We start from the raw sequence: 57671 nt of genomic DNA on the forward strand, positions 1-57671 counted from the left end.
GAGAGTAGGTGGCCGCCACCACAGATTACGAGCCCTCACCCTAACCGGTGAGGGCTTTTTGTTGTTGGCAATAAATCACTTAGTTAACCGAACATAGACGTAGTAATTCGGATCGCTGGTTAGCATAGTTACGTCCGAAGTGGGCAAGGTCTGCCATTGTGTCGTAGGCTTAAGACTTTGAACGGGCCCAGTAGTATTCAGGCAAACCTTTAGCGGCATGTTAAAACCGGGTATGCATTCTGTCCAGCGATATTGTAGTTTGTTTTTTACGATTTTGTATTCCAGAACTGGAATCCGGGTATCGCGCAAATACTGATCGAAAATTTTCTGGAAATTGAGGCCTGATTGCTGGCTGATGTATTCTTCAATTTGTTTGCCGTCAACTGTTTGGTGATAAAACGTTTTGTTCATTCCGCGAAGGATTTCCCGCCATTTAACATCGTCGCCAATAATTTGCCGGATCGTGTGCAATAGATTCCCTCCTTTGTAATACATATCACCCGAACCCGAGTGGTTAACATTGTAAATGCCAACTATGGACCGATCATTTCGAATTTGGGCCCGACAACCCATTACGTAAGCCGCTCCGGCTGCTTTTCCGTAGTAATACTCAGTGTATAAATTTTCGGAATAATTGGTGAAACTCTCATGCACCCACATATCAGCCACATCCTTGTAGGTAATATTGTTGGCAAACCACTCATGACCGGACTCATGAATGATGATGAAATCCCACAGTAAGCCGAAACCGGTGCCCGATAAATCCCTTCCCAGGTAGCCGTTTCGGAAGCGGTTGCCGTACGTTACGGAACTCTGGTGTTCCATACCCAAATACGGTGTATCAACCAGTTTGTAACCATCCTCGTAAAAAGGATACGGGCCAAACCAATGCTCAAAGGCTTTTAACATCGGTTTTACCTGCTGAAATTGCCGACGAGCCGAATCCTCGTGTTCACGCAACGCGTAAAAACTCAAATCCAAACGCCCCTTTTCACCCTGAAGGGTATCGGTCCATTGGATGTAATTACCAATATTTAAGTTGACGCCGTAATTGTTGATGGGATTGCTCACAAACCAGTCGAAGGTATGGGTGTTGTCGCTGTTCTCAGTGACGCGACGCAGACGGCCATTGGACACATCGGTTAAGTCTTTCGGGACCGTTACACTGATTAACATGCTGTCGGGCTCATCGTACATATGATCTTTGCACGGCCACCACGAGCTGGCCCCCAGCCCCTGGCAAGCCGTAGCAATAAACCACTGCCCGGCTTTATCCCGTTTCCAGACAAAACCGCCATCCCAGGGAGCCCGCTTGGCTTTTCTGGGTTTTCCCGCATAAAAAACTTCCAGCGACTCGGTTTCACCAGCAACCTGCTTTTTCTGGAGCGTCACAAAATAAGCATTTCCATCCTGCCGAAACCGCAATTCCTGACCGTCCTGAACAATTTTCTGGACTTTCAGTGGACGTTGCAAATCAACCTGTAACGTTTGCTTGGGCTGCAAAACCCGGTATTGAATGGTGGTGCTACCGCTGATGGTGCTGTCGGTTGGATTGAGTTTTACCTGCAAATGATAATAGGCCAGATCCCACCAGACCCGTTCCGGCGTGATGGTGCCGCGCAGCGTGTCATCGTGGGTAAAAGCAAACTTTTGAGCGGAAGCCGTCAGGGTAAGGAAAAAACCGGCCAGCAGCCAGAGCGATTGATGAAGTTTGGTAGTCATAAAGGGAACAGGCTAGATAAAAGTCGATGGATCAGTTCTCAACGCGGACCCGGTGGGCAGTGCTCCAGGAGGTATTTCGTGTAAAGGGTTCGAAGGTGCCGATTCGTGCCCTCGCCTTCCGAGATGCTGTGCGTCCGATTGGGATAAGGCATGGTTTGAAACTGTTTATTGTGCTTAATTAATTCGTTAATCAGTACTTCAGCGTTGGAATAATGAACGTTGTCGTCGCCGGTTCCGTGAATATACAGCAAATTTCCCCGCAGATTCTTTGCGTATGTAACTGGCGAGCCCGCCACGAAGTCCGACCGGTTTTCCTGCGGCAGACCCATGTACCGTTCCTGGTAAATGTTATCGTAAAACAATTGATTGGCGACAGCCGCAACGGAAATGCCGGTTTTGTAAATCTCGGGATACTGAAACAGAAGATGCAGGGTAGTAGAGCCGCCACCGCTCCAGCCCCAGACGGCCACCCGGCTGGTGTCGAGGTAAGCGCGTTGGGCGAACAGTTTTTGGGCACCCATGGCCTGATCCCGGACATTGATTCGTCCGATTTGCCGGTAAATGGCTTTGCGCCAGGCAGTTCCCTTGAGCGTTGGCGTACCCCGGTTATCCAGCGCAACGTAGCAATACCCTGCCTTGGCCATATCTCCGTCAAAAAGAGTATTGCTGCCCGCCGAAAAGACATCGTTCGTAGTGGTGCTGGCAGGCTCGCCGTACACGTAGAAGACAACCGGGTATTTTTTAGTGCTGTCAAAATTGACGGGCTTCTGAATCCAGCCATCCAAAGAAGTCCCGTCGGCGGTGGTGAGGGTGAAGAACTCAACGTTTTGCGGGTTTTGCGTCGTTGATGCTGCGCGTGTGGGTGAAGCCCGCAGAACCTGGTGATCAGGCAGTCGGACCCAGTTGCTTTTCATCGAAGCCCGGTGGCTGTTGAACGAATGCTGGGCCAACTGACCACCCGGTGCTATGTCATATGTATGCGTTCCGGGCTGATTGGCGGGCGAAATCGGCTCCAGTTTGCCCTTGCCGTCCATTTTGGTCCGGAACAAATACCGCTGCGTTGGATTGTTGGGAGAGGCTATGAAATAGATGTACCGGTTTTTTTCGTCGATGGAGCTGATCGTGGCAATGTCGTACGAACCGGGGGTGAGCAATGTCTCTTTTTTGCCATCACGACTTACCTGAAACAATTGCCGCCAACCATTTTTTTCGGACACCCAAACGAAGGATTTGCCATTCTCCAGCCACTCCCAGCCCGCCGGATTCCCGCGATTCCAGCTTTCTTTGGTATCAATCCAGGTTGAACTGGTTTCCCTATGAATGGGAACCGCCGAGCCGTCAGAAGCCTGGGCGACAAAAAGAATGCTTTGATTCTGCTTCCGGTTTACCTGTTGAATAATCAGTTCGTTTGTGCCCGGAAACCACTCCATCCGCACCAGATAATGTTGTTGCGGATCACCCGGAATGGCCAGCCAGCGGGTTGCTCCGCCCGTTACCGGAACAATACCGACGCGGGCCGGCGAAGGCGATTCGCCCACTTTCGGGTATTCAACCGGCACCACCCGCGAGTAAACCGAATCCGTGGTGTTGAGCATCAGGTAATCCCGAATAGCGCTGGCGTCAATTTGCCAGTACGCAATCTGCTTGCTGTCGGGGCTCCAGCGAAAACCGTCGCGGCAGCCAAACTCTTCTTCATACGCCCAGTCGAAGGTGCCATTGATGCGTTTCCGGGTGCCATCGTTCGTAAGCTGAGTAGTTTGTCCGCTGGCGATATCCTCCACGAAAAGGTTGTTTTTGCTCACATAGGCGACTTTCGTTCCGTCGGGCGAGAGTTTGGCGAAGCGCAGCGACTGACCGGGCTGGCTTTTTCCGACTTGCCGCAACTGACCGGTTTTTCGGTTGACCAAATAATAATCGCCCTGGGTGTTGTAGCGCCAGACCCGGGCGGTATTCGTAAAAATCAGGGCCGTTGCCGAATCCGGGCTGAACGCAAAACCGGCTACCGCCAGCGGTTTTCCGGCGCTGGCGGGCGTAAGATGTTCTTTGGAAACGATCTCCGTTTCCTGGCCGGAAACGACGTCGGTCCGAACGATGGCTTCCCGAATCACCGACAAATACGCTTTTCCGTCGGCGGTCCAGCGGATGCCCTGCGATTGGGCGACCACCCCCTGAATAAAACCGGTCAGGAAACAACCGGCAAGAAATATTGTCCTGGTAATCCGTTTCATAGATCTAGAAAATAGCTTTGATGTACTGGCCCGGTGTCAAACCGGTAATGAGTTTAAACTGTCGGTTGAAATTGGATAAGTTGGTATAGCCGCACGAAAACGCAATCTGGCCGATCGGCAGTTTGGACTCCTGCAACAACCGGCTGGCGTGTTCGATGCGCACTTCATTGAGCAGTTGCGAAAAGGTTTTTCGGGTATGAAGGCGGAAAAACCGGCAAAACGCACTGGGCGTCAGGTGCGCCTGGCCAGCCACATCTTCCAGCGTAATGGGCAAGGCGTAATGATTCAGAATATAGGTGAACACGTTGTCGAGCCGCTGGTGATCGTCGGGTCGGCGGGGCTGCTCGTAGGCCGTTATCGACAGCAATTCGCGCCGGGAATCGGACGCCATGCGGTCGAGAACCGTCAACAGCGTCATCAATTGCTCAAACGGCCGAAGCAGGTGCAACTGCTCCATGTGCGCGGTTACCGAAACTGCTTCGTTGAACCGGATGCGGACTCCGCGCCGGGCGTCCTGAAACAGCTGGCTCAGGTGGTTCAATTCGGGCATTCCGAAAAAAGTTTGCCGCAAATGCTCGGGACTGAGGTAAACCGAGTACGATAACGCCCGATACCCGGTTTGATCCGTAAAGTAATCGGGGTCATTGCGAAAAACGTGCGGCAGGTTGGCGCCCAGCAGCAAAAGATCGTAAGGCCGAAACCGGTCGATGCGGTCACCAACCACCTGCGTCCCCACGCTTTCTTTAATCAGGGTCAGCTGCAATTCGGGGTGAAAATGCAGCCGGTCGTAAAAATGCGGGCCGTCATCGACCTGCACCCGAAACGAGCGATCATCGACGGTAGGAACCCGAAACAAGAGTGGTTTCATACCGGTCAAAAGAGGTTCGTGTTGCGGATAACTGGTTTCACAAGCGATGAAGCAGGAAATTCGTACGGTGAAACAAAGTAGTAAAAGAAACGATAAATTGGTACACAATTAGTCGATTATTTAGCGTGGAATCTGTATACTGGTAAAAATAGTATTAATATTAATCAACCTTTGTGAAGTGGAGCCGCCCGTAATTCGCCAAATTTGTTCTGGCTGATTCGGCTGATACTCTTCTTCATTTAACACTGACTTACGCTCAAACTCTTATGGCAACTTCCGTATCCTGGAAAGGGGTTTATCCCGCCCTCCTCACGCCCTTCACGGCAACCGACGAACTTGATCTGCCTTTGTTTGTAAAAAATCTGCACGCACAACTGGAAGCCGGAGTTCACGGACTGATCATTGCCGGATCGCTGGGCGAAGTCAGCACGCTGACCGGGCCGGAAAAGCTGTCGTTGCTGGAGACGGCGCTCGAAACCGTGAACGGTCGGGTGCCCGTCATCATGAATATCGCGGAAGCCGCCACCCGGGAAGCCATCCGCAGTGCGCGGGAAGCCGAAAACGCCGGAGCCGACGGCCTGATGCTGTTGCCGCCGATGCGGTATTTTGCTGACTCCTACGAAACCGTCGAGTTTTTCAAGGCCATTGCGCAGGAAACCTCGCTGCCGATCATGATTTACAACAATCCGATCGATTACAAGATCATGACCAGCGTGGCGATGTTCGAGAAACTGGCGGAATTGCCCAACATTCAGGCGGTGAAGGAATCAACCCGCGATCTGACCAACATTGCCCGGATGCGCAATGCATTTGGCGACCGTTACCGGCTGCTCGGTGGGGTAGATACGCTCGCGCTGGAATCCCTGTCGGCCGGAGCCGATGGCTGGGTGGCTGGTCTGGTCGATGCGTTTCCGCTGGAAACCGTTACCCTGTATGACCTAGTAAAAGCGGGTCGAATGGACGAAGCCCGGAGTCTGTACTTCTGGTTCATGCCGTTGCTGGAACTGGATATTCAGCCGAAGCTCGTGCAGTACATCAAACTCGCGGCTGTCGCTACCGACATTGGTTCTGAATACGTGCGAGCACCGCGCCTGACGCTGGTGGGCGAGGAGCGGGAGCGGGTTTTGGGTGTGATCGAAGCGGCTCTGGCCAACCGGCCCGTGCTGCAAACCGTGTAAATGTACTGAAAAGGTGGTTTTTATGAATTACAACTTTTTTTGCATCGACGCGCACACCTGCGGAAACCCCGTTCGGGTCGTAACCGGCGGGAGCATTCCGCACCTGGTGGGCGCCACGATGAGCGAAAAACGGCAGCATTTTCTGCGCGACTACGACTGGATTCGGAAGAGCCTGATGTTCGAACCGCGGGGGCATGACATGATGTCGGGCAGCATTCTGTATCCGCCGACCGACCCGGCCAACGACGTGGGCGTGCTGTTCATCGAAACCTCGGGCTGCTTGCCGATGTGCGGCCACGGCACCATCGGAACCGTCACGGTGGCGATTGAGCAGGGGTTGGTGGTGCCGAAAACGCCGGGCGTCCTGAATCTGGAAGTCCCGGCCGGTCTGGTGCGCGTCGAATACCGACAGGAAGGTCGAAAGGTGAAATCCGTCAAGATAACAAACATCAAATCGTATCTGGCGGCTGAAAACCTGACGGTCGAATGCCCGGATCTGGGCACGCTGACGGTGGATGTGGCCTACGGTGGTAACTTCTACGCCATCGTTGATCCGCAACCGAATTTTCCCGGGCTACAGCATTTCAAAGCCGAACAACTTATTGCCTGGGCGCGGGTGATGCGGCAGCGGCTGAATGAGCAGTACGAATTTGTGCATCCCGAAAATTCGACCATCAACGGCTTGAGTCACATTCTGTGGACGGGCGAACCGCTGGCGGCAACGTCGACGGCCCGCAATGCGGTTTTTTACGGCGACAAGGCCATTGACCGCTCGCCCTGCGGCACCGGTACGTCGGCGCGGCTGGCGCAGTGGTACGCCAAAGGCTGGTTAAAACCGGGTCAGGATTTTGTGCACGAAAGCATCATCGGCTCCATTTTTACGGGCCGAATCGAGCAGGAGACGGAACTGGCCGGCAAACCGGCGATTGTTCCGAGCATTGAAGGCTGGGCCATCATTCACGGTTTCAATCACCTGATTCTGGATGAGGACGATCCGTATGTACAAGGTTTTCAGGTCATATGAAGCACGTTGGTATTATTGGCGGGGGTGTAATCGGTTTATGCTCAGCTTATTATTTGGATAAGGCCGGCTATCGGGTCACGATTTTCGATAAAAATCCGATCACCGACGGCTGTTCGTTTGGCAACGCGGGCATGATTGTGCCGAGCCATATTATTCCGCTGGCGCAACCGGGCATGGTGGCTAAAGGGATGCGGATGTTGATGCGTTCGACCAGCCCATTCTACATCAAACCGCGTTTGAATGCCGACCTGCTGCGGTGGGGCTGGCTGTTTTACAAACACTCCACGGCCGAACACGTCGAGCGTTCGATTCCGGCGCTGCGCGACATCAGTCTGCTTAGCAAACAACTTTACCAGCAACTGGCCCAATCCGGCGAGCTGTCGTTTGGCTGGCAGGAAGTGGGGTTATTGATGCTGTACAAAACCGCATCGGCCGAACATGAGATGGCCGAAGAAGCGGAAGTCGCCAGCCGGGCCGGAATCGAAGCCCGGCAGATGTCGGGCGCACAGGTGCAGGAGCTGGAGCCCGGCGTTCGGGTGAACGTGCGGGGGGCGGTTTATTTTCCCGGCGATGCGCACCTGAATCCCGGTCAGTTGATTCGGTCGCTGGTTGCGCACCTGAAAAAACGCGGTGTCACCCTGCTGGAAGGGCAGGAAGTTACCGGTTTTGGCAGAACCGGAACGGGGGTTTCCACGGTCCGAACCCTTTCGGGAGAACATTCCGTTGATGAACTGGTGATTGCCGCCGGAGCCTGGTCGCCCACCCTGACCCGTTTGCTGGGTGTTTCACTGCCGATGCAGGGCGGCAAGGGATACAGTTTTATGCTGCCCAATCAGCAGCCGAACATCCGGGTTCCGGCCATTATGCTCGAGGCCCGCGCGACGGCGACGCCAATGGGCAACGATCTACGATTTGCCGGAACGCTCGAAGTGGCCGGAACCGACCTGTCCGTCAACATGAACCGGGTACGCGGCATTGTCAATTCAATTCAAAATTATTACCCGGATCTGCCCGCCAAACTACCGGAGGTGTCGAAGGTCTGGAGCGGTTTGCGGCCCTGTTCGCCCGACGGCCTGCCGTACATCGGCCGGGTGGCGGGTTTCGACAACCTGACGCTGGCGACGGGACACGGCATGATGGGGGTTAGCCTGGGTCCCGCAACGGGAAAGCTGGTGGCTGATGGCATCGCGAATCAACACCCGGTTTTGGAAATTGGGTCTTTCAATCCGGAACGATTCCGGTAAAACCGGCTGATGTCGGGAGAAAATCCGGCAAAAACTGCCCTATAGTAAAAAAAAGCTGCATTTTTCAGGATAAAAGTTTGGAAAACCATTAACTAACGTGTAATTAGCGCGGTATAAATAAGATAATGCCTGCCGATTTCTGATTCACTTGACGTATTTGAAGGGTTAGCTCTACTTTTTTTGTAGTTCTTAATTGTAACGATTCCATGCCATGAAAGTCAGCCCGCCCCCTGTTGGCCGATACTATTACGTCGGAAACGAGCCGACGCTCTTCACGGAAAAGTTGCTGCAGGAGATCCTGCCGCATCATCGTCCCCAACCCATTCGGTTGACCAAGCAATGGTTGATCTCTTTCGGCTTTCAGCAGGATTCTGCGCGTCTTTTCTGGTATTTTCAGGATTTAAAATTGGTGCCCGGCCTCAACTGCTGGTTATGCGTCAGCAGCCGGCGTTACCTCTATTACGTGCACGAGTTGCAGGAATGTTTCTCGGATATTTACCAGACCGAATTGCCGCTTGAAGTTCAGTAATCCCTTCGTAATTACCTCACTAACTCGCTTGTCGTTCCGCCAAACTACCCGCTGCAGAAGGTTTCTAGCACGATATTTGTGTTGGGTCACTGTCTGATAATTAGCGAAGCCCCATCTTCGGTTACTGGTTCAGAATAGACCGATCGTTTCCTTTGCTGCTTTTACGGTCACGCTATCTGGAATATTTCAGAGAAGTTTTATGAAATATTTTGTCTGTTAAATGGCTCAGTTTGTGGAAAAAACCGATGCGGAGAATGGCGCTTTTCGGAACCAACTGCGTATTGATAAAAGGAAATTTCAAACATTTTGATAAATAAGTAACCGTTCGGTATCATCTAGTACATTTTTTGCAGGATAAATACTTAAATGCCCTGGTCTGAAAAACGGCGCATTTTCGTACCCACCTAATTTTTACTTTCACAATCGAATGAAACTGAATCAATCCGTTTACAAAGACCAGGCGTGGACGTCACTATCCGAAACGTCCGGTTTTTTGGCTGAAAATGCGCAGCTGGTGTTGGCGTTCGGGGAGCGGTTTTTACTGGAAAGATCAAACCTGTACGACAATCTCCGGGAGCGGTTTCCGGCTGCCGACATTGTCATCAATTCGACATCGGGTGAAATCTACCTGGACAAGGTTCATGACGATTCGGTGATTGTAACGGCGATTGAATTTGAAAAAACCCGAATTCGGACGGTACAGATTGATATTCAGAAACATACGGAAAGCTTTCAGGCAGGGGAGACGATTGCCCGGAAGCTGGAAGGACCGGATTTGGCGGCTATCTTTTTGATATCGGACGGCAGTTGGGTGAACGGCAGCGACCTGATCGAAGCCCTCAATCAGCTTCTGAAACGGCATATTCCCATTTCGGGCGGACTGGCCGGTGATGCCGCCCGTTTTGAAAAAACCGTGGTGGGGCTGAATCAGAATCCCGCCAGCGGCAAGATCGTCGGGATCGGGTTTTACGGCGAAGACCTGAAAATTGGCCACGGCTCGATGGGGGGCTGGGATGTTTTCGGTCCGGAACGCGAAGTGACCAAAGCCGCCTACAACGTTTTGTACCAGATTGACGATAAGCACGCCCTGGATTTATACAAAGAATACTTAGGGAAATATGCCGAAAGTTTACCGGCAGCCGCCCTGCTTTTTCCGTTATCGATCCGGGTAACGTCATCGTCTGAACCGCTGGTCCGAACCATTCTGGCCATCAACGAGGAAACCAAGAGCATGACGTTCGCGGGTGATATGCCCGAAAAAGCCCTCATCCGGTTTATGACGGCCAATTTCGACCGGCTGATCGATGCCTCCGCCACAGCGGCTCATACCTCGCTGAGCCAGTTGAATTTTACGCCCGAACTGGCCATTCTGATTAGCTGCGTGGGGCGGAAGCTGGTGCTGGGCCAGCGAACGGAGGAGGAGGTTGAAGCGGCCCGGGAAGTGTTCGGCAGCGAAGCGGTCATGACCGGTTTTTATTCGTACGGCGAAATTTCTCCGCTGCAATCCAACGCCCGCTGTGAACTGCACAACCAGACCATGACCGTCACCGTTTTTTCCGAGAATTGAATCCATGGACGCCAATACCCTCCATAAGCTGCTTGCGCGGCAGATTAACAAACACCTGACGGAAGAATGCCTGCAACACGAGCGGTTTCAGCAGTTTGTCAAAGCCGTTAACGAGTCCTATCACAATTTTGATCGTGACAAAGAATTATTCGAGCATTCGTCGTTTCTGAACGAGCGGGAATACGCCACGATCAATCAGAAGCTGAAGGAAGAAATCAGCCAGCGTCGGCAGTCGGAAGAAAAGCTGATCGAAGCCATCCAGTCTATGGAAACGCCGGACGGCAATAAAATGCCGGAATTTGGCCCCGAGAATCTCGTCACCCTGGTCGATTTTCTCCAGCGGCAGATCGAGCATCGCAAGCAAATTGAGCAGGAGTTGCGGTCGGCGAAGGAAATTGCCGAGAATGCCACCATGGCCAAATCCGATTTTCTGTCGATGATGAGCCACGAAATCCGGACGCCCCTCAACGGAATTGTCGGGATGACGTACCTGATGAGTCAGGAGGAAGTGCCGCCCGCGCTGGCCGAGAACCTGAAAACCCTCCAGTTTTCGATTGAACACCTGCACGCACTCATCAACGACATTCTGGATTTCAGCAAGATTGAAGCCGGGAAGGTGGAGCTGGAAGAAAGCAATTTCGACTTTAAACACCTGGTTTCCAATATCAAACGTGCGCATCAGTTCAAAGGTGAAGAAAACGGCACCCGGATCAAATTGATGGTGGACGACGATATTCCGGACATTCTGATGGGTGATTCGCTGCGAATCGGTCAGGTATTGTCCAACCTGGTGTCCAATGCCATTAAATTCACGAAACAGGGGACCATTACCATCGAGCTGTCGCTGTTAAGAAAAGACGACGAAGTGGCTTCCATCTATGTTTCGGTGCAGGATACCGGCATCGGCATTGCCCCCGAGAAGCAGCAGGCTATATTTGAAATGTTTACGCAGGCCAATTCGGCCACAACCCGGCAGTTTGGCGGAACCGGTCTGGGATTGGTGATTACCAAACGCTTGCTGGAACTGCACGGCAGCAAGATTGAGGTGGAGAGCGAAGAAGGGAGGGGCGCTAAGTTTTTCTTTACGCTCGACTTGCGCATCGGTTCGGCCGTCAAGCAGAACTACACGGTGACGGATACGATCAACGACCAAACGTTGAAAGGCGTCCGGATTTTGCTGGTAGAAGACTATCCCGTCAACGTTAAGGTGGCGCTCAAGTTTCTGAACCGCTGGGGGATTCTGGTGGATGTGGCTGAAAATGGGCAGGTTGGTCTGGATAAGTTCCGGGCAGGCTCGTATGATCTGATTTTGATGGATCTCCAGATGCCGGTGATGGACGGCTATACGTCGACGGAGCAAATCCGGGAAACCGACGCCACGATTCCGGTTATTGCGCTGACGGCTTCGGCCACCTACAGCAACCGCGACCGGGCCATCAACGCCGGAATCAATGATTACGTGACCAAGCCGTTCAACCCCAACGATCTGTTTCAAAAGATCGCCAAATACTGTCACCGGCTGAATTAACAAACAAACAATTAAAAGTTCTCTTCACCGTAATTCTAATTTTTAGGAAGAAATGGACCCTTCCGCCGACGCTGGTATCGGCCACCTGGATCGCGATCGTTTGCTCCAGTTGTACGGTGACGATACGCAAATGCTGGTTTCAGCCATCGAAACTTTTCTGGATGAAGTCATTCCCAATTTTCTGGAATTGGAGCAGTTTATTGCCTTGCAGGATTGGGAGGGCGTCATGTATTTGACGCATCAACTGCGCCCCTGGCTGGGAATGGTCGGCTTAACGACCCTGGAAAACCGGCTCTGGGATATCGAAAAACAGGCAAGAGACCAACCGGATTTTGTAACCATTACGCTTTCGTACGCGGTTTTTCAAACCAATCTGGCGCAGTTAACTCCCTTGCTGACAAGCGAAATCCGACAGTAAACAAACTTTAATACTTTTTTAATCGATTCATTGCGTGATTATAGTTTTAGGCTCGAATTGCTAGTAAATAGATTGTGCAATATTAGGAAATGATTAAAATAACCTACCTGACAGTAAATATTGGCTGATTTGAGAGAATTGCATTATATTTATCAGACAAAAATTAATGCTGTCAGAATTATAGTATGATTTTTGTTGTTTCAATGACTGGTTCGTGTTAACTGCCGTTGTCACACCCAATAGCTACTCTGTTCTAGTTGGATAAATTCAGTATTTGTAAACTTAGTCAGAGTTGTTTGTGATACCTATATACGTTTTATGGAAAATCAATACCACGTTCTAGTTGTTGAAGATGATACCTACATTCGGAAGGTGCTGCGGCACACGTTAAAAAATGATTTTGTTATCACGACGCTCAACAATGGCATCGAAGCCATGGACTGGCTGGAAGCGGGCAACCCGGTTGACATCATCATCACCGATTTGCAGATGCCTTATTTAAGCGGTCAGGACCTGATCCGGACCATTCGGGCCAGCTCCTTGCTGCGGCAGGTTCCCATCATTGTCTTGTCGACTTTTACCGATAGCGCTACCAAAATTGCCTGCCTGGAGCAAGGGGCGGATGATTACATGATCAAACCCTTCAATCCGATGGAGGTGCGCGCCAAAATCAACGCCATTCTGCGCCGGTCGGGGGATAAAAGCAGCTCGGCATTGCCCACTTCGTTCTGATTCTTAGCTTCTAATTTGTATGACGACGGCCTTAACGAACAAAACAACGTATCGGGTATTATATGTTGAGGATGATCCTCAAATGGCCTCGGATTTTAACCGGGCCTTCGGAGGAAGCGCTTCGATTACGGTCGTCAACAACCTGGAAGCAGCGCTCTTTTGCGTTGAGGCCGACCCGGAAATCGATCTGGTGGTGTTCAATGACCGGCTGAACAGTACGTCATTTCTGAATGCCATCCGCAGCAAACCGCAGGTCGGCAAACTCTCTACCATTCTGCTGACGGGCAAACCGGCCATCGACATCACCGCCGAGCCCTACCGGGGCCGCGTCATCGATGTGTTTCATTACGGGTATTCGGAAGCGGCTTTTCAGACCCGGCTTTCGTATCTGATCCTGAAAAAACAATACGCCGAAAGTGCGGGACACGAGCATAAAACCATCGCCGTGGGGATGCCGATCGGGAAGCGGATTTTCGATATTGTTTTGTCATCGATCCTGCTGCTGATGATTTCGCCCATTCTGCTGGTGGTCGCCATTCTGGTCAAACTGGATTCGAAAGGGCCAATTTTTTACGGCTCCAAGCGGGTGGGAATGGGCTATAAAGTATTCAGTATGTACAAGTTCCGGACCATGCGGACGGACGCCGATCAGATGCTGGCCAGCATGGCATCCAAGAACATGTACAATGTAAAAAAAGTGGAAGAACCGGCCGATCAGCTTTGTGACGCCTGCCAGCGCGCCGGAACCATTTGCCAGCGCCCGCTCTTCCTGGACGATAAACAGGTTTGCGAAGAGGTTCACTACCGGAACGAAAAGGCGAAAGCCATGTTTTCGAAGTTCAAGGAAGATCCCCGCGTAACTCGTCTGGGCAAGGTGCTGCGCAATACCAGCATCGACGAACTGCCGCAGTTTTACAACATTCTCCGGGGCGATATGTCATTTGTGGGCAATCGGCCGCTGCCGCCCTACGAAGCCGAGAAACTGACCGCTTCGGGTTACGCCCGGCGGTTTGCGGCACCGGCCGGCCTGACGGGGCTCTGGCAGGTCACCAAACGGGGTGGCTCGGCCGTTTCGGACCAGGAACGGATTCAGCTCGACGTACTTTACGCCAAGAAATATTCTTTCAGAACGGATCTGATGATTGTAATACGAACCCTCAAAGCGGTATGGCAAAAGGAGAACGTATGAGCACCGCACCCCTGATTTCGCTGATTACGATCAATTACAACCAGGCGGAAGTCACCTGCCAATTGCTGGAATCGACCCGGCGGCTGAAATACCCGAATTTTGAGGTCATTGTGGTCGATAACGCTTCGGTGGAAGACCCGACCAGCCGCATTCAGCGGGGGAATTATCCGAATGTGAAAATAATCGTCAGTCCCGAGAACCTCGGTTTTTCGGGCGGGAACAACCTGGGAATGAAACACGCGCAGGGCGATTATTTTTTCTTTCTGAACAACGATACGGAGGTAACGCCGGATTTGCTCGATCAGCTGCTGGCTCCGTTTCAAGCCCATCCGAAGATCGGAATTACCTGCCCGAAAATCCGCTACTACGATCATCCGACCGTTATTCAGTACGCCGGTTATTATCCATTGAATCCGTACACGGGCCGCACCTGGTCGATTGGCCTGGGCGAAACCGACCGTCAGCAGCACGATAAGTCCGGGCCGACGGCTTTTGCCCACGGCGCGGCCATGATGACCAGCCGGCGGGTGGTGGAGGAGGGGGGCGTTATGGACGAATCCTTCTTCCTGTACTACGAAGAACTGGACTGGTCGATGCAGATCCAGCGGGCCGGTTTTCAGATTTACTACCAGGCTTCAGCCCTGATTTACCACAAAGAATCGATCAGCGTGGGCAAAGCCAGTCCGATGAAAGTGTATTACCACACGCGGAATCGGCTGTTGTTCATGCGGAGAAACGTCAGCGGGTTGCCGTTGTATGTGTTTATCCTGTATTACTTCGGTCTGGCGCTGACCAAAGCGGCTCTGCTCTACACCCTGAAGGGACAGATGACCTACTTTGCTGCGATGAAAAATGCCGTTCTCTGGCATTTTACCACGAAAATTCACCGACCGGCCAAAACCGTTCTGCCGCCCGTCGTTGCGGTTACTTAACTCAGTACGTATGGAAATTTTACTGATGATCTGCGCGGGACTCGTGCTCTATACGTATTTCGGATACGGTATTCTGGTGTGGCTGCTGGTGCGGATTCGCGGGCGTCGGCCTGCCCTGAAAACCGATGCGGTTTTTGCCCCCGATGTAACGCTGATTGTCCCGGCCTACAACGAATTAGGGTGTTTGCCCGACAAAGTGGCGAATTCCTTTTCGCAGGCATATCCCGCCGAGCACCTTCATTTTCTGTTTGTGACGGAAGGATCGAACGATGGGTCATCGGAATTTTTACGGACGACCTACGGCCCGAAACTGGGTATCATGGGCGGCACCGAACGCCGGGGCAAAGTGGCCGCCATGAACCGGGCCATGCAGCAAATAACCACGCCGATCGCCATTTTTACCGACGCCAACACGGTTTTGAACAGCCAGGCCGTCCGGCGGCTGGTCGATCATTTTCGCGACCCGCTAGTGGGCGCCGTGGCCGGCGAAAAACGGATTCTGACGGGCGATAGTGAATCGGCGGCCGGTTCGGGCGAAGGACTTTACTGGAAATACGAATCGTTTCTGAAGCGGCTGGATTCCGACCTGCATACCATTGTGGGCGCGGCTGGCGAGCTCTTCGCGGTGCGGACCGAGCTTTACGAACCGGTGGAAACCGATACGATTCTGGATGATTTCATTATTTCCCTGCGCATTGCCGGACGCGGTTTTCGGGTCGCCTACGAGCCGGATGCCTACGCGATGGAGCGACCGTCGTTTTCGATTCTGGACGAACAAAAACGCAAAATCCGGATTGCAGCCGGCGGTTTTCAGTCGATTGCCCGCTTGAAGTACCTGCTGAATCCGTTCCGCTACGGCTGGCTGACGTTCGAATACGTTTCGCACCGGGTCATGCGCTGGGCGGTGGCGCCACCCTGTTTGCCGCTTATTTTTCTGGCCAACGCCTGGCTGGCGGTTCAGGAGTGGCTGAGTCCCTCATCCGGACCCAATGGCTGGACGGTTTTGCTTGCGCTTCAAGGACTGTTTTACGCGGCAGCCTGGGCGGGGTATCGGCTGGAAAAGAAAAACCTGCGCTGGAAACTGCTGTTCGTGCCCTTTTACTTTACGTTCATGAACGTTTGCGCCCTGGCCGGGTGGGTTCGCTACCTGAAAGGCAACCAGTCGGGAACCTGGGAAAAAGTGCGCCGGGCGGGCGAAGTAGAATTGAAAACCCGCTAACCATTAAATAAAAATCAAAACCTGCTTCTATCCACCAGTTTGCGGTTTGCCAATCCCCATTTGTTAACAACCGCAAAACCGCCCTCTCCTTACCAAAATACAATTCATAGCCGCCCGGTATCGCTGGTTGCTGTTTGTTTATGTTCTGTATTTCAGGCCATTATATTCGGCTTTGTTTGGTAACCCCGCCTGATCTGTTCCGGAATCTTTTTAGCGAATAGTATGCAGGCATACAATTTTTTTGATGGTAAGGCTCTTAATATCACCCGGTTTGCATTAAATTGCGTTTACGTTTTTACCCTTTAGGGGGTGATTGCCGGATTGATTACATTTTTTTCAACAAACCAAACCTATTTGTATGAGAAAATCATTACTGCTTAGCTGTCTGTTAACCGTATTGGTGTGGGCGTCAGCTATAGCGCAGGATCGGCAGGTGACGGGAAAAGTCACGTCGGCCGACGACGGATCGGCGTTGCCGGGCGTTTCCATTCAACTGAAAGGAACTTCCCGCGGAACGCAAACGGATGCCAGTGGCAATTACACCCTGAGTGTTCCTTCGGAAGGCGGTGCATTGGTCGTTAGTTTCATCGGCACCACCACGCAGGAGGTAGCCATCGGAAACCGCAGCACCATCGATGTGAAACTAGCCAACGACACCCGCGCTTTGAACGAAGTGGTGGTGGTCGGGTACGGAACGCAGCAACGCCGGGACCTGACGGGTTCGCAACTGACAGTGAAAGGCGATGAAATTTCCAAACTGCCGGTTCAGACGTTTGAAACCGCCCTGCAGGGCCGTACACCGGGCGTTCAGATTACCCAGGGAAGCGGAAAACTGGGTTCAGCCTTGCAGATTCGCGTCCGCGGAGCCGCTTCCATTTCGGCGGGTAACGAACCGTTGTATGTCCTGGATGGTATTCCCATTACGTCACAGGACGTCAATACCACCGACACGGAATTGTTCAGTCCGCTGGCCGACATCGATCCCAACGACATTGAATCCATTGAAATTCTGAAAGATGCATCGGCTTCGTCTATTTACGGATCGCGGGCCAGCAACGGGGTCGTGCTGATTACCACCAAACGCGGGAAAGCCGGTCGGACCAATATTCAGGTTGGTTACTACACGGGGATCACGAATGCGACCCGCAAACGGGAATTTCTGAATGCTGCCGAATACAAGGAACTCTTCACGGAATCGCTGACCAACGCGGGGATCGATCCCAATGATTCGAGCGACGGTTTTCCGGGGTATGGCTTAGATCAGAATTCGACCGTTGACAGCGACTGGGCCAGTGCGGCTTTTCGCCAGGGAGCGGTTAATCAGGCTAATTTTGGAATCAACGGCGGAAACGAGAAAACCCGGTTTAGTCTGACTGGGGCTACCAATAAACAGGTTGGTTTTATTGTGGGTAACAATTTTCGCCGGAACAACATGCGGTTGAATCTCGACCACAACGTCAGCAACAAGTTCAGCGTTGGAGCTAGCATTGCCTTTTCCAACATTATCAATAAGAAGGTGTCGGGCGATAATGCTTTTTCGAATCCCATTCAGCTGAACGCCTTACCACCGATTCAGCCGATTTACAGCGCAACCGACCCAACAGGTTATAACCGAGGGACTTTTTATTATAACAACCTGGTTGAATTGGACAACGCATCCAACTACGCCCGCACGTTCCGCACGTTTGGAAACATTTTCGGTCAATACCAGCTTCTGCCGGGGTTGTCGTTCCGGACCGAATACGGATTTGATGTGCTGAATCTTCAGGAAGAAATTTACCAGGGACGGTTAACCGAAGATGGCGCACCGACCGGCTACGGTTACCAGGCCATGACCCGGGTGAATAACTGGACGACGAACAATACGCTGAATTACTTGAAAAGCATCGGTGCCGACCACAGCATCGACGTGCTGGTTGGGATGACGTACCAGGAGCAAAACATTCAGGCGGTGTCGGCGACGGGCCGGAATTTCCCAAACGACAAGTTTCAGGAACTCGCCAGTGCCAGTCAGAAAACCGATGCCAGCTCCACCGAAACGGGTTTCAGTATTCTGTCGTACCTGGCCCGCGCCAATTATAAATTCAAAGACCGGTACCTGATCGGTTTGACAGGCCGGATCGATGGTTCGTCGCGCTTCGGTGCCGACAACCGCTACGGCTTTTTCCCGTCGGCTTCGGTGGGCTGGATTTTGAACGATGAACCTTTCATCAAAGATGCACTTCCGATTCTGAGTCTGCTGAAACTGCGGGCCAGCTACGGATTAACCGGGAACTCGGAAATTGGTAACTTCGATTCACGCGGTTTATACGGCACGATTAATTACGGCGATCAGGTCGGGATTCGTCCGACGCAGGTGGCCAATGCGGCTTTGCGCTGGGAGAAATCGACGCAGTTTGATTTGGGGCTGGAGTTTGGATTCCGCAATAACCGAATCAACGGACAGATCGATTTCTACAACAAAATTACCGACGACCTGCTGCTGAACGTACCACAACCCGCCATCAACGGTTTTTCAACCATCGCCCGCAACATCGGAAGTTTGCGCAACCGGGGCGTCGAATTCAGCATCACTTCACAAAACCTCGTTGGTGCCTTCCGCTGGTCAACCAATTTCAACATTTCGTTCAACCGCAACAAGGTAACGAAATTGAATGTATCGCCGATTCGGGCCAATTCGCGGTTCCTGAGCTACGTAACGGAAGGAAAACCGCTGGGTGTTTTCTACGGTAAAAAATACGTTGGGGTCGATCCGGCAACGGGTGATGCGCTGTATGAAGGCTCGGATGGACAGCCGACCAATGACTACGCATCGGCACCGGAATTGTTCGTGGGCGATCCGAACCCGGATTTTACGGGCGGTTTGAACAACAACTTCTCTTACAAAGGCTTCGACCTGAGCGTTTTGCTGCAATTTGTTTCGGGTAATGATCTGTTCAACGTCGCAGGTATTTACCAGTCGGTGAATGGTGATTATTTCGATAACCAGACGAAGGATCAGATGAACCGCTGGCAAAAACCGGGTGATGTGACGGACGTTCCGCGCGCCGAGTTTGGGGCTGCTAATGGCACCGGTATCTCATCACGCTGGATGCAGGATGGATCATTCCTGCGGGTAAAAACCGCAACGCTGGGCTATAACCTGCCGAGCGGTCTGTTGAAGAAAGCGTTCATTCAGACGGCTCGTGTGTATGTATCGGGGTTGAACCTGCTTACGTTTACGAAGTACACCGGCTATGATCCGGAAGTGAACACGCAGTATGTTAACTCGACCAACCAGACGGCCAACATTGCGTTAGGGCATGACTTCTATACGCCCCCGCAAGCCAGAACCTTTACGTTTGGCGTGAATCTTGGCTTTTAAAAGGCGGTCTTTCTTTCGTTCAAGACTAACAGAAGAAATCCGGTTGACTAAAATCAAAACTTGACAATGAAAAAAACAATCATATCCTTAAGTCTGGCAATGGCGTTGGGTATCACAGCCTGCGACAAGAAGTTGGACCTTGAACCCCGGCAGTCAGTCGATGCCGCAACGGCTCTGTCGTCGGCACAGGACGTTGAAAGTGCACTGATTGGTACTTACGGCGTCTTTTCTGGTACCGGTGGCGGGTTGGCCGACGGTGAACTGTACGGCACCAACCTGAATCTGTTGCCCGAACTGTTGGCTTCCGATAATTACGTAGCCTGGCGCGGCTCGTTTGCGAGTTACCGGGAAGTAACCAGCCGGCAGATGCTGGCGACCAACGCCGAAGCACAGCGGACCTGGCTTACGGCTTACCAGGTAATCAACGTCGCCAATAATATTCTGGAGTCGCTCGATAAGGTATCCGACGCGGACCAGCGGGCGGCTTTTGAAGGAGAAGCACACTTCCTGCGCGGAATTATGTATTTCGAACTGGTTCGTTTGTTTGCCCTGCCCTGGGGTGCCACCGCGGCCAACGATCAACTAGGCGTTCCGCTTGTGCTGCGGGCCACCATGACGCAGGAGCAAGCTGCCGAAACCCGGGCGCGCAACACGGTAGCCCAGGTGTATACGCAGGTGATCGACGACCTGACCAAAGCAGTCGCCCAGATGCCGGAGGAGAATGAATTGCGGGCTACAAAATTTTCGGCACTGGCTTTCCTGGCGCGGGTATATCTGCAGCAATCGGATTATGCCAAGGCATTAGCGGCCGCTAATCAGGTAATCGAATCCGGTAATTACCAGTTGAACCCGGATGTGACGACGGTTTTCCGGAACAGGAACACGGCCGAAAGCGTGTTTGAAATTCAGGAAAATACCCAGAACAACCCCGGAACAAGCAACGACGGGCTGACGACTTTATACGCCAGCATTCCGGCAGGGGGCGCAGCGGTTGGCCGCGGTGATATCCAGGTTCTGAATGAATTTGTGGCTACCTATGATTCGACGGATGCCCGGCGGACGGATTTGTTTTACATTGGCGTAAAGGGGGGCGGCTCCCGGTATTATACCGGAAAATGGGCGGATTTCTACGCCAACATTCCAGTTATCCGCTTATCTGAAATGCTGTTGACCCGCGCGGAATGTAACCTGCGCCTTTCGACCACAACGGGTGCCACGCCCGCGGCTGACCTGAATGCCGTTCGGACCCGGGCGGGGCTGGCGCCGATTGCCGCACCGACGGTGGCCAATGTGTTGAACGAACGCATAAAAGAGTTGGCTTTTGAAGGCCTGCGTCTCCACGATATCAAACGCACCAAAGGCAAAACCGGTGACCTGAACTGGAACGATCCCAAACTGGTGTTGCCCATTCCGAAACGGGAAGTCGACGCCAACAGCCTGCTGGTTCAGAATCCGGGCTATTAAAAAAGAAGGAGGAAAAGGGTGGGAGGAAGAAGGTGGGAGAGGAGGATGAAAAGGCGGTTTTTCCTTTTTCCTCTCTTCTTTTCCTGCTTACGCCCCTTTCCCTCCTTTCCTCCTTTTTTTAAAAATGCCGAACTGCGCAGTTTGGCATTTTTTATTTTGTCTGAACACAACGGTTTTTGAAAAAATAGCGTCTTACTGGGTGTTACATAATTTTTTATATTGTATACATCGGTTGAAACGACTTCATCGTTTATTATTTTGAAAATTAAGTATATTGAACGACTAAAGGGCCGAAGTGGCCGGTGCTTTTTCGACCCGTTCAGTTAAACACCCAGAACCTGTAGATGAGAAAACGGTATACTCTTTTAACGTGTTGGTTCCTACTTTTCGTCCTGACGGGAAGCCTGGCTTTTGGGCAAACCCGCCGGGTAACGGGCCGGGTAACCGCGGCCCAGGACGGATCGACGCTGCCCGGCGTGAACGTTGTTGTGAAAGGCACCACCATTGGGGTCAGCACCGACGCCGATGGCAATTACAGCATCAACGTACCGGATGACAAAACCGTCCTGACGTTTTCGTCGATCGCCCTGGTTGCCCAGGACATCCCGATCAATAACCGCTCGGTGATCAACGTGCAGATGGCCGAAGCGGTCAATGAACTGGCTCAGGTGGTTGTCACCGGCTACAATTCCGTTCAGAAGAAAGACATTACGGGATCGGTGGTTTCCGTGACCAGCGAAAAATTCAAGGAAATTCCGGTGGCCAGTTTCGACCAGGCCTTGCAGGGCCAGGCTGCGGGGGTGCTCGTGACGCAGTCGTCCGGAACACCGGGGGGCGGCATCACCGTCCGCGTCCGGGGTAGCACGTCGATTACGGCCAGCAACCGCCCGCTGTTTATCGTCGATGGCGTGCCGGTGGAAGACGGCTTGTTGTCGAACCGGGATTTCGGGGGCCAAACCGACAACGCGTTCTCCTTGTTCAATCCAAACGATATTGAATCGATTCAGGTGCTGAAAGATGCTTCCGCCAAAGCCATTTACGGTTCGCGGGCGGCCAATGGCGTGGTATTGATTACGACCAAAAAAGGCAAAACGAATCAGAAGACGACCTTCACCGCCGAAGTGCAGCGCGGGATGACCGAGATCGTTAAGCGCCCCGACCTGCTGAACTCCACGGAATTGCTCGAACTGCAACGCGAAGCCGTCACGAACGCCGGGCAGGACCCGGACAAACTGGGCCTGATCAAGGGCGTCACCGACGGGGTGAACACCGACTGGGTCGATGCGATTCTGCGGAAAGGCATTTACCAGCAATACCAGCTTTCGGCATCGGGTGGCAACGAGAAGACCCGGTTTTACCTCAGCGGCAACTTCCGTGACGAAGAAGGCATTCAGTTGAACAACCGCCTGACCCGGATGTCGGGCAAGCTCAGTTTCGACCACAAAGCCAACTCGGCCCTGTCGTTCGGAACGGACATTGCGCTGACCCGGATGCTGAACAAGCGCGTCAAGGGCGACAACTTTCTGGATGGGGTGTACTCTGGAGCGGTAAAATCGCTGCCGTTTTATTCGCCGTACAATGAACAGGGCCAGCTCTACGGCCCCGGCGATCCGAATTACGCCGGTTTTCCGAATTTCAACCCGGTTGCCCAGGCAGTTTTACCCCGGTTTGATACCTACACCGTCAAGATTCTGGCGGGGCTCTGGGCCGAATACGAACTGCTCCAGAACCTGCGGTTTCGCTCCAAAGTAAGCATCGACTACAACCAGGTGACCGAAGACCAGTTTGAATCCTCGGCGACGGCCATTGGCGGGTACCTGGAAGGCGTGGGTGGCCGGGGCTATGGCGTTTTCAACTCAGGGACGTACTCCACGTTCATCAATACCAACACGCTGAGTTATAATTTCCTGCTGAACGAAAAACACCGGTTCAATGCCCTGCTGGGACTGGAAATTCTGCAGCGGCAGGAGCGGTCGGGAAGTGTGCAGGGACGCTTGTTTCCGAGCGACGACTTTACCTACATCACCTCCGCCGGGATTGTCGACAACGGAAGTTCCGCACTGCTCCAGAGCGGTTTGTTTTCCACTTTCGCCGAATTTCGGTACGATTACGACGAACGCTACCTGGCGACGGTGACGGCGCGTTACGACGGTTCGTCGCGGTTCGGGCGCGACCGGCAGTTTGGCTTATTCCCCTCCTTGTCACTGGGCTGGCGGATTTCGCAGGAGAAATTTATGGAGCAGTTCCGGGCGCTGAACGACCTGAAACTGCGGGCCAGCTACGGTTTTACGGGGAACGAACGCATTGGCGATTACCAGTTTCTGGGAACCTGGGCCGCGGTGACCTACAGCGGAGCGTCGGGCCTGGGGCCGTCGGCGCTGGCGAACCCGACCCTGCAATGGGAGCGGACCCGCGAAGCCAACATTGGTCTGGACGCGAATTTCTTCAACGGTCGCCTGAACGTGACTTTCGATGCCTACGACAACATGACCGACCGGCTGCTGTTTGCCCAGCCGATTCCATCGACCACCGGTTTTGGAACCGTGCAGGGAAATATCGGGAAAATCTCCAACCGCGGTGTTGAACTGATGGTGTCAACGGTCAACTTCGACCGGGGCGGTTTTCGCTGGAATACCGATCTGAATTTGTCCCGCAACATCAACAAGGTTGTCGAACTCGCCAACGACGGTCCCCTGTTTCGCGGCTATTCCGCCAACGGAGTCGGGAACACCAACGTGGTGTTGCAGGGTCAGCCGCTCGGGTCGTTCTGGGGACTGAAATTCATGGGGGTCGATCCGGCCACGGGCGATGCCATTTACGAGGACATCAACGGCGATGGCCGGATCACCGCCGATGACGGACAGGTGATCGGCAACGCCCAGCCCAAACTGTTTGGGGGGCTGACGAACCGGTTTGCCTACAAAGGCTTCGACCTGAACGTCTTCTTTCAGGCTTCCTACGGCAATAAAATGCTGAATTTCACCAGCGTGACGGCCATCAATACCGGGGCCGATCTGCAAAGCAACCAGTCGCGGAAGGCGCTGGAACGCTGGCAAAAACCGGGTGATATCACCAGCGTACCGCGGTATGTTTACCAGAACAGCTACAACAACTACCACAGCAGCCGGTTTTTGGAAGATGGTTCCTACCTGCGGCTGAAGAACGTTGCTTTGGGGTACAACCTGCCCAAAAAATACGTCGAGCGGTTCCGGATCGTCTCCACGGCCCGCATTTTTGCCTCGGCCACGAACCTCTGGACGCTGACGCGTTACAGCGGCCCCGACCCGGAGGTCAGCACGCTCGATGGTTCGACCACGGCCCAGGGCATCGACTTTTTCACCATTCCCCAGTACAAAACCATGATGGTGGGCATTACCTTAAATTTATGAAACGATTTGTTCGCTATACTGCCATCCTGGCAACAATCTGGCTGGCTTCCTGCACCACCGTGCTGGAGCCCAAACCGGTGGATTTGCTGGTCGATAACCTGGTGCTCAACGAACCCGCGGACGTCGAACCCGCCCGCATCGGGGCTTATGCCGCCCTGCGGGGCATGGCCGCGACCAACATGATGGCCGGGGATTTTACGGCCGATTACATCCGGCACAACGGCACCTTCACCGACGAGCGGGAGTTTGGAACCAAACAGATTACCGCTTCCAACGGCGCGGTTGCATCGCTGTGGAGCAATATGTACCGGACGGTTTACGTCGCCAACTTCATTCTGGAACGGCTGCCCGGCATTTCGGGAGTTTCGGAAGCGACCCGGCGGCAGGTAATGGCCGAGATGCGGTTTTTACGCGGTTACGCCAATTTCATCGGCGCGAATACGTACGGCGATATTCCGAACGTGACGACCACCGATCAGGCCACCAACCGCACCATTCCGAAGTCGCCGAAAGCCGACATCCTGGCGTCGGTGCTGGAAGACTGGAAGGCGGCCGAAGCCGATCTGGCGCCCATCGAAGCCGGTTCGACGGCCACGGTGGTCAATGGTACCTACGCCAATAAAATCAGTGCCCGGGCGATGCTGGCGCGGTTTTATCTGTACCAGAAAAACTGGGCCCAGGCCGAGCAGTTGGCCACACAGGTGATCGATTCGAAAGTGTATACGCTGGAAACGAATTTCGAGGATATCGTCAGCAAAGACTTTACGAAAGAGTCGATTCTGGAGGTCGGTTACGCCCTGAGCGATGACCCCGGAACGGGGGCCTTTAGTCTGAGTAACTTATACCTCGGTCGCCGGGAAGTCATTCCGTCGGATCAGGTGATTATGATGCTGGTCTCCACCGAATCAGGCAGCCGCCGGGCTACGGCGACGTTCGATCCGGTGAATCAGAGTGGCGACGACAACGGCTGGACGGTTCAGAAATACGGAACGGCTGACAACGACAACAACAACATTGTGTTGATGCGGCTGGCCGAAATGTACCTCATCCGGGCCGAAGCCCGGGCGCAGCAGAACAAGCTAACCGGCGTGACGGGCGCCATTGCCGACCTGAACGTGCTCCGGGCGCGGGCCAAAGCCCCGAACGTGGTTGCGGCCAACCAGGGCGAGATGTTGTCGGCTATCGAACGGGAACGGGTGTATGAGCTCGCCTTCGAAGGCCACCGCTGGTACGACCTCATCCGGACGGGCCGCGTGCAGGCTGTCATGTCGGCGTTTACGCCCAACTGGAACAACCGCTACGAACGCTGGCCGATTCCGCAGGGCGAAATCCAGCGGAACCCGGCGCTGAAGGACGCGCAGAATCCGGGGTATTGAGAAGTTCACCTTTTCGGCAAGACTTGAATTTGGATCATCCATGAGAAATTATAACTACATACTGGCTTGTTTGACCGCGTTGCTGGTCGGCTGGGTGGTGGTGGCCTGTGAAGAACAGGACATCGACCGGACGTTCGAAGGACCTTACTTTGTGCGGTTTACGGATTCGTCGCTGACCTATAAGGAAAGCTACAATAAGGTGATCTCGGTGCGGGTGCATAACGTGGGGCCGCAACTGGACGAACCGATTACCGTCCAGTACACCATTGCCGGTACGGCCCGGGAGGGCAAGGATTTTGCCATCGAAGGCACCAAAGGCACCGTGACGATCCCGGCCAAGCAGAGTTTTGGCGAAATCAAACTGCGGCTGATCAACAACGCCAACAACATTCTGGAAGCCCAGACGGTGGTGTTCTCGCTGACGGACGTCAAGCCCGCTTCCCTGCGCGTCGGGTTTGGCAAAGACGGTTTATTGGGAAAAAACATCACCTTCACCATCCAGGACGACTGCCTGTTTAGCGGCACGTACCGGGGCACCCGGCAAAGCGGGGATTACGTCAGGCTGTTCGATCTGACCACCGCAACGGCCACCCTGGCGGACATCGGCATCACCAGTCTGGATTGCAAAACCTATACCGTGGCCAACTTGAACATCGGTCTGGCCGATGTGTTCGGATACAACGCCATCAAACTGCCGTTTACGTTCGTCGATAATGGCGACAACACGCTGACCATCCCGGTCCAGTCGAGTTCCGGGCTGGGCGGAGACACCCTGAGCGGTTCCGGTTCGTGGAATCCCCAAAACCGGCTGATCACGCTGAATCTGCGCTGGAAAGCCTTGTTTACCACGCAGGCCAATAAAGACACAACCATTCTTGTTACCTTCCCCTTAACCTATACACCGCAATGATGAAGCACACGAAACGATTCAGCCGGTTTTTGGTGTTGTCGGTAGCCTTGATGGGTCTTTTTTCGGGTTGTTCGGAAAAACTGGAGCCGAAACCGTTGACGTATAGCCAGTTGCTGACCGGGGCGGAAAAGAAAACCTGGCGGCTGGTGTCCTTTGAAGTCATTGATGATGGGCAGAAATCCGGCGTTATTCCCATTCAGAATGCCGGTTTGAGCCCCTGCCGCACGGACGATCAGTACATTTTTTACGCCGGTTCCGACCATAAATTTGAGTACAACAACGGTTCGGTCAAATGCAGCACGAGCGAAGAAACCGTCCTGTTCGAAGATAGCTGGTCTTTGATGAACGGCACGGCCACCCTGGAATTTGTGATTCCGATTTTTGCCGGTTCCGTCCTGCCGTATACCATCCGGAACCTGACCGAAACGTCGATGACGGTGGAAATCTATTTTGATAAGATCTACGTCGATCCCATCAATGCCAGTTACCGGTTTACGTTTAATTCCAATACCAAATAACAACGGCGGAATGCGGTTTGGGAAGATCGGGTCGAACAGCCGTCGTTCAGTGTCAGTAAACAGTCTTGCTATTTATGCTTAAACGTATACTATTTTCCGTCGCCACCCTGTTCGGTACGTTTGACTCGTTGTGGGCGCAGCCGATTCCGGCCTGGCAACACCTGGCCAGTCAACCCGCGCGGGAGCAATGCGCCACGATGCAGATGGACAGCGCCCTGCGGGCCAAATTTCCGGAAATGGGCAGCCGGTCTGCGTTCGAGAAAACGCTTCAGGAGCGCATCGAGCAGATCAAGAAGCTCGAGCGAACGGGCCGTCTGGCCGATGCCGTACTGACCATTCCGGTGGTGGTGCACGTGGTTCACGCGGGCGAATCCGTCGGAACGGGGCGCAACATCAGCGAAGCCCAGGTGAAATCCCAGCTGGAAACGCTCAACGAAGACTTCCGCCGAAAACCGGGTACGCGCGGTTTTAACGACAATGCCTCGGGGGCCGATATCGAAATTGAATTTTGCCTGGCCGCCATCAACCCTTCGGGCGGAACCATTGGCGAACGGGGCATCGACCGGGTGAACGGCGCGGCCAATTTTGGCAAAAGTACCTGGAGCAAAGCCGACATCGACGGCGTGCTGAAACCGAATACGTACTGGGACCCCGAGAAATACTTCAACATCTGGGTGGTCGATTTTGCCGCCACCGACGACCGGCTGCTGGGCTACGCGCAGTTTCCGAGCCAGTCGACGCTGCCGGGTCTTTCACCGAACGGGGGGGCTGGAAGCACCGATGGCGTGGTCATCCGGTATCAGTCGTTTGGGAACGCCGAAAAAGGCAATTTCCCGGTGATGCAGGCTCCGTACAACCTCGGCCGGACGCTGACCCACGAAGTCGGGCACTGGCTGGGGCTGATTCACATCTGGGGAGACGCCAACTGCGGCAATGACTTTGTCGACGATACCCCGACGCAGGCATCTGAAAGCCGGGGCTGCCAGAAAGGCCGCGTGAGTTGCGGAGGCACCAACATGGTCGAGAACTACATGGATTACTCCGACGATGCGTGTTTCAATATATTCACGCGCGGCCAGAAAACCCGGATGCGGGCCGTGATGCAGCTGGCGGTACGGCGCGCCAACCTGGCCAATTCCAACGTCTGCGGTACCTCGGTGGTGGCCCGGCCGTCGTCCAATTTCCGGGCGGAAAACCTGAAGATTCTGCTGGGCGGTCAGGTGCGGTTTACCGATCTTTCGACCAATTTTCCGACCCGCTGGGAGTGGACCTTTGAAGGTGGAACGCCCTCAACCTCGACGGAACAGAATCCGGTGGTGACCTACAACACGCCGGGCAAATTCAAGGTGACGCTGGTGACGTCCAATGCCGCCGGTTCGTCGGCCCCCATCGTCAGGGAACAATACATTGAAGTGCTGAACGTCGGGTTGTGTGCCGATCAGACCAACTTCGCCGGAACGCGCACCATCCTTCGCCAGCCGGGCGGAACCGGCTACGTGGCCGGCCAAAACAGCCGCAAAACCAAAGCAGTTTCGGAATTTTTTGATAATTCACTGAGCTACAATAACATGCACGGCGCTTCGCTGCGGTTTGGGGTGGCGAAGGCGGCCAAGGGAGCCGAAACCGAGTCGGTGGTGACCGTTACCGTCTGGAACGCACGCGGTTTTCAGAACGGGCCGGGGGCGGTTTTGGAAACGAAGGCCGTGCCGCTGCGGACCATTCTGGACGACGTCGCCAACAACCGGGCCACGAGCATTGTCTTTGAACGGAACGTTCCGCTGAGCGGATTGCCGTTCCACATCGGCATCGAGCTGACCTACGCGGCTGGCGACACGGTGGCGCTGGTGACGACGAAAAACGGCGAATCCTTGACGGGAACCTCCTGGGAGCAGAACGAGAAAGGCGAGTGGGAGCGGTACCGGATTCGGCAGGGGCTGGACGTGGCCCACGACATTACGGCCCGCGTGGGCATGAAACCGTCGGTACAGATTACAACCTCGTCGCAGTTTGTGCTGCCCGGCGAAGCCGTCACCCTCAACGCCCGGGGCGCTAGTCTCTTTAGCTGGACGGGCCAGAACCTGAGCAGCACGCTGGGAGCGCAGGTGATTGCCCGCCCGACGCAGACGACTTCGTACACGGTGACGGGTTCGGGACTGGATTTGTGCAATACGACGGCCACCGCCCGGATTTTTGTGCAGCCCGGGTCGATTACCGAAGTGCCGACAACCCTGCCGGACCAGGCGCTGACCGTTTCACCGAACCCCAGCGACGGTCTGGCCAAACTGTCGCTCCGCAACACCGCGCGGGGAGTTCTGACGCTCTCGGTGCGGAACGTCGCCGGGGTGGAGGTGCTGAAACAGCAGTTTGAGAAAACCGACGACCGTTTTGAACGAAATCTGGACCTGCGAACGGTGCCGGGGGGACTCTATCTGATTGAAGTCAGGATGGGCGACCAGACCATCCGGAAAAAGATCGTGAAACACTAAGTCAATAACCCGGTCAGCACAAACCCTGACCGGGTTAATTTTTCTGTCCGGAATGAAAGGAGTAGTACGGTTTTGGGCTTTTTGGGTATTGCTCGGGCATTTCGGAGCGTGTTCGCACCGGGACGACCTCCAGCCGCAATCAACTTACACGCAGTTGTTGACGGGTTCCGGAAACAAAGCCTGGCACTTGGTGTCCTACGAGGTTTTCGATCAGGAGATTTCGGCGGGTGTGCAACCGATCGCGAGCCTGCTGGAACCCTGCGAAGCCGACGATCAGTTTGTGTTTTACGCCGACGCGCAGCGCAAACTGGAATTTGCCAACGGCCCGCTGAAGTGCGACGAGCACGAACCGGACGGTATTTTCGCCGACACCTGGACGCTGCGCAACGGCGACTCGGTGCTGGAACTGCTGCTGCCGTTTCTGGCCCGGAAAGTCCCCTGGACAATCCGCGAACTCACCGGAACCTCACTAACGCTGGAGTATTTTTTCGAAGATCAGAACGTGCGGTACCGGTTTACATTCGCGGCTGCGGAGTGAAGTAGAACGCAGAACCCAAACGGAGTAGCCTTCGTACGAATCAAAAAGCCGGACACAGCCTTTGTCCGGTTTTTTGATTCGTCTTTTCAGGAGGGACGCCCTAAGTCTCAATAATTCAGTTTCGCCAGGTAATCAAAATCGTATTTGGCGCTTTCCATGGCGGTTTTTGGGTACTCTTCCTGCTCGACGAAGAAGTATTTCATGCCCGATTTGTTCATGTTTTTCAGCATTTTTACAATGTCGATCTGGCCCTTGCCAAACTCGGTGCTTTCCTTTTTGACCCGGTCCATGTCTTTCAGGTGCCAGAGCGGAAACCGGCCCGGATACTTGGCGAAGTATTTCAGCGGATCGTTGCCCGTCATAATCGCCCAGCCGAGGTCCATTTCCATGTTAACGACTTTCGGATCGCTTTTCTCCAGCAGAATGTCGTACAGGACCTTGCCGTTTTTCTTTTCAAATTCGTAATCGTGGTTGTGGTAGGCAAACACCAGATTGGCGTCCTTGCAGTCTTCGGCGGCCTGGGAAAACGTGTCGGCGCACTTTTCGTAATTCGCCACGGTCTGGCCCTGCGAGGGCAGCGACGAACATACCAGGTACGTCTGCCCGGCTTCGGCGGCCATGTCCACCGAGCGCTGCCAGTCTTTGTCGATGTGTACGTGTCCGCTCCGCACGGTCATGCCCAGATCGCCCGCAACTTTCTTGATTTCTTTCGGCGTCAGACCGTAATAATTCCCTTTGTCGCTCCGGGCCGATTCCAGCTCCTTATAGCCAATTTTGGCCAGTTGCTTCAGCGTACCGACGGCGTCGGCCAGCATTTCCTTCCGGACCGTATAAAGCTGAATGCCTACATTTTTCACTTTGGCGGCTTCGGTTAAAGTGGGCAGCAGCAGCGCACCAGCGGCCAGGCTGCCCGACGTTTTTAGAAATTCTCGTCTTGTTGTCATGGATTCTGTCGAATACGGATTGGTTACCCGAATAAAGAAACGGTTTCTGGAAGTTATCCTATTAAAAGGCAAACTACCACTTTTTAAACACAAAAAAGACCGCCAGCACAATCAGCGCAAATCCGACGATGTAATTCCACTTGATTTCTTCCTTTAGGTACAAAACCGCAAAGGCCACAAAAACCAGCAGACTGACCACTTCCTGAATCGTTTTCAGTTCAAAGGCGCTGAACTGGTAGGAACCGATGCGGTTGGCGGGGACGGCCAGACAGTATTCGACAAACGCAATCAGCCAGCTAATCAGAATCACTTTCCAGAGCGATTCGCCCTTGTAGCGCAAATGCCAGTACCAGGCGGTGGTCATAAAGAGGTTCGAAAAAATCAACAGTACAACGGTTCGCATAACGGTTTTCAGGTGATTGACGGCGGTTTTCGGCCGGAAATGGAAATTTTGTGTAAATCTCTGCGAAGTCTTCGGGGAAACCATAAACCACACCGGTTTTTTTGGGTTAAGTACTTCGTGAAGCCCCACTTCGATTTAACGACCGTCCTGCGCCGGGTGGAGGAAGCCATCCGGCCCTTTCCGAAAGCCGCCATGTTCGACCTGTTCGAGCAGGGGTACAACACGGTTTTTGAGCAACTGCTTTCCTGCATCATCTCGATTCGGACGCTGGACGAAACGACCATTCCGGTTTCGCTGCGGCTTTTTGCCGTGGCCCGCACGCCCGAACAACTTCTTAAACTCGATCCGGCGGCTTTGGCGAAGCTGCTCTACGGCACCCAATATCCCGAACAGAAAGCGTATACGATGCTGGGCATTGCCAAGCGCGCGATTGACGAATTCAACGGCCAGATTCCCGCCGATTTTGAAACGCTGACTTCCTTTAAAGGGGTGGGGCCAAAATGCGCCAACCTGACGCTGGGCGTAGCCACCGGACAGGCCGCCATCAGCGTCGATATTCACGTTCACCGGGTGACCAACCGCTGGGGCCTCGTCCGGACCGGGCAACCGGAGCAGACGCTGAAGGTGCTGGAAGACCTCGTGCCGGTTGCGCAGTGGATCGACATCAACCGCCTGCTGATGCCGTTCGGCAAACACATTTGCACGGGTCGCTTGCCCCACTGCTCGACCTGCCCGGTTCTGGATTGGTGCGAACAGGTGGGCGTGACGGAGTATCGCTGAACGAAGGCGGAAATTAGAATTAATTTCCTATATTTCTGGCCGTCAAAGCCTTATCGCCTGACGCGACGCAACTCCTCCCGACCCCCTTATGGATTCCTTAACCCGTGTGCCCGCCGAGCTTTCCGTAAAACCCAAACTTTATTCCCTGGTTGTGGGCATCAATGCCTACCAGCAGGTTCGGCCGTTGAACGGCGCCGTGCAGGACGCGGAGAATATGGAGCAGTACCTCGCCGATTTGCCGGATTTTGAACACCGCGCGCGTCACCTTAGCGATCACGAAGCGACCAAAACCGCCCTGATCGATGGGTTTCGGAATCACCTGAAAAACGCCGGACCGACCGATACGGTTTTGTTTTATTTTGCGGGTCACGGCGCGCAGGAAACCGCCGATCAAACGCTGTGGCCCACCGAAACCGATGGCAGGCTGGAAAGCATTGTCTGTTTTGATGGCGACGCACCGAATACCTGGGATTATCTGTTGACCGACAAGGAGTTGCGGTTTTTGATTGCCGACCTGAGCCCGACCGGCGCGCATATCGTGACGATCTTTGACTGCTGCCATTCCGGCGACAACACCCGGTTTTTTGATTTGCTGGCCGCGACGCCCGAAGGGTCGCCGTTTCAGGAACGGCGGCTGGCGCAGTCGGCACCGATGCGGCCCTGGGAAGGATTCATTTTTCACGAACAATTTACGGAAGCGGAGTTGCGGCAGAAAGGACTCGACGAATTGATTCCGCTCGGAAACCACATTCAACTGGCGGCCTGCGAATCGGACGAAGCCGCCGTGGAAGACCGGGCGAACCGGGAGGGCGTTTTTACCAAAAATCTGGTGGCGGTTCTGAAAGCGGCCAACCATTCGATTTCGTACCAGACGCTGCACAACCGCGTCCGGCAATACATGCGGTTTGCCTACGAACAACGTCCCCGGATTTCCGCAGCGGGCGACCGGTCCGAGCAATCCCTGCAAGGCGGTTTTCTGAACCAGCCGATCAACACCCAGAGCGCACGGGCTGAGATGACGTTCAACGCCGGCAAACAACAATGGCTGCTCGATGTGGGCGCGATTCACGGCGTTGGGCGGACGACGAAACCCATTCAGGTGCTGGACGAAACCGGAAAACCGGCTTTTTCGGTTACTCCGTCCAAAATCGGTGCCGATTACACGGTTCTGAACGTGGCGGCTGCGCAGGCCGCGGGGCTCGACCAAAGCAAAGCGTACCGGGCCGAAATGGAAGGCCTGCTGAGCGAACCGATCAGGCTCCACTTCATCAACCACAACGGCGATGTGGCCGAGCAGGCCCTGTTGATTCAGACGCTGACCGAACAGGCGGGCGCTTTTTTTAGTCCGGAAGAAGTTGAACAGCAGGCCGATTATACGCTGCACGTTCGGAACGGCTTGCTGTATTTTTCCCGCCCCGAGGATGAAAACCGCCCGCTGATCCGGACAATTCCGGCTGATGAGCTGGAAACGGCGTACGCGGCCCTGGTGGCTTCGCTGCGGCATCTGGCATCCTGGAACTACCTCAAAAAACTGCGGAACCCCGAAGCCACCGAACCGATCCTGAAAATCAGCGTGAGTCCCGAAGCGGCCGAAACCGTGGTGCTGCAAGGGACAAATCCGGCGGCCGTGACTGTTCCGTTGCAGGAAGGAAAAACCGCAACGGGTAAAACCGTGTGGGCCAACAAAGTCAAAATTCAACTGACCAACCCGACTTCGCAAACGCTGTATTGCACGGTTTTGTACCTGTCGCGGGATTTTCTGTCAACGAAGAATTTTCTGCCCATCAACGAACGGATGCAGGCCGGAAACTACCGGCTCGAACCGGGGCAATCGGAATGGCTGGGCCTGCCGAGTCGTAAGTCGCTGAGCGGGCGGCTGGACGTGGTGCGGCTGGGACTGGAAGAAACCGTCCGGCAATACAACTGGCCGGAGGTGACGGAATACTTCAACGTCCTTGTTTCGGTCAATCCGCTTTCTGAATCGACGCTGGCGATGCTGGAACTGGATGCGCTGCCCTCGCCCCACACGCTGGACGAAAAACCGGACACGGACGGGCACCGGGCGTCGGCCTTCGATACGGAAGAAGACGAGGAAGCTTTTCCGGACTGGAGCGCGCAAACCATAACGCTCCGCATTCCGAACCCGGTTTATAATCAGGTAGATGCGGGCGAATTGCACCGGATGCTGGAGCCGGTTTTAACGGATGGCGTTGAGGTCGTCAACCCGATGGCCGATTTTGCGCTGGGTCTGTATTTTCGGCCCGATTCGACGGATTCGGAGCTCGTTCTGCGCGAGGAACTGACGGTGATCGGGGAGGAGCAGCGCGGACTCTGGGGCGATCTGAAAACGTTTGTCAATGACCAGATTGCGCATCAGGTCCGCAACCGGCAGTACCGGCAAAATCTCCTCAAATACCCGGACCGGGTTCGGATGGTGGCGGGGGGCGACGCCTGGTTTCAGTATCCGCTCCTGAGCGATATCGTCGATTACCTGGCGCGGGTTTACGCCGTGAGCACCACCCCGGCGGTGGGCAAATCGTTGAAGAAATACATCGAGAAATCGAAGTTTCTGGAAGTCATCGCGCAGGTCAGTCCGCGCTATTTTCTGCTGAGCGGGGGCGGGGCGGATTTTTTTGGCGACGATTTTTTGACCTATATCCGCGAAAAATGGGAGAACAGCGAACCCGCTCCGCAGCGGTATTTGGCCGACACATTTTCGGGCGCGCTGGACGAACTCGAAGCCAATTTCAAGCGCCTGTTTCGGTTGATCCGGCTCCAGAATCCAAAGGTGCAGGTGTTGGTACACGGCTACGATTACCTGCTTCCGGACCTGGCCGAAACCCAGTCCGGAAAACCGGGACCGGTGACAAACCGCCTGATTGAGCGCGGACTAGCGGAACAGACGGCACGCGAAAGTCTGATCCGTTACATGATCGACGGATTTAACGAACGGCTGCAACGCGCTGCGGCTGAATACGATAACGTAACGTACATCGACCTGCGCGGCACGGTCCGTCGAAACGCCGGGGCACCGAAATACTGGTACGACGAGTTCCTGCCGAACGACAAGGGATTTCTGAGCATTGCCTCCCGGTATTCGCAGGTGATCGGTCAGCTGGAACGCGCGGCCAAAACCACCTGATCAGACAACCTCGGTTTGCTGCTGCCAGAACTGCGAGTAAGCTTTGCCGTTTTGCAGCAAATCCTTGTGGCTGCCTTCCTCAATCAGCCGGCCCTGTTCGAGCACCACGATTTTGTCGGCTTTTTTGACCGTGCTCAACCGGTGCGCGATGATGATGATGGTTTTTCCGGCTTTGCGGAGTTGCTGCACGGTTTTTTGCACAAATTGTTCCGAAGTCGAATCCAGCGCCGAAGTGGCTTCGTCCAGAATCAGGATTTCGGGATCGCGGTACAAAGCCCGGGCAATGGCGACGCGCTGCCGTTGTCCGCCCGAAAGGGACGCACCGTTTTCGCCGAGGTGGGTTTTAAAGCCGTTCGGCATTCGTTCGATGAAATCGGTAATTCCCAGGTGGTTACAGATGTTCAGCACGCGCTGCATGTCCGGAGCCTCTTCGCCCACGGCAATGTTTTCAATGACCGTTCCGGAAAACAAATCGATTTTTTGCGGCACCACACTCACCACTTCCCGCAGACTGTTGGGCAGCAAATGTTTGGTGTCGTACTCGCCGATGTGGATGCTGCCGCTCTGCAACGGATACAGCCCCTGCACCAGCGAGAGCAGCGTCGATTTGCCGGAGCCGCTTTCGCCTACCACCGCCGTAATTTTTCCTTTGGGCAGGGTCAGCGTCAATTCTTCAAAAACCGGGGCGCGGGTGCCGTAGCGGAACGTCACGTTCTCAAACCGGATGTCGCCCACCATATCGGCTTTCAGCGGCACCTTGTTTTCGTCCGATTCGCGCTCCAGATCCATGATTTCAAAAAGCCGGTCGGCGGCAATGATGGCTTCCTGAATGCTTTTGTTGGCCCCGATCAGGCTGGCGGCTGGCCCCGTAAAATAGCCGATGATGGCGTAAAACGACAGCAGTTCGCCGGGCGTCAGTTCGTTGTCGAGCACAAAACCGGCCCCGGCCCAGAGCAGGATAATCGTGAACAAGCGGGTGATGAATTCGGAAGCATTGCCGGCGTAAATTCCGGCGGTTCCGGTCTGAAAAATCGTTTTCAGCATGTTCACAAACCGGGCTTCGGTTTTCTGGCTGGCGTGTTCTTCCAGCCCAAACCGCTTGATGGTCGGCATGGCGTTCAGCGACTCGACCAGTTGAGCCTGCAGGTCGGCGGAGTTTTCCATCAGTTTCCGCTGGTACCGCTGGTTAAACTGGTTGAAAACCCAGTAGATGGCGGCATACAACGGGATCACCATCAGGATGATCAGCGCCAGTTTCCAGTAATACGTGAACATCAGCCCGAACGAAAACAGCACGATCAACACGTTGACCAGCAGCGCCAACGCCGTGTCGTTGATGAACGCCCGGATCTTGACGGCGTCGCTGATGCGGGAGGTGATTTCGCCGACGCGCATGGTGTCAAAAAACGACTGCGGCAGGCGCATCAGGTGTTTGTAATACCCCAGAATCAGGGCGGCATCCATCCGCTGCCCGGTTTTCAGGTTGAAAAAACTTTTGGTGATGTTGATGAAAATCTGAATCAGCAGCAGCCCGATCATGACCACGCTGAGCAGATTGAGCAGATTCCGGTTGCCGTTGACCAGCACGTTGTCCACGATTTTCTGCACGTAAATGGCCGACGACAGGCCCAGAATCGTGTACACCAGCGCCCCGAACAGGGTTTGGATCAGAATGCCCCGGTACGGCTGCATCAACTGCGCAAACCGCTGTAACACCGAAGTCTTTTCGTTTCCGATCTTGAACGTTTCGTCGGGAACCAGCAGGACGAGCAAACCGGTCCAATCCTGTTTAAAGCCCTCGTGCGTTTTCGTATAAAATTGCCCGTCGGCGGGGTCCATCACGGTGACGTGCGTCGGGCTAATCTTGTAAACGACCACGTAGTGCTGCATGGCTCCGTCCCTGATCTGCACGTGGGCGATGGCCGGAAGCGGGACTTTCGACAGACTTTCCAGGCTGGCTTTCACCCCTTTGGCCTGAAAACCCAGCTTCTGGGCGGCTTCGACCATGCCCAGAACGTTGGTGCCTTTCTGGTCGGTTGCGGCCAGTTGCCGGATGCGCGCAACGGGAAGCAGCAGCCGGTAATGGGCGGCCACGGAAGCCAGACAGGCGGCTCCGCAATCGGTAATATCGCGTTGTTTAATCTTGGTGCGGGACGTCATAATTGGTTGTGAGACAGAGATGGAAAAGCGTTACGCTCCTAATTCCAGCCAACGTTTCGGGATTCAGGAGCCGCAGACCTACGGCGTATTACCGGGAACTGCTCACTGCCAACTGCTTGGTTCCGGAAGAATTCGTCGGGTTTAGCCAGTCGTCGGTTTTGTCGTACAGAAGCTGGAACAGCGTACGACGGCTTACTTTAAACCGGGTCAAAACCGTCATTCCTTTTTTCAACTGGCCCTGGTAGCCGTTCGACAAGGTCAGGTAGTTACGGTCCAGTTGACAGCGGACTTTAAAAACCGGCTGCCCTTCCGACATCGTGAAGTCGTTGGCGATGTCGAGCACCTTGCCCGTCAGCAGCCCCCACTGGTTGTAGTCAAAGGCATCGACCTGCAGGCGAATCGGCTGACCGGGCTGCACCAGCCCAATGTCTTTCGAGGAAACGTACGACTCAACGATCAGCGTGGAATCGGGCGAAACCACCGCCAGCACGTCGCCGGGTTGCACGTAGCTGCCCGCGTACCGGCCCGCCAACTGGCTGGCTGTTCCGGCCACCGGCGCTTTCAGGACGTAAAGCGACTGTTGCTCACGAAGTTGCTCGGCTTCGGATTCCAAACCCGTCAGATCGCGGAGGCTCTGCGTGAGGTCGGTTTGCCAGTCGCTGCGCTGCTGTTCGACGAGCGAATTGTAGCGCGCCATCGACGCTTTGTGGGCATACAGCGCATCCTCGTATTCCAGCCGGGCAATCACTTTCTGGTTGAATAACGATTGGCTGGTGAGGTATTCGCGCTTCAATTTTTCCTGCGCATGCCAGCTTTCTTCCACAATGGCCCGAAACTGCGCGTACTGCTGCCGGTAAAGGGGAGCCGTCAAGCCGCTGACTTCCTTCCAGGATTTCGTGGTAAGCTGGTGTAAATCTTTGATGAACGATTGTTTTTCCTGGCGCTGCTGGTCGAGCAGCCGCTGCTTGGTGTTGAGGGTTTCGGACTGGAGCTGGAAGAGCGGCTGGCCCTGCCGAACGGATTCCCATTCTTTCACCAGCACTTTTTCGACGATGGCGCCGGTCGTGGCTTTCACTTCACTGCGTTCCGAAACCGGGCGAACCAGGCCGGAAGCCTGCACCGAAACGTCGACGTAGATAAACGGCAAAGCCAGCAGCGTGATCAGGACGACGGCCAGCACGGACATGTAAATAATCTGACTACGGACACTAACCCGGGGCAAATACGTAATCAGACTCGAGGAAAAGTCTTTGTCATTCATAACACGAAGTAGGACAGATGATAGAAGGCGTATTTTCCAATTCAAATAAAAACCGCCGGTCCGGTGATTTGTTTTCTTTATTTAGTAGTCGGTGCAGACCAATGCAAACAGCAGAAAAGAAGCCCACGGAGGGTATTACCCACGCTGTGTCGGACTGCTTTTCTGCTGATTACGGCGGTTGTACGCTATCCCGGATTCTTAACAGGACCAGGACCGTGAACTGCGGCTGGATTCAAAATCCAGACTCAGGTCGATATCCAGGCTTAAACCGATGCCCAGGAAGCTGCTTTTGCGGCTGCTGTCGCTGCTCTGACTGCCACACCAGGAATGGCAGTCGCCGGAGTTGTTGGAAGGCTGGTTGTTGGTGCCGCCCAGGGTTTCAATTAATTCCTGATCGGTCATTTCGGTAACATCGAGTTGAACAAAATTGAACGTTTTCATCGGCGTAAAAGTGTGAATAAGTGCCTACTCTAGTAGCTTTTCGGCTTTCGCTGACATCCGGCAAATGATGATCTTATCAATTACCATGATGTTGAAACAAAGTTGGTTAATAAAGCGATTCTGTCTGATAACCGGTTTTTATATCTTGATAACTGACGGTTATAAAAAAATAACCCGGGCCGAAAACCGCCGGCTGTCAGCGCGCCCGGTTTTGCTCCGTGTCGGCCGTTGCTTTGCTTCGGTAGGCGGTTTTCAGCGGTTTCCCGAAGCGATAGGTGAGGCTGAGGTTGAAATTGGAGGTGGCGTAGGTGCGGTCAAAATAAATGTCGGTCTGGCCAACGCTGTAGGTGCCCGACGCATTGGTCTGGTGAAACAGATCGTTGGCCGTCAACCGCAGCTTCCAGGTATTTTTAAAGAAATCCTTTTCCAGCCCGAGCGTTACCGTCGCCCGGCTATGGTTGTGGTACAGCCCGTAATATTTGTCGCCCAGATACCAGGCCAGCAGCTGGACCTTGAATAATGTGCTGACCGTGAAGGTGTTATTGGTGTAAACGTACAACTGGGGCCGGGGCCGGACCAGCTCAAAACCGTACTGGTGATCAATCGACTTGCTCTGGCTCAGCGTCAGGGTGTTGGTCGTGTTCCACCAGCCGATGGTCAGGGCGCCCGTGCCGGATAGAAACAGGGTATGGTCTTTTTCGAGGTTGATGCCTTTGAGAACGTACTGATTCGGACCGTCGCCCCGCAAAGCTGCCCCGGAGATGGGGTCCTGAGTATAATTGTAACCGGCCCGAACGTCAAACTGCCGGTAAGTCAGCCCCAGTTCAAACGAGTGGATTTTTTCGGGCCGCAGATTGGGGTTTCCCTGAATGCTCGTGAACGGGTCCTGATAAATTATCCAGGGATTCAGGGCCTGATACCGGGGGCGGGTGATTTTGGCCACGTACGAAAGCCGAACGTCCAGCTCGGCCGTAACGGTTTTGGTCAGCAACAGATTGGGAAAGACGTTGCCATAGCTTTGTTGAAGCACCTGCCCGGCTCCGGCGGTGGTGTTCAGGGTATAGCGCGTCCATTCGCCCCGGATTCCGGCGGCAAGGCGGATTTTCTGGCCGATGGCACCGGTATACTGGAGGTAAGCCGCCGGGAGCAGTTCCGTGTAGGCAAACTGGCTGGACAAGGCGGGATCCAGCGCAAAACCGGCTTCCGGAGCGGCCACCAGGAAATCCGTGGCCGAAGCGGTTCTGGCGTACGTAAATTTCAAGCCGGTTTCGAGTTTTCGGTTGCGGTTCAACACCCGGGTGTAATCGGCCTGCGTGCTCGAAATCGTAATGTGATACGATTGGTTGTTTTTGAGCAGCCGGGCGAAACTGCTGTCGTTGACCCGGTTGCTTTCGGCAATTCCGTCGCGGATATTCGTCCGGAACCGGGCCACCTGGCTGCCCACAAAGAGGCCCGATCCGAGCGAATCCAGCGCACGGTTGTAGTTAAACAGCAGCGAATGGTTCAGCCGCTTTTCGTTTTTGGTGAGCCGGCTCGTATAAAAACCGGTATTCACCGCATCCTCGATCCGGTTTTGGCTGAATTGCTGGCCACCCTGCCGGTCCAGATTTCCCTTGTAGGCCAGCGCGAAGTCGGTTTTTTCGGTTGGTTTAACCTGCATACCAAACCCGAAACCGGAATAATTGCGGAGTTTCCGCTGCCAGTCCGTCGTCAGTTCGGAGCGTAAAAAGATGGCCGAATCCGGCCGGGTGCGGGTGGTGTAGAGCCGTTCGCGGTCGTTGCCGGTGCGCAGCGTATAATTCCCGGTCAGCGTTAGTTTCCCGCGCCGGTAGGTCAGATCGGCCAGCGTATTGCCTTCGCCCCCGGCAAAGTCCGCGTGTGTAAATTGCTGGGTTACCGAGCCCGTGGTGCCCGTTTCGGCATTCGTTCGGGTGATGATCCGGATCACGGCTTTTCCCTCGGCATCGTAGCGCGACGACGGATTGGCTATAATCTCCACCCGGACAATCTGACTGATGGGAATGGCGATCATCTGCTCGTAGGAAATGGCCTGGTTGTTCAGGAAAATAAGCGCTTCGCCCTTGCCCACCACGCTGATTCGCCCCTCGTTGAAGGTGAGGCCGGGCGATCGTTCCAGCACCTGAGTGACGGAAGCGCTGCCCGCCAGCAGGGAACCGGCCACCTGCACATTTATGCTGCCGTTGTCTCCGTAGCGGATCAAGGGCGCCGGGCGGCTGATGCGCACCTCATTCAATTGGACCGGACGCTCCTGCATGACCAGCACACCCAGGTCCTGATGCGCTTGATTCCGGTTTTCAAGGACAATGGAGGTGTCCGCAAACGACAGGCTGCTCAGCCGGAGTACGGTTTTTGTTGGTGGAATCGCCGGAAACGACACCCGTCCATCCGGAAAATAACCGCTTTTCAACAGCGTCGAATCGGGCAGGGAAAGCAATCGGGCGTCCACCGCGATGGGTTCCTGACGAGCGTTGACGACCCGGGCCTTGAATGAAAAGAACGACTGACCGGTAACGGAATGGGCCAGGGTGAAGAGGAAACTAATCAGAAACAGCGAACCGGGGCGCTTCATGGCTGATGGGTGAACGGATTTTGGTAAATCCAAAAATCAGCAGCGGACCGTCGGCAGGGGTTCAGGAAACAGGAATCAGGCGTATGGATTTATAAAACCGTACTCCGATTAAAGGCTAAGCGATTGATTGGCAGCTTGTTGATAGGTAGCGGGCGTAACGCCCTTACTTTTTTTAAAGGCGGCAAAAAAAGTGGATTTGGCGTTAAAGCCCACCTCATACCCGATCGCTTCCAGCGTAAAGCGTGGGTCGGTAGTCATCAGTTTGCAGGCTTCGGCAATCCGGAATTCGTTGACGTAGGTGGTGAAATTTTTGCCCAGATGCTCGTTGAGCAGCGCCGAAAGCTGGTGGCCGGAGATCTGAATTTCCCGCGACAGGTCATGCAGTTTCAGATCCGGATTTTTGTAAACCCCTTTTTCGGTCATTACCCGCTCCAGTTTGGTCAGCCAGATTCCGGCATCGCTTTCGTTTACTTTTTTGGCAACGGGCTTCACAGGCAGGAGCAGAAAAAGTTCGTCGGTATTTTTCCGGTAAAAGAAAAGGGTTGCCATCAGGTACAGGATCAGCGTGAAGGCAATGGCGCCACTGATGTAGGACGCGAACGGCGCGTTGATCAGGGAGGTGAAATAAAACAGGAAGATAACCCCGTTGCCCACGAAAATCATGGCAATCCAGGTCTCCGCCGGTTTCATGCGGTACGACCGGATGAAAAACCGTCCGAGCAGCCCCCGGATGACCCACCCGGCGGCCACCAGAAAACCGAACCATTGCAGGTAAATAACTCTGGCGAAATAGCGGTTCCAGTAAACCGGGAACCCTTCATACGGGAAAGAAAGTCCGATGAGCAGGGTAAGGACCGTCAGCCCAGCGAGTGTCCAGAGCCAGCTTTTCGGTATTTTTTCGGCCGGTTTTAGGGCCGAACTGACAAAAAAGTAGACCAGCGGTCCGATAAAGAAACAGGCCGAAAGGCCAATTTGCAGGTAGATTTTGGGCAGTTTTCCGTCAAAATAAAGAAAAACCGACTTCCCGATGCGGATACCCAGGGCCAGCAGCAGTGCTCCCAGAAAATAGTTGGCGACGTACTTCTTTTGCGCAAAAAACAAGAGGAACAGCCCCAGCACGAGTCCGTTGAACGCACCTAGGGCGCTGAAAAAAAACAGAAGCTCTTTGCCGGTGTTCATCGTAATTTCACAGAATGGGCCGTCAACGGGGCTGGACTTTCTCCGCGCGCGGTTCGGGCCTATGCCCCGCTACGAATTAATCACATTCTGTTCAGAAATCAACCGATTGGGGTCAAAATAAAGCGGTTTTTGTTTATCGATTAAACGGACGCTCATTGATCCAGTGAAACCCCCGGTTTACCAGCAAAAAGTGGTCATCCGCCTGCCGCCGGAGCCGGACAAAAACCGAGTCGTTAGCCAGACGACCGCTCAGCACCAGGGCTCCGGAACCGGATTGCTGGTAGTGCAAGCGGTATTTTTTCGTCGTGTCCTGGTAGAGGGTGGCCTGCCGGTTGACCGTGTCGGTTTCCAGTTGGTACCAGCGAAGCGAGTCGTTGGCCATGCGAATCAGCAAACTGGTGTGTTGCGCCGAACCGTCGACTACGGCCTGTCGCCAGCGGGCCGAGTCGGCCAGTAGCGAATCGCCGTTCAGGTGAAACCGGGTGACCTGATAAAGCCCCCGTAAGCTCGGCTTGGGGTTAGAAGCACGTGCGGCACGGCTGGTCGGAAGAAACTGAATCAGACGCGGAGCCAGAAAACCGCCAATCAGCACCGTTTTGACGACGATGCCCGCCAGCCGAAGCCGCCTGGTGGTAAAAACCGGGCTCAGGTCCCGGGCCGGGGCCGGACGATTCAGCATCAGCACATTCACCAACCGGCCGGCATCGGGCACCAGAATGAAAACCGTCATCAGCAGCAGGTGCATTGAAAACAGTTTGACCGGGATATCAAAAGCAAAATTCAGGGCTACGATGTTGCCGATGACGGCCAGCAGAATGACGCCCGCCAGGGGAGTCGTTCGCCGGAAAAGCAGGAAAAAACCGCCTACGACTTCCGCCGTTCCGGTAAACCAGTTATAACCGGTTGAGTACCCCATGAATGTCCAGGCCAGCCCCATGGGAGAAAACTGACCAAGCGGCTGGGCTAAGCGGAACAGGTTGAGGGAAGGAAACTGGGAGTGGTCTATTTTGGCAAACCCGTACAGAAACATCATCATCGCCAGATAATACCGCAAGAGAACCAGCAGCCAGTACAACGCCTGGCGGTAATGGGCTCTGCGCCGGTCCAGCAAGCTCCAGACCAGGCAGCCCACCAGGGCGACGACCAGAAAACAGAGCACCTGTACGTAGTTGAAGGTAGTGTCTCCGCTGCCGTTGGGAAGGACCGTGATTTCGTAGGGTAATCGAAGAAGGGTGCGCCCGACCCAGGGTACAATATCCGCCCACACGCCTGAATTCAGGGGCAGTAGGTAGACCAGAAAGTAAACGGTAAAAAACCGGAAGGCGGTTTTCTGTCCGGTTGACCAGGGCAGCGGGGCGGGAGGAGCGGATGTCATACCTCCTAAAAGCAATCGGCGCGGAAATCTCCTTAGTGCCCACTGGCTCCGGCTTGGGCCCGTTTTCGGCTGGCGGCCTTTATTTTTCCGAAATGTGCAGCTTACTGCGGTTTTTCCCGTACAGAAAGTAAATCACCAGGCCAAGGGCCAGCCAGATGATCAGCCGCAGCCAGGTGTCGCCGGGCAGCGAAAACATCATCACCGCGCAGGTCAGAATACCTAAAATGGGCACCACCGGCACCCAGGGCGTCCGGAAAGCGCGGGGCGCGTCGGGCTGGGTTTTGCGCAGCACCATGACGCCCAGACAAACTATCACAAACGCCAGCAGGGTGCCAATGCTCGTCATTTCGCCGACCACCCGAATCGGGACAAAACCGGCAAAGAGACCAATGAACATACAAAGCACCAGGTTGGCTTTGTAAGGGGTCCGAAACCGGGGGTGTACCTCCGAGAACACCCGGGGCAGCAAACCGTCGCGGCTCATGGAAAAGAACACCCGCGACTGCCCCAGCAAATCGACCAGAATAACCGAAACGTACCCGATCAGAATGGCACCGATGATGAGTTGCCCCAGCCAGCGGTACGGGGTTTTCTCGATGGCAATGGCCACCGGAGCCGCACTGTTTTTGAATTCGGTGTACTGGACCATGCCCGTCATGACGTGACCGAACAGCACAAACAAAACCGTGCAGACCAGCAGCGACCCAATGATGCCGATGGGCATATCCCGTTGCGGGTTGCGGGCTTCCTGCGCCATCGTGGCCACAATATCGAACCCGATGAACACGAAGAAAACCACCCCGGCTCCGCGCAGCACCCCGCTCCAGCCGTATTCCCCGAACAGGCCGGTATTGGCCGGAACGTAGGGCTGGTAATTGGCGGGATCGATGTATTGCCAGCCGAGGGCAATGAACACCAGCACGACCAGCACTTTCAGCGCGACCACAATGGCGTTCAGCAGCGCCGAACCGGACGTGCCGCGTATGATTACGCCCGTGACCAGCACCACAATCAGCACCGCCGGTAAATTCACGTAGCCGGACACCACGGAGCCGTCGGCAGCGGTGGCGGTTTCGAAAGGCGACAAGCTCAGCTGCGGGGGCAAATGCAAACCGTAGGCGCTCAGAAACCGGGACAGGTACTGGGACCAGCTGATGGCCACCGTGGCGGCTCCCACCGAATACTCCAGCACCAGATCCCAGCCGATGATCCAGGCGAATAACTCACCCAGCGTTGCGTAGGCATAGGTATAAGCGCTGCCCGCTACCGGCACCATGGCCGCAAATTCGGCGTAACACAGGGCGCTGAACGCACAGCCGACGGCTGCCACCAGAAACGAGAGGGTGACAGCCGGACCGGCGTGGTTGGCGGCTGCCAGTCCCGTCAGCGAGAACAAACCGGCTCCGATGATGACGCCGATTCCGATGGCGACCAGGTTAAACGCGCCCAGAGAACGTTTGAGGCTGCTTTGTCCGCTTTCGGCGGCTTCCTGCCGAAGCAGGGCGAGGGATTTGATGCGCATGGGGATTGCCTGAACAAGCTCAGCCAAAAAGTTTACTGAAGATACTGAAAAGAAACTTCCGCCTTCCGGACGGCTAAAAAACCGGTCATCGAAAGGCGGAAGTCGCTGACTTAAAACGTCAGTGCCAGGCGGGTAAAGACAAACCGGCCGTTGAAGCCAAATTGCTGACCCGTGCGGGAATACGGGAAATAGCCCGCGCCCCGGTTGCCGCCGATGGTTTCGTCCGGATACACGTCGAACAGGTTGTTGGCACCCAGCGTCAGCCGCAGATTTTGCTGGAAGGCGTAGCTCAGGCCCAGATCGGTAATGACTCTGGCCCCAAAAGTCTGCTGATCAGCCTCGACATTGGTGGCCGCATCGACCGGTCCGAAATACACATTTCGGAAGAAAAGATCCCATTTGCCAATCGCGTAGCTCAGCGTCAGATTGCCTTTCACGCGCGGAACCGCCGATTCCAGGTAAGTCCGGCTGGCCCGGTCCAGATACGTGCTTTCTTTGCCCACCAGCAGCGGAGACGCCTTTACCGCCCCGACCAGACTCGTGCGCACGAAAGTTCCGGCCAGATCGGCCCGGAAACGGCCCGGTCCCAGCCGCTTGGCGTAGGTAATCACCGCGTCGATTCCTTTGGTTTCGGTGTCAATGGCGTTGGCAAAAAAACGGGCGGTCTGCGCACCGGCCTGCCGCAGCAAATCAAAAATCTCGCGGTCCTGCGGGGAAGCGGTGGCGCCGTTGCTGCCCAGAAACTGTCCGGTATAAATGATGCGGTTGTTGATGCGGATAAAGTACCCATCGACGGTGACTTTGAACGGACCGAAGTTGCCCGTCAGACCGGCGCTGTAGCTGTAGGACGTTTCCTGTTTAAGCGAAGGAATGCCCAGTAATTCCGCCGGGCGGCTGTCGTTGGTGAAGGTTCCGGCGTCGATGATCGCACCATCGACGAACAAATTGGAGGTGGCGCTGAAATACCGCTGGTGGAGCGACGGCGCCCGAAACCCGGTGTTGACGGCGGCCCGCAGCGCGAATTGCTCGCCAATTTTATACCGCGTCGCCAGCTTTCCGTTCACCGTAGAGCCAAAATCCGAATAATTCTCAAATCGCACGGCCGCGTCGATCAGCCAGGCTGGAGTAAAGTTAAATTCGAAATCGGTGTAGGCGGCAATGGCCGTGCGGGACGCATTAACGGCATTTTCGGGCCGGAAACCGGGGAAGGCCTGCGCCCCACCGGCCAGCACTGCCCCGTTGGCGGCAAACCGGGTGGCGATGTTGCCGCTGATGTCGGGGACCAAAATGGGCTTGCCGTCGCTGCCCACGCCAATTTGCAGCGCATTGCCGTAGTTGCGGTACGAATTCTCCTCTCCCTCGACGATCTGGTAGTTTTCGTAGCGGTGTTCAAACCCGAAAGCCACAGTAATGCCGCTCAGGGCTTCGTCGAACCGGCGGTTGAAGTCCAGGTTGGTGGTGTTCTGGGCAAACCGGTAGCCGCCATCGGTAAACCGGGTGGGCGACGCCCGCTGCAACGAGGCATTCAGGCTGTTTTCGGTTGTGAAGTCGATCTGGTTGCGGCCGAAGGTGTTGCTGAAATCCGCGTTCCAGGCCCCGACTTTTCCCCGCAATCCAAACGCGATGGACTGATCGTAATTGTCCGTGACGATGAGCGGCAGGTAGCCCAGCGGATAGATTTCGGCAATGTTCTGGGTAATCTGGGCGGGTTGCCGCCGGAAAGCCGCCGACTCGCCCTTGCGGTAGTTCAAGCCCCCGAAGGCGTAAAACTCCGCCCCGTTTTGCAGCGGAATGATGCTGTTGAGGAAAAACGCGCCCCCCCGGTTGGCCGACTGCCCGATGCGGGAGTTATAATCCGAGCGCGTCTGGCCCCGGCGCTGCAACTCGGCGGTGGTGATGTCGGCCCCCGTTGGCGTGGGATAAAGCGTCGGGTTGTTGTAATCCGAGAAGATCGTACCGGTAAACTCCTTCATGCGGTTGGTCGGATTGCGGAAATCGAAAGACCCGGCCAGGTTGATAAAACCGCCTTTGTCGCCAACGGGCAAACCGTAGTTTACGTTGGCCTGCACGTTGTCACCGTCCAGACCGCCTTCGGAATTTTTGGAGGCAAAGCCACCGGCCGTCAGATTGGCCCGAACCTGGTTGACGTTATCTTCCAGCACAATGTTGATCACCCCGGCAATGGCGTCGGAACCGTACTGGGCGGAAGCGCCGTCGCGCAGAATTTCAATTTTCTTGATGGCCGCAGTCGGAATGGCGTTCAGATCCGTACCGACCGAGCCTTTCCCGAACGTGCCGTTGATGTTGACCAGCGAGGTGGTGTGCCGCCGTTTGCCGTTGATGAGCACCAGCACCTGGTCGGGACCGAGGCCGCGCAGCGAAGCCGGATCGATGTGGTCGGTTCCGTCGCCGAGCACCTGCGTGTTGGCGTTGAAGGAGGGCGCGACGTAATTCAGGATCTGGTTGATGGTGACCTGCGGCACATCCCGGGTAAGGGAACGGATATCGATCACATCGACCGGCACCGGCGTGTCGAGTTGCGAACGGGGCTCCCCGCGCGACCCCAGCACGACTACTTCGTTGAGCGTGGCGCCCTGCAAGGTAAAGTTTACGGTTTGGGCCTGGCCCCCCGAAACCGTAATCGGCTGGCTTTGGGGGCTGTAGCCGGTAAAACTGGCAATGAGCGTGTAGGTGCCGTCTTCGAGTTGTAACTGATACCGGCCGTTCGCATCGGTGATGGTGCCCTGCCGGTTGCCCTGGAGGTAAACCGACGCGCCGGGTAAGGCGGCCTGGTTGTCGCGCACGGTTCCTTCAATGGTTGCTTTTTGTCCAAAGCTCACCAGCGCCAGCAGCGCAAACAAAGTAGTGAGGGACCATTTTACGGGTTTTGCTGTAAAAATTCTCATCGTAATTGGAATGTAAAAAAGTAATAGGTACGCATTTGGCCATACAACAGTGAACCGGAGAGTCTCGTTTCCGAAACCGCAGGCCGTTGACGGAATCCGCAAAGCGCTCACGGTCTGAACCGGGTTTTAAACGAACGGTTGAAAAGTGACGGATAAAGTTAGGTTCGGCGGTTTCGAATGCGGCTGAAAACCGGTTGTGGGCCAAAACTAAAACTTATTTAAGTAGCAAGGCTATTTTGTCTATATAAATACTATAGAAAAAAAGAATAGCCCAGTTACTTAAAAACCGGTCGGGCGATTTCCGGGACTCGGCCCGGGCCGAAGCAAAAAAATCCCTTCCAGTGCGAAGCCGCGGACCGGAAGGGACATAGCGTTATCGGTGTTGTTTACTGTTTAGAACGGGGAGGAGGGCGGTTTTACTGGAGGGCAACCACCCGGTTTACCACGCTGGGTTGCGGGCTGCCCAGGGTGACGGTTTGGGTGGTTTCCTCGACACCATTGGAAACGATTACCTGGTAGATGCCGTCGGGCAGGTTGCTCACGTCCAGCCGCAGCCGGGCAGCCGCCTGACGTTTCCCGATTTCCTGCACGAACAGCTCGGCTCCGGCGCGATTTTTCAGTGAAACCACCACCGCACCGCCGATTTCCTTGTTGATGGCAATCTGGAGCTTGCCTTCGACGGTGGTGTACATGCCGCTCTGGAAGGCGGCTGCTCTCTGGGGACGGCCAATGGGTTTGTGGGGTTCGGCCAGGGAAGTGGTGACGCTAAAAACCGTAAGGGCGAGGGCAGCGAACAGGGTGTTGACGAGCGTTTTCATGGCTATGTGATTTTTTTGTGGTCAGATTGATTAATCCCTTTTGGATGCATCAAAGGTCGGGAGGATGCCGGGAACACGCTGTCACAAATGAGTCAATCACTAGCACTTTTGAGAATAAACCGTCTTTAAGAGCAGATCAGGAATGTTTTGAAAACTTTGCGGGATTCAACCGGGGTTGCCAACAAAAAAACCGGTCGTCAACTGGCCCGGTGAACATGCCTATGCATTCACCTGAGCCGGTTGACGCCCGGATGCGTATGGATCTGAAGCGTACTTCAGCAGCGTTTCTTACAAAATGCCCAGCAGACCACCGCGGTTGCTGCGGCCGGAATCGAAGCTTTTCGAGCTGGATTCTTTCTCGTAGAATAATCCGAAATCCAGACTCAGGCCAGTGCCGAACGAGGTTTTGCTATCATTGCTTTCGTAGCTAAAACCGTTGCCATAACCACCACCTACATGCTCAGTCATTTCTGTTTGGGTCAGCTCCTCTACCTGGAGGTTTGCCAGATTCATCGCTTTCATAACGTTTGTATTTACTGAGTGCCTACTCTATAATCGCTTTTCGGCTTCCGCTGGGCGTCGGCTGTTGTGCCGTTTGCCTGATACAAAGGTGGGGGATAAACCAATGCATACCGATAACTAACATTTATATCTTCATAGCCCGCAGTTATAATCCTATAACCAGCTAAAAAAGAGTTTCTTTTAGGAGAAAGAAGACCGTTAGATAACAGTAGCCTCTTGTCGCCAATCCGAAACATACGGTTCAGTCGTAGGTTTAATTGATACAAATACAAACCGGGAATAAACGGGAAGTAGCTATGTGAAAACGCTTTACTTAATTGAATTGCATCTATTTTAAGTAAACTTTAACCCTGGTACAACTATGCCTGTCCTATCTGAAAAGCTTCGGCGGCTGCGTCAATTATTTGGCTATTCGCAGGAGTACATCGCGTTCAACATTGGAATGACTCAACCGGCTTATTGCAAATGGGAAAGTGGTCAGACGCGTCCCTCAATCGATAAACTGGAAGGGCTGGCCAATATTTATCAATTGAGCATCGGTGATTTACTGACTGAAAATGATGTGGAGATTATTAGAAAACTGATCGCCGACGAACATTTTGCCGAAAAAATACTCGGAAAAGGCCCGGTGAGTTAGTACAATAATATAACCGCAGAAAAAGCTTCCCTGAGCGCTCAGGGAAGCTTTTTTTATGGCTGAAATCGTTTCAGGAAATCGGTTTCGTAGCTCATGCCAATCGGAATTTCCTCGCCCGCCAGCGTAATGATCCGGTTGCGGACCTGCTCGATCCGGCTAAACGGCACGATGTATGACCGATGCACGCGAATAAACCGCCCGGTGTCCGGGTCGGCTTCCTGGAGTTTCTGGAGGGCGGTTTTCATCGTCATCCGGGCCACAATGGGGTGGCTGGTGCTCTGCAGGTGAATTTTGAGGTAATCGTCCAGTCCTTCGATGAACAGAATATCCGCCAGCGCAATTTTGTGCAGGGTGTAATCGGCCCGGATGTAGAGGTAAGCATCCTTCGCGGGTTCGGCCGCGTGGCGCAGGCGATGGTGTTCGGTGGCTTTCAGAACCGCCTGCTGAAACCGCCCGAACGTGAACGGTTTCAGCAGGTAATCGACGGCGTTCAGGTTGAAGCCTTCCACGGCAAACTCGGCGTAGGCCGTCGTAAAAATGACCATCATCGACTCCGGAACCGCCCTGTGAAACTCAATGCCCGACACCGACGGCATGTTGATGTCGAGAAACAGCAGGTCGGTGGGCGTCTGCTGCAGGTGTGCCAGGGCTTCGTCGGGCCGCAAAAACGTCTTCTCCAACGCCACGGCGTCAACCTGGCTGCAAAAATGAGTGAGCACCCGCAGCGCGGGCGGTTCGTCGTCGAGGGCAATGGCTCGGATCATGTCAGATCAATCGTTAGGTCCACGGAAAAACCGTCGGCGGTGTCGTTAATGACCAGCGTATGACGGTCCGGATAAATCAGTTGCAGCCGGGCTCTGGTGTTTTCAATGCCGATGCCGCCCGCCGTTTCGTCACCGTGAAAAACGCGCACTTTCCGGTTGAACACAAACAACTGCAACTTGTTTTCCGGCAACGTGATGGCAATCCGGATCCGGGATTCCTCCTCCGGGTTGACCCCGTATTTAAAGGCGTTTTCGATAAACGAAATCAGGATCAGGGGCGCAATGGGCGTACCGTTGGGGCTGCCGGTGACGATAAATTCAATCAAAACCGTATCGTCCAGCCGCAACTTCTGCAAGTCGATGTAATTCCGGATGTAGTCCAGCTCCTTCGCCAGCGGCACCTGATGACTGCCCGCGTCGCGGATTACGTAGCGCATCAGCGACGAGAGTTTGACCACGGCATCGGCGGTTTTGTCGGACTGCTCGATGGCCAGCGAATAGATGCTGTTGAGCGTATTGAACAGAAAATGCGGGTTGATCTGCGCCTTCAGGTACGACAGCTCGGTGGCCAGTTTTTCCTGCTCGGTTTGCCGCCAGCGGTTGTTAATCTGCAAAAAAAGGCTGACGAAAATGCCGACCAGAAACAGGAAAAGCGCGTGGCTCAGTTCAAAGCCAAAAGGCGGTTTTTGGGTCAGACGGGCCGGAATGGGGCCGCGCGGAACACGGGCCAGCGGGGGAGGACGATGGTCGGGCGCTGGCAAACTGCGCGGAGCGGGCGGTTGTTGCCGGTCCGGTCGGAGAAAAATATCCTGCCGGTCGAGCCAGATAACCACGGCAATGATCACCAGAAAACAGCCGATCACGCTGCTGACGTATCCCGCGTACTTTCGTTCGAAATACAGCCGCGGAATCAGAACGTAATAGTTCAGGTAAAAAAACGCCAGCATGAACAGGTACGACAGAAAGTTGGTCCGTTCGTGCGGGTTCTGAGCCAGTTGGGATAAACCCGGAAATCCGTTCGGCGCAAAAATATAGGGGAGAGCCAGAAAGGCCAGCCCAATCGAAAGATGAATCAGCAGGGGCGGAATCGTTCGTTTCATGGAAGTAGGATTCTCCGCAAACTACAAACTATTGTAAGGCCGTGAAAATGATTGCGGTGGAAAGCGGGAATGTGCCGGAGAAATTGGAAATCAGGTACTAAAATACGTATTTAAGGTTACCTTAACCGTTTCCCTTCCTTGCTGATGCTTAGCCCTTCGCCTGCCACCTGGACCGACGACTTTCTGTGGAACAAACGACGGCTGGGCGACCCGCTCGCCGACGACACCATTGCCGCCATTCTGCGCGATAACCAGAAAGGTGAAATCGACCAGATTTTTCAGATGCTGGTCCAGAACCGCCATTTTCCAAACCCGGCTTTCGACGTCCTGCCCGACCGCCTGAAGCAGATTGTGGAAGATTATTTTGCCAAAACCCGCCACCTACCCGACTGGGCCGAACCGTTTAAACTTATGGTGGCGGCCGATGTTTTCAGGCAGTACGGGCCGAAAATTCTGCTGTTGCTGCTCTGTAAATCGCTGCCGCTCTGTTACACCTGCTGGCGGGGCGCCAAGGTGCTGTACCGCACGGGCCGGTTGCGGGTGCACGACGGCTCACTCGATTCGTTCACCCGGCGGCTGATGGAAACCGCCCAGTTTGTGGTCAACGTGCTGACGCTGAATAGCTTCGAGCACGACGGAACGGCTATTGTTTCCATTCAGAAAGTCCGGCTGATGCACGCCGTGATCCGGTATCACGCCCAGCAGCACCGCTGGGATGTGGAGCAATACGGGATTCCGATCAACCAGCAGGATCTGGTCGGCACGCTGCTGTCGTTCGGGGTCGTGATCATCGACGGTTTAAAGCAGATGGGCATCGAACTCACGCCGGAGGAGCGCGACGGCTACCTGCACCTGTGGAAAGTCGTGGGGCACCTGATTGGCGTTGACGACGACCTGAACACGGCCGATGACGACGACGGGCGGTTTTTGATGAACGCCATCCTGGCGCAGCAGGCCGGTCGCTCGCCCGATGGCGGACGCGAGGGGATTGAACTGACGGAAGCCTGCATCGACCTGATGAATTCCCGGCTGTCGTTGGGTCCGCTGCAAAAACTATCGCCCTACTTCATCCGGTTTTTCATTGGTGATCCCTACGCGGATTTGCTGGAAGTAGCCAAAGACGACGCAGCCGATGACTCGGCGGTTCTGAACGCCATTCAGTGGCTGGACCGGCGGTTTCAGGCGACCGGCGACCGGCATCTGCTCATGGGTGCGCTGGGCCGGGCCTTCAGCAACCAGATGATCGACCTGGTGATGGCGTATTACAACGGCGCGAAAAGCGAGCAGTTTTACCTGCCGTCGGCGCTGACCGACACCTGGGAATCGGAAAAACCGGATTTCCGGATTCCGCCCGCGCAGACCATCGACGAAGTTATTTTTTACCTCGATAAAGTAGCCCGGCACCTGCGGTCGCAGAACAATCCGATGGGGCTTTTTGCCGCCATTTATAAATTGGTGACGCAACGGGTAGCCGAAGGATTACGGCTGGGTTTATTCGAGAATCCAATCGAGATGGAGCGGGTCGATGTTGGTTTCGGAAACCGCTATTTCGAAGCCATCAATCAGTATTTCGATGGGAAACCGGCGTCGGCCCCCTGGCAACTGTCGTTCGACGCGGCCCGGACGGTTATTACGACCGATCAGTATATTTTTTCGGCGGCCAACGCCCATATTTCGTACGACCTGCCCATTGTGGTGGCGGAAGTCTACCGGGGCAAAGACATGGAGCGCTTCAAGAACGATTTTGCAAAAATGAACGAACTGTTCGACGATATGTATGACCAGATGAACGACAATGTGGGCCGGGTTTTCCGGCCGTTCGGCACGCTGGTGACTTATTTTTCGGACAAAATCAAGGCCGTTGAACGGGCTTATATGAAAAAAGGCCGCGATCTGGCGTGGGAGAAAAGCCTCGGTCTGCACCAGGCTAAATCGGAAACCGAGCGCCGGCGGCTTCTGGCGGAGCTGGAAACAGCCTCGGCCACGCTGGGCCGGAAGGTGGCTTATCCGCCGATCCTGCTCCGCCTGCCGCTGGGCTACATCGCCCGCAAGGAATTCGGAACGACGGCCCACAAAGTAGATGTGATGTTGCGGACGGCCCTGCTGCCAGCTGTTTCCTGAACGAAAAACCGGATGCAATGAATCGACTTATAGGGCTTGTCTTACTGAGTCTGCTGCTTTTTTTCCGGGCCGGAGCCGATCCGGTGCGGGTGAGCGATCTGAATCAGGTGTATGAGGTGTTCGGGACCAGTGACCTGCTGGAGGCAAAAGCCGGGGCGGTTTCCATCGATGACCTGCTCCGCAACCCGGCGCAATTCCGGTTTGTTCCGACCGAAAACCGCCTGATCAAGCCGTTTAATTACCAGTTGGGCTACTGGTTCCGGTTTCAGATTACCAACGCAACCGACCAGGCGGTATTCCTGCAATTTATCTACGCCGGCACCGAATACATGCGGGTGTACGAAACCGCCGAAAACCGGGTGCTGGCCTTTCACAAGCTGGGAAGTCTGCAACCGCAATCGGCCGAATCCTTTCGCAAAAGCATTCAATTCTGCCCGGTTCTGGCCCGCGGAGGCCAGACCAGCACCTTTTACGTGTACATGGAAGGCGTACTCACGACGGCCTTGCCCATTCGCGTCCTGTCTACGGTTAAGTTGCTGGAAAGCCAGCACCGGTCTGATTTGTTTTACGGAATTTACTACGGTTTTATTCTGATCATCATTGTGTATAGCCTGGTGCACTACATCCGTCTGCGCGATGAAGGCAACCTGCGGTATGCCCTTTGGGTGTTGTTTATCGGGCTGCAAATGGCCCTGTTCCGGGGGCATACGACCGAGTTTTTCTGGCCCGCGAACCCGTCAATCGAACGGTATGCGACCGCGCTGGCTTCGGTGACCGGGATTTTGCATGTGTTGTTTACGTTGACGTTTCTGCGGCTCCGCCTGCTGGCGCCCGTTTATTTCAAAATCGGAATTGGCATTCTGGTCCTGTATTCCCTTGGATTTCTGCTGAATGTCGCCAAGGTCAGTCTGGCCCGGCAGTCGGGTCAGCAGATTGACGTAATTCCGCTGATCGCTTTGCTGGAAGGCATTTTCAGCATTGTTGCGGGCATCGTCACCCTGCGCGGGGGCTTTCGTCCGGCTTTCCTCTACATCGTCGGAAATGTGTTTTTCTACATCGGTATCTTCGTTTTTCTGCTCTACGTTTCCGGCCAGCTGCCCTACGGTTTCTGGACCTACGAAAGCATTCACCTCGGGGTGGGAATCGAAATCCTGTTTTTTGCCGTCGCCCTCACCTACAGCGTCAACTTGCTGAAAAAACGGCGCCAGGAAGCCGAACGCGAGCAAATCCGGCTGTTGCAGGAAAACGAGCGGCTGGTGAGCGAACAGAATACGGTTCTGGAGCAGAAAGTCCAGCAGCGCACCGAAGAACTCCAGATTGCCAAGCAGCGTTCGGAGGAGTTGCTGCTCAATATTCTGCCGGCGGAGGTGGTCGAAGAACTGAAACTGACGGGCCGCTCGAAACCGCGCCGGTTTGAGCGCGTCACCGTGTTGTTTACCGACATAAAGAATTTTACGAGCACGGGGGAGCAGCTTTCTCCGGAGGAACTGGTGGCCGAAATCGATTACTATTACCGGACCTTCGACGGCATTCTGAGCCGGTATCGCATCGAAAAAATCAAAACCATCGGTGACGCCTACCTGTGTGCGGGCGGTTTGCCGGTGGCCTACCCCGAAAATCCGGTTGAGGTGGTTCGGGCGGCTCTGGAAATGCGGGCGTTCATGCTGCACAACCAGCGCGAGCGGCAGGCCAGCGGGCTGCGGCATTTTGAGTTTCGGATCGGGATTCATACCGGGCCGGTGGTGGCCGGCATTGTGGGCGACCGCAAGTTTGCCTACGACATCTGGGGGGATACGGTCAACCTGGCGGCCCGCATGGAGCAGCACGGCGAAGTCGGCAAGGTCAACATGTCCGCCAGCACGTACCAGTTGGTAAAAGAGTATTTTGAGTGCAGCTACCGGGGCAAAATTGCCGTAAAAAACAAAGGCGAAGTGGATATGTATTTCGCGGACGAACGGGTGCCCATCGCGGAGGAAGCGGTTTAGGATCACCGGCGACCCCGTTGCAACCCTGAACCGCTTGTTTGCAAAACCCGGCAAACCAACAAAAAACCGGGTTGATGATTTGGACAAATCATCAACCCGGTTTTGCTTGAAGCGGGCGGTTTTACTCCGTCAGATTTTTCAGGTACGCAATGCTTTTGGGCACCTGATACGACCAGATGGGGCTTTCGTCCTCGATGAAATAGTGCTTGATGCCCACTTTTTTGGCAGTTTTCAGCACCATCGGCATGTCGATCTGCCCCGTTCCCAGCGTCACGTCGTTTTCCTTCGGCGTGCCGCCGGTGAGGTCACCCTTCACGCCTTTTTTGAGGTCTTTCAGGTGCATCAGTTTCCAGCGGCTGCCGTATTTATTCAGCAGTTTAACCGGGTCGGCACCCCCGTGGGTGACCCACAGAATATCCATTTCAAAGGAGACGTATTTCGGGTCGGTGTTCTTCACGAGGTAATCGAACAGCGTACCGTCTTCGTACGGCTGGAATTCAAAACCGTGGTTGTGGTAACAGAACGTCAGGCCGTTTTCCTGCAACACTTTGCCCACCCGGTTGAAATCTTCCACGGCTTTTTTGGCGTTTTCAAGCGT

The 57671-nt window shown here is 54.6% G+C and carries 42 protein-coding genes (1 of these 42 running past the window's edge); 24 read left to right on the plus strand and 18 right to left on the minus strand.

The annotated features are described in order from the left end of the window. Nucleotides 1–75: 75 nt before the first annotated feature. The 3 genes from ACYVHX_RS18705 to ACYVHX_RS18715 are packed head-to-tail and all read right to left on the minus strand — an operon-like array spanning nucleotide 76 to nucleotide 4818. Nucleotides 76–1722 carry a M1 family metallopeptidase gene (locus tag ACYVHX_RS18705; RefSeq protein WP_460673203.1) on the minus strand — a complete coding sequence of 549 codons (1647 nt, stop codon included), beginning with the start codon at nucleotides 1720–1722 and terminating at the stop codon, nucleotides 76–78. 38 nt (nucleotides 1723–1760) lie between these two features. Then, entirely contained in the window at nucleotides 1761–3950 is a 2190-nt protein-coding gene (locus ACYVHX_RS18710) for a S9 family peptidase (RefSeq protein ID WP_460673204.1), read from the minus strand. A 4-nt stretch (nucleotides 3951–3954) separates the two neighbouring features. Next, a complete protein-coding gene (locus tag ACYVHX_RS18715; protein WP_460673205.1) occupies nucleotides 3955–4818 on the minus strand; it encodes an AraC family transcriptional regulator in 864 nt (287 codons plus the stop codon). A 266-nt stretch (nucleotides 4819–5084) separates the two neighbouring features. Here ACYVHX_RS18715 and ACYVHX_RS18720 point away from each other — a divergent pair, with 266 nt between their 5' ends. From ACYVHX_RS18720 to ACYVHX_RS18810, 19 genes are all read left to right on the plus strand, one after another. Beyond that, nucleotides 5085–5996 (plus strand): dihydrodipicolinate synthase family protein, encoded by a 912-nt coding sequence (locus tag ACYVHX_RS18720; RefSeq protein WP_460673206.1) that lies wholly within the window; start codon nucleotides 5085–5087, stop codon nucleotides 5994–5996. A 22-nt stretch (nucleotides 5997–6018) separates the two neighbouring features. Next, nucleotides 6019–7020 (plus strand): 4-hydroxyproline epimerase, encoded by a 1002-nt coding sequence (locus tag ACYVHX_RS18725; RefSeq protein ID WP_460673207.1) that lies wholly within the window; start codon nucleotides 6019–6021, stop codon nucleotides 7018–7020. After that, nucleotides 7017–8264 (plus strand): NAD(P)/FAD-dependent oxidoreductase, encoded by a 1248-nt coding sequence (locus tag ACYVHX_RS18730; protein WP_460673208.1) that lies wholly within the window; start codon nucleotides 7017–7019, stop codon nucleotides 8262–8264. Before ACYVHX_RS18725 ends, ACYVHX_RS18730 begins: the two co-directional genes overlap by 4 nt. Nucleotides 8265–8475: 211 nt before the next feature. Continuing rightward, the gene (locus tag ACYVHX_RS18735; RefSeq protein WP_460673209.1) at nucleotides 8476–8793 is read left to right on the plus strand and encodes a hypothetical protein; all 318 of its coding nucleotides are present in this window, start codon (nucleotides 8476–8478) and stop codon (nucleotides 8791–8793) included. Between the two features lie 427 nt (nucleotides 8794–9220). Further along, nucleotides 9221–10360, plus strand: coding sequence for an FIST signal transduction protein (locus tag ACYVHX_RS18740; protein ID WP_460673210.1), 1140 nt, complete (start codon nucleotides 9221–9223; stop codon nucleotides 10358–10360). Nucleotides 10361–10364: 4 nt separating this feature from the next. Continuing rightward, nucleotides 10365–11888: an ATP-binding protein gene (locus ACYVHX_RS18745; protein WP_460673211.1), complete on the plus strand. Its 1524-nt coding sequence runs from the start codon at nucleotides 10365–10367 to the stop codon at nucleotides 11886–11888. 52 nt (nucleotides 11889–11940) lie between these two features. Continuing rightward, the gene (locus ACYVHX_RS18750; protein ID WP_460673212.1) at nucleotides 11941–12306 is read left to right on the plus strand and encodes an Hpt domain-containing protein; all 366 of its coding nucleotides are present in this window, start codon (nucleotides 11941–11943) and stop codon (nucleotides 12304–12306) included. A 318-nt stretch (nucleotides 12307–12624) separates the two neighbouring features. Next, nucleotides 12625–13038, plus strand: a complete 414-nt coding sequence (locus tag ACYVHX_RS18755; RefSeq protein WP_460673213.1) for a response regulator transcription factor — start codon at nucleotides 12625–12627, stop codon at nucleotides 13036–13038. Nucleotides 13039–13057: 19 nt separating this feature from the next. Beyond that, a complete protein-coding gene (locus tag ACYVHX_RS18760) occupies nucleotides 13058–14227 on the plus strand; it encodes a sugar transferase (protein WP_460673214.1) in 1170 nt (389 codons plus the stop codon). Next, nucleotides 14224–15159: a glycosyltransferase family 2 protein gene (locus tag ACYVHX_RS18765; RefSeq protein WP_460673215.1), complete on the plus strand. Its 936-nt coding sequence runs from the start codon at nucleotides 14224–14226 to the stop codon at nucleotides 15157–15159. Before ACYVHX_RS18760 ends, ACYVHX_RS18765 begins: the two co-directional genes overlap by 4 nt. 10 nt (nucleotides 15160–15169) lie before the next feature. After that, nucleotides 15170–16378, plus strand: a complete 1209-nt coding sequence (locus ACYVHX_RS18770) for a glycosyltransferase family 2 protein (RefSeq protein ID WP_460673216.1) — start codon at nucleotides 15170–15172, stop codon at nucleotides 16376–16378. A 358-nt stretch (nucleotides 16379–16736) separates the two neighbouring features. Further along, entirely contained in the window at nucleotides 16737–19742 is a 3006-nt protein-coding gene (locus tag ACYVHX_RS18775) for a SusC/RagA family TonB-linked outer membrane protein (RefSeq protein WP_460673217.1), read from the plus strand. A gap of 66 nt (nucleotides 19743–19808) precedes the next feature. Beyond that, complete coding sequence (locus tag ACYVHX_RS18780) at nucleotides 19809–21206, plus strand: RagB/SusD family nutrient uptake outer membrane protein (RefSeq protein WP_460673218.1); 1398 nt, start codon at nucleotides 19809–19811, stop codon at nucleotides 21204–21206. A 344-nt stretch (nucleotides 21207–21550) separates the two neighbouring features. Then, nucleotides 21551–24595, plus strand: a complete 3045-nt coding sequence (locus ACYVHX_RS18785; protein ID WP_460673219.1) for a SusC/RagA family TonB-linked outer membrane protein — start codon at nucleotides 21551–21553, stop codon at nucleotides 24593–24595. Continuing rightward, complete coding sequence (locus ACYVHX_RS18790) at nucleotides 24592–25971, plus strand: RagB/SusD family nutrient uptake outer membrane protein (RefSeq protein ID WP_460673220.1); 1380 nt, start codon at nucleotides 24592–24594, stop codon at nucleotides 25969–25971. The genes ACYVHX_RS18785 and ACYVHX_RS18790 overlap by 4 nt, the downstream gene beginning before the upstream one ends. Nucleotides 25972–26011: 40 nt before the next feature. After that, nucleotides 26012–26881: a hypothetical protein gene (locus ACYVHX_RS18795; protein ID WP_460673221.1), complete on the plus strand. Its 870-nt coding sequence runs from the start codon at nucleotides 26012–26014 to the stop codon at nucleotides 26879–26881. Further along, on the plus strand, nucleotides 26878–27399 hold the full coding sequence (locus ACYVHX_RS18800; protein WP_460673222.1) for a hypothetical protein: 522 nt from the start codon (nucleotides 26878–26880) through the stop codon (nucleotides 27397–27399). The genes ACYVHX_RS18795 and ACYVHX_RS18800 overlap by 4 nt, the downstream gene beginning before the upstream one ends. A 74-nt stretch (nucleotides 27400–27473) precedes the next feature. Next, nucleotides 27474–29885, plus strand: coding sequence for a M43 family zinc metalloprotease (locus tag ACYVHX_RS18805; protein WP_460673223.1), 2412 nt, complete (start codon nucleotides 27474–27476; stop codon nucleotides 29883–29885). Nucleotides 29886–29937: 52 nt separating this feature from the next. Continuing rightward, nucleotides 29938–30423 carry a hypothetical protein gene (locus tag ACYVHX_RS18810; RefSeq protein WP_460673224.1) on the plus strand — a complete coding sequence of 162 codons (486 nt, stop codon included), beginning with the start codon at nucleotides 29938–29940 and terminating at the stop codon, nucleotides 30421–30423. A 107-nt stretch (nucleotides 30424–30530) separates the two neighbouring features. On the opposite strand, the gene ACYVHX_RS18815 is transcribed toward ACYVHX_RS18810, so the two are convergent. Together ACYVHX_RS18815 and ACYVHX_RS18820 are read right to left on the minus strand one after the other, a co-directional pair. Further along, on the minus strand, nucleotides 30531–31367 hold the full coding sequence (locus ACYVHX_RS18815; protein WP_460673225.1) for a TIM barrel protein: 837 nt from the start codon (nucleotides 31365–31367) through the stop codon (nucleotides 30531–30533). Between the two features lie 73 nt (nucleotides 31368–31440). Continuing rightward, nucleotides 31441–31770 carry a DMT family protein gene (locus ACYVHX_RS18820; protein WP_460673226.1) on the minus strand — a complete coding sequence of 110 codons (330 nt, stop codon included), beginning with the start codon at nucleotides 31768–31770 and terminating at the stop codon, nucleotides 31441–31443. A gap of 117 nt (nucleotides 31771–31887) precedes the next feature. Between ACYVHX_RS18820 and ACYVHX_RS18825 the strand changes: the two genes are divergently transcribed. Then, nucleotides 31888–32550 (plus strand): endonuclease III domain-containing protein, encoded by a 663-nt coding sequence (locus ACYVHX_RS18825; protein WP_460673227.1) that lies wholly within the window; start codon nucleotides 31888–31890, stop codon nucleotides 32548–32550. Between the two features lie 88 nt (nucleotides 32551–32638). Further along, nucleotides 32639–35692, plus strand: a complete 3054-nt coding sequence (locus ACYVHX_RS18830; RefSeq protein WP_460673228.1) for a caspase family protein — start codon at nucleotides 32639–32641, stop codon at nucleotides 35690–35692. Here ACYVHX_RS18830 and ACYVHX_RS18835 read toward each other — a convergent pair whose 3' ends face one another. From ACYVHX_RS18835 to ACYVHX_RS18880, 10 genes are all read right to left on the minus strand, one after another. Beyond that, nucleotides 35693–37852, minus strand: coding sequence for a peptidase domain-containing ABC transporter (locus tag ACYVHX_RS18835; protein ID WP_460673229.1), 2160 nt, complete (start codon nucleotides 37850–37852; stop codon nucleotides 35693–35695). Nucleotides 37853–37940: 88 nt separating this feature from the next. Continuing rightward, the gene (locus tag ACYVHX_RS18840) at nucleotides 37941–39113 is read right to left on the minus strand and encodes an HlyD family efflux transporter periplasmic adaptor subunit (protein ID WP_460673230.1); all 1173 of its coding nucleotides are present in this window, start codon (nucleotides 39111–39113) and stop codon (nucleotides 37941–37943) included. A 198-nt stretch (nucleotides 39114–39311) separates the two neighbouring features. Next, on the minus strand, nucleotides 39312–39554 hold the full coding sequence (locus tag ACYVHX_RS18845) for a hypothetical protein (protein ID WP_460673231.1): 243 nt from the start codon (nucleotides 39552–39554) through the stop codon (nucleotides 39312–39314). A gap of 196 nt (nucleotides 39555–39750) precedes the next feature. Beyond that, a complete protein-coding gene (locus ACYVHX_RS18850) occupies nucleotides 39751–42144 on the minus strand; it encodes a TonB-dependent receptor domain-containing protein (protein WP_460673232.1) in 2394 nt (797 codons plus the stop codon). Nucleotides 42145–42252: 108 nt separating this feature from the next. Then, nucleotides 42253–43323, minus strand: a complete 1071-nt coding sequence (locus tag ACYVHX_RS18855) for a helix-turn-helix domain-containing protein (RefSeq protein ID WP_460673233.1) — start codon at nucleotides 43321–43323, stop codon at nucleotides 42253–42255. Nucleotides 43324–43456: 133 nt separating this feature from the next. Beyond that, nucleotides 43457–44698 (minus strand): DoxX family protein, encoded by a 1242-nt coding sequence (locus ACYVHX_RS18860; protein ID WP_460673234.1) that lies wholly within the window; start codon nucleotides 44696–44698, stop codon nucleotides 43457–43459. A gap of 79 nt (nucleotides 44699–44777) precedes the next feature. After that, nucleotides 44778–46220, minus strand: a complete 1443-nt coding sequence (locus ACYVHX_RS18865; RefSeq protein ID WP_460673235.1) for an amino acid permease — start codon at nucleotides 46218–46220, stop codon at nucleotides 44778–44780. Nucleotides 46221–46330: 110 nt separating this feature from the next. After that, nucleotides 46331–49126, minus strand: coding sequence for a TonB-dependent receptor (locus tag ACYVHX_RS18870; RefSeq protein WP_460673236.1), 2796 nt, complete (start codon nucleotides 49124–49126; stop codon nucleotides 46331–46333). 416 nt (nucleotides 49127–49542) lie between these two features. After that, complete coding sequence (locus ACYVHX_RS18875) at nucleotides 49543–49944, minus strand: hypothetical protein (RefSeq protein ID WP_460673237.1); 402 nt, start codon at nucleotides 49942–49944, stop codon at nucleotides 49543–49545. A gap of 288 nt (nucleotides 49945–50232) precedes the next feature. Then, nucleotides 50233–50412 carry a hypothetical protein gene (locus ACYVHX_RS18880; RefSeq protein WP_460673238.1) on the minus strand — a complete coding sequence of 60 codons (180 nt, stop codon included), beginning with the start codon at nucleotides 50410–50412 and terminating at the stop codon, nucleotides 50233–50235. A 415-nt stretch (nucleotides 50413–50827) separates the two neighbouring features. On the opposite strand from ACYVHX_RS18880, the gene ACYVHX_RS18885 reads away from it, so the two are divergent. Beyond that, nucleotides 50828–51103: a helix-turn-helix domain-containing protein gene (locus ACYVHX_RS18885; RefSeq protein ID WP_460673239.1), complete on the plus strand. Its 276-nt coding sequence runs from the start codon at nucleotides 50828–50830 to the stop codon at nucleotides 51101–51103. A gap of 53 nt (nucleotides 51104–51156) precedes the next feature. Here the strand turns inward: ACYVHX_RS18885 and ACYVHX_RS18890 are convergent, their stop codons facing one another. After that, nucleotides 51157–51867: a LytR/AlgR family response regulator transcription factor gene (locus tag ACYVHX_RS18890; protein ID WP_460673240.1), complete on the minus strand. Its 711-nt coding sequence runs from the start codon at nucleotides 51865–51867 to the stop codon at nucleotides 51157–51159. Next, a complete protein-coding gene (locus tag ACYVHX_RS18895; protein WP_460673241.1) occupies nucleotides 51864–52967 on the minus strand; it encodes a sensor histidine kinase in 1104 nt (367 codons plus the stop codon). The genes ACYVHX_RS18890 and ACYVHX_RS18895 overlap by 4 nt, the downstream gene beginning before the upstream one ends. A gap of 144 nt (nucleotides 52968–53111) precedes the next feature. On the opposite strand from ACYVHX_RS18895, the gene ACYVHX_RS18900 reads away from it, so the two are divergent. After that, complete coding sequence (locus ACYVHX_RS18900; protein WP_460673242.1) at nucleotides 53112–55088, plus strand: DUF5995 family protein; 1977 nt, start codon at nucleotides 53112–53114, stop codon at nucleotides 55086–55088. A 17-nt stretch (nucleotides 55089–55105) separates the two neighbouring features. Continuing rightward, nucleotides 55106–57073 carry an adenylate/guanylate cyclase domain-containing protein gene (locus ACYVHX_RS18905; RefSeq protein ID WP_460673243.1) on the plus strand — a complete coding sequence of 656 codons (1968 nt, stop codon included), beginning with the start codon at nucleotides 55106–55108 and terminating at the stop codon, nucleotides 57071–57073. A gap of 121 nt (nucleotides 57074–57194) precedes the next feature. Here ACYVHX_RS18905 and ACYVHX_RS18910 read toward each other — a convergent pair whose 3' ends face one another. After that, nucleotides 57195–57671: the 3' portion of a sugar phosphate isomerase/epimerase family protein gene (locus ACYVHX_RS18910; RefSeq protein ID WP_460673244.1), read on the minus strand. 390 nt of this gene lie beyond the right edge of the window; the window shows 477 of its 867 coding nt (coding positions 391–867); its start codon lies off the right edge, out of view — the gene reads right to left on this strand; the stop codon is at nucleotides 57195–57197.

This window comes from Larkinella ripae (assembly GCF_054780775.1).

Excerpts from the sequence above, each read along its gene's own strand:
- ACYVHX_RS18885 (WP_460673239.1), top strand. The coding sequence starts at position 50,828 with ATGCCTGTCCTATCTGAAAAGCTTCGGCGGCTGCGTCAATTATTTGGC.
- ACYVHX_RS18860 (WP_460673234.1), bottom strand. The coding sequence starts at position 44,698 with ATGACATCCGCTCCTCCCGCCCCGCTGCCCTGGTCAACCGGACAGAAA.
- ACYVHX_RS18840 (WP_460673230.1), bottom strand. The coding sequence starts at position 39,113 with ATGAATGACAAAGACTTTTCCTCGAGTCTGATTACGTATTTGCCCCGG.
- ACYVHX_RS18790 (WP_460673220.1), top strand. The coding sequence starts at position 24,592 with ATGAAACGATTTGTTCGCTATACTGCCATCCTGGCAACAATCTGGCTG.
- ACYVHX_RS18720 (WP_460673206.1), top strand. The coding sequence starts at position 5,085 with ATGGCAACTTCCGTATCCTGGAAAGGGGTTTATCCCGCCCTCCTCACG.
- ACYVHX_RS18780 (WP_460673218.1), top strand. The coding sequence starts at position 19,809 with ATGAAAAAAACAATCATATCCTTAAGTCTGGCAATGGCGTTGGGTATC.
- ACYVHX_RS18770 (WP_460673216.1), top strand. The coding sequence starts at position 15,170 with ATGGAAATTTTACTGATGATCTGCGCGGGACTCGTGCTCTATACGTAT.
- ACYVHX_RS18810 (WP_460673224.1), top strand. The coding sequence starts at position 29,938 with ATGAAAGGAGTAGTACGGTTTTGGGCTTTTTGGGTATTGCTCGGGCAT.
- ACYVHX_RS18815 (WP_460673225.1), bottom strand. The coding sequence starts at position 31,367 with ATGACAACAAGACGAGAATTTCTAAAAACGTCGGGCAGCCTGGCCGCT.
- ACYVHX_RS18890 (WP_460673240.1), bottom strand. The coding sequence starts at position 51,867 with ATGATCCGAGCCATTGCCCTCGACGACGAACCGCCCGCGCTGCGGGTG.
- ACYVHX_RS18805 (WP_460673223.1), top strand. The coding sequence starts at position 27,474 with ATGCTTAAACGTATACTATTTTCCGTCGCCACCCTGTTCGGTACGTTT.
- ACYVHX_RS18820 (WP_460673226.1), bottom strand. The coding sequence starts at position 31,770 with ATGCGAACCGTTGTACTGTTGATTTTTTCGAACCTCTTTATGACCACC.
- ACYVHX_RS18900 (WP_460673242.1), top strand. The coding sequence starts at position 53,112 with ATGCTTAGCCCTTCGCCTGCCACCTGGACCGACGACTTTCTGTGGAAC.
- ACYVHX_RS18835 (WP_460673229.1), bottom strand. The coding sequence starts at position 37,852 with ATGACGTCCCGCACCAAGATTAAACAACGCGATATTACCGATTGCGGA.
- ACYVHX_RS18795 (WP_460673221.1), top strand. The coding sequence starts at position 26,012 with ATGAGAAATTATAACTACATACTGGCTTGTTTGACCGCGTTGCTGGTC.
- ACYVHX_RS18760 (WP_460673214.1), top strand. The coding sequence starts at position 13,058 with ATGACGACGGCCTTAACGAACAAAACAACGTATCGGGTATTATATGTT.
- ACYVHX_RS18875 (WP_460673237.1), bottom strand. The coding sequence starts at position 49,944 with ATGAAAACGCTCGTCAACACCCTGTTCGCTGCCCTCGCCCTTACGGTT.
- ACYVHX_RS18705 (WP_460673203.1), bottom strand. The coding sequence starts at position 1,722 with ATGACTACCAAACTTCATCAATCGCTCTGGCTGCTGGCCGGTTTTTTC.
- ACYVHX_RS18710 (WP_460673204.1), bottom strand. The coding sequence starts at position 3,950 with ATGAAACGGATTACCAGGACAATATTTCTTGCCGGTTGTTTCCTGACC.
- ACYVHX_RS18775 (WP_460673217.1), top strand. The coding sequence starts at position 16,737 with ATGAGAAAATCATTACTGCTTAGCTGTCTGTTAACCGTATTGGTGTGG.
- ACYVHX_RS18905 (WP_460673243.1), top strand. The coding sequence starts at position 55,106 with ATGAATCGACTTATAGGGCTTGTCTTACTGAGTCTGCTGCTTTTTTTC.
- ACYVHX_RS18750 (WP_460673212.1), top strand. The coding sequence starts at position 11,941 with ATGGACCCTTCCGCCGACGCTGGTATCGGCCACCTGGATCGCGATCGT.
- ACYVHX_RS18785 (WP_460673219.1), top strand. The coding sequence starts at position 21,551 with ATGAGAAAACGGTATACTCTTTTAACGTGTTGGTTCCTACTTTTCGTC.
- ACYVHX_RS18730 (WP_460673208.1), top strand. The coding sequence starts at position 7,017 with ATGAAGCACGTTGGTATTATTGGCGGGGGTGTAATCGGTTTATGCTCA.
- ACYVHX_RS18870 (WP_460673236.1), bottom strand. The coding sequence starts at position 49,126 with ATGAGAATTTTTACAGCAAAACCCGTAAAATGGTCCCTCACTACTTTG.
- ACYVHX_RS18845 (WP_460673231.1), bottom strand. The coding sequence starts at position 39,554 with ATGAAAACGTTCAATTTTGTTCAACTCGATGTTACCGAAATGACCGAT.
- ACYVHX_RS18800 (WP_460673222.1), top strand. The coding sequence starts at position 26,878 with ATGATGAAGCACACGAAACGATTCAGCCGGTTTTTGGTGTTGTCGGTA.
- ACYVHX_RS18880 (WP_460673238.1), bottom strand. The coding sequence starts at position 50,412 with ATGACTGAGCATGTAGGTGGTGGTTATGGCAACGGTTTTAGCTACGAA.
- ACYVHX_RS18745 (WP_460673211.1), top strand. The coding sequence starts at position 10,365 with ATGGACGCCAATACCCTCCATAAGCTGCTTGCGCGGCAGATTAACAAA.
- ACYVHX_RS18715 (WP_460673205.1), bottom strand. The coding sequence starts at position 4,818 with ATGAAACCACTCTTGTTTCGGGTTCCTACCGTCGATGATCGCTCGTTT.
- ACYVHX_RS18765 (WP_460673215.1), top strand. The coding sequence starts at position 14,224 with ATGAGCACCGCACCCCTGATTTCGCTGATTACGATCAATTACAACCAG.
- ACYVHX_RS18895 (WP_460673241.1), bottom strand. The coding sequence starts at position 52,967 with ATGAAACGAACGATTCCGCCCCTGCTGATTCATCTTTCGATTGGGCTG.
- ACYVHX_RS18755 (WP_460673213.1), top strand. The coding sequence starts at position 12,625 with ATGGAAAATCAATACCACGTTCTAGTTGTTGAAGATGATACCTACATT.
- ACYVHX_RS18735 (WP_460673209.1), top strand. The coding sequence starts at position 8,476 with ATGAAAGTCAGCCCGCCCCCTGTTGGCCGATACTATTACGTCGGAAAC.
- ACYVHX_RS18740 (WP_460673210.1), top strand. The coding sequence starts at position 9,221 with ATGAAACTGAATCAATCCGTTTACAAAGACCAGGCGTGGACGTCACTA.
- ACYVHX_RS18865 (WP_460673235.1), bottom strand. The coding sequence starts at position 46,220 with ATGCGCATCAAATCCCTCGCCCTGCTTCGGCAGGAAGCCGCCGAAAGC.
- ACYVHX_RS18725 (WP_460673207.1), top strand. The coding sequence starts at position 6,019 with ATGAATTACAACTTTTTTTGCATCGACGCGCACACCTGCGGAAACCCC.
- ACYVHX_RS18830 (WP_460673228.1), top strand. The coding sequence starts at position 32,639 with ATGGATTCCTTAACCCGTGTGCCCGCCGAGCTTTCCGTAAAACCCAAA.
- ACYVHX_RS18850 (WP_460673232.1), bottom strand. The coding sequence starts at position 42,144 with ATGAAGCGCCCCGGTTCGCTGTTTCTGATTAGTTTCCTCTTCACCCTG.
- ACYVHX_RS18855 (WP_460673233.1), bottom strand. The coding sequence starts at position 43,323 with ATGAACACCGGCAAAGAGCTTCTGTTTTTTTTCAGCGCCCTAGGTGCG.